Source organism: Janthinobacterium algoris (assembly GCF_051380935.1).
Lineage (GTDB): Bacteria > Pseudomonadota > Gammaproteobacteria > Burkholderiales > Burkholderiaceae_D > Janthinobacterium.
Map to the genome: position 1 here is coordinate 57,304 of NZ_JBNYXZ010000018.1, position 57,520 is coordinate 114,823.

Here is a 57,520-nt window from a genome sequence, read left to right on the forward strand (position 1 = left end):
CGCGGGGGCGGCCTCCTCGGCCTGAAACACGGGCTCGGGTTTCGCCGCCACGACAGGCGCCACCGGGGCGGCTACCACCGGCGCGGGCACAACGGCGACAGGCGCGGATACAGGCGCAGGTACCGGCGTGGTGGCAACGCTGACCAGCACGGGCGGCACCGGCGGGCGCTTCAGGTAGACCCAGCCCAGGGCGATGGCGGCCGCCGTCAGGCCGGCCGCGCCGCCGAAGACCAGCGCGCGCGAAACGCCCCGCTCGCGTTCGGGCACGGAGCGGATGCCGGCCGCGTCGCCGCGTCCATCGGGGGTACCGCGCGCATCGAGGTCTTGCAACATCTTGTTAATCAGGCTCATCTACAGGCTCATCTTCGTCATCGGTTCAATAAAGTCCAGCTCACGGTGCAGGCGGCGGCCAGCATGCCGGCGCCGGCCAGCCACGGCCACGGCCGTCGCCAATAGCGCGGCTTGCTGGCCAGGGTATCGTTGGCAGCCAGCGCCACGTGGCGCCCGCTGACCTGCTGCCGGCCTTCGCCGTACGCCACCATCAGCGCCTTGTGCGCCATGATGTTGATCAGGCGCGGGATGCCGCCGGAAGCCTTGTACAGCTTGCTTACGCCGCCACGGCTGAACAGGCGCGCGCCATCGAAACCGGCCACGCGCAGGCGGTGTGCCACATAAAAATCCACGTCGTCGCGCGACAAAGGTCCCAGGTGATAGTGAAAGGTGATGCGCTGCGCAAGCTGGCGGATTTCCGGCAGGGCAAGCTTCACGTCCAGCTCGGGCTGGCCGAACAGCACAATTTGCAACAGCTTGCGCTTTTCCGTTTCCAGGTTCGTCAGCAGGCGCAGGGCTTCCAGGCTGTCGACCGGCATCGCCTGCGCTTCATCCAGGCACAGCAGCACGCGCTTGCCCTGCGCCGCCAAGTTGAGCAAGCGCAAGTTGAGCGACTTGAGTAGCTGATGCTGGTCAGCATCTTTCTCCAGCAACACATCGAGGTCATCGGCCAGCGCCAGGATCAGCGAACGGGGCGGCAGGTTCGGATTCGGAATGTAGGCCGTGACGAATTCCGGCCCCAGCGACTGCATGAACTTGCGGCAAAGAAAAGTCTTGCCAGTGCCCACTTCGCCAGTGATCTTGATGAAGCCCTCGCCATTGCGCGCCGCCACCAGCAAGGTGTTGAGCGCCTTTTGCGACTGCGGGCCGTTAAAGAAGAAACTGGTATCGGGCGTGAGGCCGAACGGCGCCTCGCGCAAGCCGAAATGGGCCTGGTACATTTAGCGCCGCTCCGACGGACGGCGCGGGTCGAGCGCCTCGATGCGCTTGCCCGAATCGAGCAAGTCCTCGTTCCAGCTATTGGCGCCCTCGACGATGGTCGGCTTGATCAGCACCACCAGTTCGCGCTTCTGTATCACTTGCCCCGTGTTGCGGAACAAGGCGCCCAGTACGGGAATATCGCCCGCGCCCGGCACTTGCGAGCGGTCCGAGGTGGTGGCCTGGCGCATCAGGCCGCCGATGGCGACGATACGTCCATCCTGGCTGCGCACCATGCTGTCCATTTCCGAGGTGCTGGAAGCGGCCAGCGGCAATTTCAGCGAACCGGCACTGCCCAGGTCGATTTCCTTGCTGATGGTGGTGACCTGGCTGACGGACGGATGCACATGCAAGATGATATTGCCCTGGTCATCGATCTGCGGCGTCACGTCGAGCACCACACCGGAAAAGAATGGCTGCAAGGTGACGTTCGGGCTGGAGGTGGTGCCGCCCGTGGTGCCGGTCGACGTCACGGTGGTGCTCACGCCGGTGACAAAGAATTCGTCCGTGCCTATCTTCAGCACGGCCTTCTGGTTGTTCATGGTAGCGATGCGCGGACTCGACAGCACGTGCACGGCGCCTTGCGATTCCAGGAAGGTAATCATGGCGGCAAAGTTGGCGGTCTGGAAGGCCAGGCCGAACATCGAGCCGGCCGCCGTGGCCGCCGAGCTCAAGCCAAAACCGCTGCTGGCCGTCAGGCCGCTGCCATTCGTCATATTCGGCGGCTGGCCGCCATTGAACGGCAGCGGCGCCAGCGTGCCGCCCGGCTGGATGAAGCCCGTCGAGATGCGGTTCGTGTGGCCGCTCTTGATGGAGGCAAACGAGGCCCAGTTAATGCCGGTCTGAAAATTATCGTTCAGTTCCACTTCGAGAATCTTGGCTTCCAGGATCACCTGGCGGTCCACCGACAGCTGCGTCGCCTTCAGGTACAGGTCGACGGCGCGCAATTCCTCGGGCATGCCGCGCACCACGACGACGCCGGACTGCGGGCTGATCACCACCTTGCGACCATCGCCCGTGCCACCGATGATGGCGCCCAGCGATTCTTTCAATTCTGCCCAGAAATTGCTGTCCGACGTAGTGCTCAGGTTGGAACTATCCTGCTGTACCTGGCTGCCGGGCTGGCCTGGCTGTTGCGGCTGGTTCTGCTGCGACTGCTGGCCGCTGGATCCCCCGCTCTGGCCGCTGTTGCTGACGCCCGCAGACGATACCGACGTCGAGGACACGCGCAAATTCGACGTGCCCTTGCGGCTGCCCGTCAGGTAATTGACCTGGAACATGCGGGTTTGCATGGTGAGGGGCCGAATCGCAATGCGCGTGCCATCAACCTTGTAATCATAGCCATACATCTCGCGCACGGCGTCGAGCGCCTCGAACAGGGTCACATCTTTCAGGTTGGCGGAAATGCTGCCCTGCACATCCGGATGCACGAGCATGTTGTAGCGCGTGCCGTTGACGAGCGAGTGAAAGAACTGGCGTGCCGGAACGTTGTTGAACGCGACATTGAAACGCTCGTCCAGCACGCCGCGCGCCTTGGGCAACTGCGCGGCCAGCGCGGACGCCGGCGGCAACAGCGCGTTTTCCACCGCCGCCGACTGCGCCGCCGGGCCGGTGGTGGCCACTGCGCCGGCCACCTGCTCCTTGATCGCATTGTAGGTGTCGCGCTTCACAGGCGCGACGTTGCAGGCGCACAAACCCGCAGCAAGTCCCAGGACGCTTGCCCGCTTGCTTATTTCAAGTATCTTCCGCATTCCCGCCTTGTATTTATTGGGTGACATGAACCTGTTTCCTTCGTACATGCATTGCATCATTCGCATCGACCGTCTTCGGATACAAACGCAGCGTTTCCACGATCTTGCCGCGCCGCAGGGCCACGCTCGCCTCGTCTATGCTGACGACGATTGCGCCGCCCACTTTGTCGCCCGCGCGCACGCTGCGGCCATCGATCACGGCCACGCGCCGCCCGCCAGGCCGATTGGAAATCAACACCGATTGCAGCTGCGGCCCCGCCGCGCGGGTGGACACCGCACTGCCCTCGGCAGGCGCCGCATCGGGCGGCCTGGTCGGATCGATCAGACCTTGTCCAAAGGCCCATGGCGCCAAGGCCAGCAGCACAGTCCCAACGGCGGCGTAGCGCCTGGCGCGCATCACAGCGCGATCCATTTCTCGTCCAGACTGAGCGTGTACAACGTCAGGTTCAGCGTGGCGCTGGGATACTGCTCGACCTTCATGTTGACCTTGCCCCAAAACACATGGGCCGGCATCGCCTCAAGGGCGTCCATATAATTCACCATATCCAGATAATTTCCACGCAATACGACTTCCACACCATGGCGGTATAGCAGAGCTGGCGCCTTCACCGGTGCAGGCTCCGCTGGCGCCGCAGCGGCGGACGCAGGCGCAGGCGTCGCGGCAACCGGAGCATGACCGCCCTGCCCCATGACGCCGGACGGCAAGGTGAGCAGCGACACCAGTTGCAAGCGGGCTTGCTGCTTCAGCAGTTGCTGCAACATCGGCACGACGCGCTCCGGCGCCACCAGGCCATTTTGCGTGGACTGCAAGGCATGCCGCATCTGCTGGGTTTCTTGCTTGATGCGTTCCAGCCGGATCCGGTCTTGCTGATCCGGATCGCCGGCATGCGCCGCCATCTTTTGCGCCACTTCGCCATCGATGATGGTGGCGGCCTGCTGTTGCTGGACAATAGTGTCGGCCAGCGCCTTGCGCCGGGCCATCTGAGGGGAGATAAACAGATAAAAAACGATAAAAATCAGCAGCGCGGCACCGGCGCCTAAAATCATGGCACGCTCGCGCACGCTGAGCGCATCGATTTTCAGGGCAATTTTTTGCCATTGTTGTTTCATTCTTTCACCGCCCCTGCCGCGCCGACGACAGGCGCCGCCGACGATTGCAAACTGAATTCGATAAATCGCAGCGATGGCGCAGCCACGGCCGCAGCCGTCGCTCCAGAAGGCGCCACCGGCGCCGCCAGCATGGGGGCAGGAATTTGCGCCGCGGCCATATCCAGGCGCGCAAACGATTTTCCTTGCAGCACAGACTCCCTGGACAGGGCGCGAATATACTGCGGCACCAGATCCGGCTGCACGGTGCGCCCTTGCAGGCCGATCTCCTTGCCGGCGCCGACGATACTCGCCCCCGTCAGCCACAATCCATTTACCCTGGCATGCGCAAAGGCACGGAAATAATCGGCATAACCCTGCGTATTGCCCAGCTCGCCACCTTGCAAGATAGTCTGGGCCTCGAACAAGGCGGCGCGATCGGCTTCAGCCTGGCCCAACGCGCGCGCGATGAGGGGATCCTTCTGCGGCGTGGGGAAACGCGTAAGCACATCCGCCCGCCGCGCCTCGCGCGCGGCTAGCATGACCTTGCTGTCGGCCGCCGCGCGTTCCAGCACGGACACCTGGTGCGCGCCGTACCAGACCAGGGCACCACTGAGCAGCAAGATCAGCCCCAGTGCATGTGCCATGCCCGCCGCCGTCAATACCTGCTTCTGCTTTTCAAAGGCGGAGTTGAACAGATTGATTTGCTGGCTCACGCTAGTGCCCCCTCTTGCCGCAGGGCCGCGCCCAGGGACAGGAAAAAGCGCGCCTGGTTGGCGGCAGATTGCAAGTCGGGCACGCGGGAAAAATCGAACAGCAGCGCCAGGTCCAGCATTTCCACAGGCATGTAGAGATTGTCCGCCAGGTAGCCATGCAAGCCCTCGCTGCCGGTCGGCGCCAGCACCAGCTTGGAGATGCTAATAAAATGAAATTGACGGTCAAAATGGTCAAACGAACGCTGCAATTCCAAGGTAATTCTATCGTAGTACTGCTGCCGCTGGGCATCGTCAACGCTGGCCAGCTGGGCCAGCGTGACGTCGATGCGGCGCGCCAGATACAGTTCGCCGTCAAACGTCACCGTCAGCAAGCCGCCCTCGCCGTCAAAAGACAAGATGGCCAGACCGCGTCCTTCCGGTTCCATCAGCGCTGCCACATTGCGCTGCGCCATTTCCGGTATGTCAACCACAGCCAGCGCTATCTTGCACTCGGTGTAGAGTGCCTGGCGCTGGGCCAAAGGGGCGTTGCGCGCGGCGACGGCGAACAGGGACTGAGCGCGTCCGGCCGCATTTTTATCGGCGGGGATGCCGACCACGTCGATGGTGGCCTCGGCCAGCGGGAAATCCAGCATATCCTTCAAGCGCCAGCCAACGGCGGTTTTCAGTTCTTCAGGCGGCACATTCGGCGCATCGAGTGTCAGCAACTGATACTCGCCAGCGCCGAGCAGGGTGCTGCAACGGTAAAACTGGGCCTGCATATCCTTGTTCAGCTTTTCCAGGGTGGCGGCCGGCACGAGTTTGCGGCCGGCATAAAACGTCGCCGCCCGCACCAGAGGCCGCTCGCCCGCGCGCCGCAAAACGACGGCGGCGCACATGCCTTCTTCAGAAAACGATGTCGCCAGCCAGCCATCCTGTTTTTTTGCTTTTACGAATAAACCCATGCGACCGATCCCGAGAATAGAAGTGCTTCGGCAACTTGCCGCGCGAATGATGCATTCAATCAATTTTAATTCATCGCATGAGAAAACAGTCTAAAAAATGAAATATTGATAATAAATTTTCAAGAAAACACCACGAATGTCACACGACTCCAAAAACCATCGCTCAAAACACCTCACGGATAAACAGCAGCGGCTCGCTCTTGAACACGCCGATGGTTTCACGCGCCTGTCCCGGCAGGTAGGGAATCAGCGAGCGCAGCATCAACGAGCCCTTTTGCGTCACCGGCGCGGCCGGCTTGGCCAACAGCAAGCTGCCATCGCCCTGCTGCAGCAAGCCGCTGTCGAGCGGTAGCGCGGTAGCGGCGGGCATCTGGGCCTCCGTCAGATTGACATAATTGGTCAACTGGAAATTCTTGCGCAGCAAGGCCGTGCAGATATCCGACGCATTGCTGACGAACACCGTGCCGTTCCAATATTGCGCGGCCAGCGGCACCAGCAGCGCGCGCCGTTCCGAACCATATATATTGGCGACCTGCATGCGGCCGTGGCGCAACTTGGTATTGCCGAGCGCCACGCTGGCCGCAGGGGTAACGGCCAGTCCATTGACGCTGGAAATGAGCGCCCCGTCGGCGTCGCTGATGGCCACCATCAGCGAAAAATTGTCGTACGGCCCATCCTGGCCGCTGGACAGCCGGTTAAAACTATAGAGCACCGCTACGCCCGTCGCAGTGGGCGGGATAGCCTGCTGCAAGCCGGGAGATGCCAGGGTCAGCATGCCGGCACCGGCGACGCCGGCCTGCACCGTATAAATCGTATTGTCGCCGCTAAACTTGATCAATTCGCCCGCCGACAGGCCGCCACTGCCGGCCAATGTCACTTGCGTGCTGCCCACCGCGTAGCCGGCACTGTCGGTGGCGTAAGAACGGCCGCTGCGGCCCTGGCTCCAGGCAAAGGCCGGAAAGGCGGGCGACAGGCGGCTCGCGGCCAGCGCCGTGTTGCCATCGCGGACACCCACGGCCACGCCGGCCAAGGCGGGATAGGCACTGCCATAACGCCCTAGGATCTGATTGCCCTTGCTCAAGGCCGTCGCGCCCAGCACGACGCCCAGTTCGCGCTGGCTCATATAGGTAAAGTCGCCGCAGGCGGCCGTCAGAGCGCCCGTGAGCGCGTAGTGGTCGGGGAAAAAGCGGCCGAAGACAGGTGCCGGGCTTTGCGTCTGGTTGGCGATATTGCAGCCAAACTTGCCATTCACGGCCGTATTGCTGCTGCTGCCGATCACGCAGTCGCCAGGCTGGTCGACGCTGGTGTAGGAATTGTCGAGCACTGCTTCCGGCAATATGCGGAAGGTGCCCACATCGCTGTACGTCACGCCGCTGCTGCTGGCCTGGCCGCTGGCCAGCACCGCCGGTCCAAGCGGAAACGGACTGGCGTTGGAGCTTGAACTCAGACGGTCGCTATAGTCGCTGGCGCTGACGAAGCCGACGATTTTTTGTCCCGCGGCGGAATTGTCGACCAGCGGCGTGCCGTTATAGCCGGCGACGGCCGCCGCGCCCAGCGTGAACTGGGCGCCCGCCGCCAGGCTGGGCGTGCCGCTCAGGGTGCTGTTGCTCATGTTCGAGCTGAGCGTAAATTGCTGTGGCCGCACGGCGAAACTGTCGGTCGAGCAACCCACATTGGCGCTGCCGCACACGGCCGCGGTGCAAGTCACGCGCACGCGCACGTCGCGGTAGGCGCCGTACCTGGGCGCCACGGCGCTGATGGCGGTGGCCGGGACGCTGACATTCGCGCTCGAATAGCCGCCTGTGAACGCCACCAGGCCCAGCGGAATCACCGCCGTCTGGGTGAGCGGGCAGTTATTCGCCCCCAGCGCCACGCCGGTGGCGGTATTGACCAGCAAATCCAGCGTGGCCGCGCCGTTGAAGCTCGTTTCCAGGCCGCCGTCCGTCTTCAGCTTCACCAGGTCCAGCTTGAAGGCCGTGTCGGCCAATTTGGTATTTAGGCGGGCATAGCTGATGCTGTTGGTACTGGGCGTGCAGCGGGGCGACGTCGCTTCACAGGCATTGAAGCGGGCCACCGCGCAGGCCTTGATCACCAGCGACTGGTCTTCCTGCTCCGTGAACTGGCCATCCGTCACGTTCACGCTGACGGTAGCCGCCGTGCCGCTGCTCAGGCCGAACACGGCCTGGTATTCGCCGTTGAACAGATAGGTCGCCACGCCATCGTTCAGGGCGCCATTATTGAGCACGCCATAGCCGGCGATCAAGGCCCAGTCGCCTATGCCGTTCGATGTGCTCAGCTGAATTTGCGTGGTGTTGTTGGGCATCACGATATTGTTATGGTTGACGTCATGCGCCGTGACCGTGAGCGTACTTTGCTGGCAAGTCAGGCCCGTGCCCGCATTCGTCACCGCATAGTGGTTCAGGCAGCCGGCCTGGCTCAAGTTCTGGTCGCGCTGCACCAGCGCCAAACCGCCTTCATAATTGTAGGCGCGCAATTCATCGATGGCCCCGTCAGTGGAATTGCCGCTGCCATTGAGCCCCGTCGCCCCACTGCGGTTATCGCCGATATACAAGCTGCCGATGCGCGGCGACACGACCGCCGCCGTGGTAAACGCCGACTCCTTTTGCAGCACGCCATCGACGTAGATGCGCAGGCGGTCGCTATTGGCCGCTGCCAGCGCATTGAAGCTCCAGCTGACCGAAATATGCTTCCAGGTACCGGCAGGCACGCTATTGGCAGCCGTTTCCACCACGCGCTGATTGCCCAGGCTATCCGTGACGACGAAGCGCAGGGCGCCCGTGCTGCGCCGCACGAGAAAAAACCATTCATTATTCATTTGCGTGGCGTCGAGCAGTTGCGCATCGCGCGCGCCGCTGCCGGACCAGGCCGTGTTGGCCTTGTACCAGAATGTGATGGTGCCGGCACCGCCCATGGTGCCGGGCACCGACAGGCCACTGTCGATCGCATTGATGGCGGTGGTGCTGGTGTTGAGGGGAAAGCTGGCGGCACGGCAGACGCGGCCGGCGGCGATCGTCTGTGCGCTGCCCAGCACCGTGCCATCGCGCCCGTTGCCGCTGGTGTCGGTTACTTGGTCGGGCGTATCGTTCCAGCTGGGCTGCTCCATGCGGTACTCGATCACGGGGCGGGGAATGTAAAACTTGATCGCCGAATTCGTGACGGGGAAACCTGTTTGCGGCGTGTCGTAATCGTTGCTGTCCGCTTGCCAGCCTATCTGCCCCAGCTTGCCGGACGGCCCCGCCACGGCGGCGCCATACTGATAAACGAACTCACCGTTTTCCTGCAAGATCAATTGCAGCGTATAGGAACCCGTGGGATTGGCCCCCGTGGTCCATTCCGGTACCTTGTTCCAGGTCACCACGAAGCTGCGATACGGCGCGGTGCCGATGGTGGCGTAGCTGATGTAGCAAGTGAGACGGCTGGCGCAGGCCGTGTTGTAGCTGGGCAGTTCCAGTTTCGACGTGGGATCGAGGTCGTTGCCATAGATACGCATGGTGTAATTCAAGCTGCTGTCCGGATAGGGCAGCGTCTGCACCGGACTGCCATAACCGCAAGTGACATTGTTATTGAATTGCACCCGGCCGTTGGTCATCACGCGCAAAGTGGTGAAGGCCACGCCCGAATACATGAAGCTGAAGCCGATGGGCAAGGCATCGCTGAGCGTGTCGTCGAGGATGGGCGGCGTGGTGCCGCAGCCCGTAGAGCCGTTGAATCGGTAGGGCGAGGTGTTATAGCCGAGCTTGGCATGATTGCTGGCGTCGATCCAGCTGTAGGCAAAACTGGTATTGGCGTAGGTTGCCGCCTGGACCGGCGCGCAACAGAACATGGCCAGAGCGGCTATCCATAACGCGATAATTGCCTGCATGTTGCTCCTTTAGTTAGCCTTGCTTAAAACTCCGCCTGCACGACGCGCTGGACGTAATCGGGATTATTGGTGGCGTTGGCGGTGGCGCAAACGCCACCCACAGGCTGATTACAGGCGGTGGCAATCACCTGAAAACGGGGCAATGCGCCCGCCGCCGGCGTGCAGCGGACGGTGACGCTAAAGCCGCTCAGCGCGCCATTCGCGGGCAAGACAAAATCGCGGCTGACGACACAACTGCCGTTGACGCGCTGCCGGTACACGCCCCACTCCATGCCGGCGCGGGCCGCCTGATAGGCGCGCGCGCCCTGCACGTCGAGCGCCGACTCGGCATGCTGCATGGTAGAGACGGAAAGCAACGCCACGCCCAGCGCGGACAGCACCACCAGCAGAAAAATGGCGGTGACGATGCTGAAGCCGCGCGCCGGGCGGCATGGCCGGCACCGGCGAGGTATGGGGTGGTGGGATATCGTCATGGCGAATTATTGACCTGTGCCTGTTGCACCAGCGTGAGCTGGCCAGCGTTGCCGCCGGGCGCGCCCAGCGTCAGGCTGACGCTGACCAGGCCGCGCTGCACGTTGGCCAGGGTATCGAAGGAAAAGGCGCAACGGGCCACCTGATTGGCCATCAGCGCCGCGGACGGCGCGCCGGCCAGCGCCGCTGTGCTCACCGGCTGGGCCACCTGGATCGCATAGCCGGCATAGCGCGTCAGCGTGCCCGAGCCGTTCGCATTCGGCGCGCAATGATAGGTCACTACCGTACTGACCACTTGAAAACGATAGCTGGGGGAAGGCATGGATGGTGTTTGCGCGACAAAGGGGTTCTTGGCCAGCGTGACATCGTTGCCGCTGATGGAAGCGACCTGGGCGCGGTTGCATGGGCCGCTGCAATTGTAGGCATTCACGGGAGGCTGACCGCCCAGGTTATTAACGACAATAAAGTCGCCGGGAACGATGGCTTGCAAGCCGGATGGCGCGGCGCCCACGATGGTGAAGCTGTTCGGTTTGCTTACCGGCGTGCTGGGATCAAAGGCCAGCACATTGCCCGGCGTTAAGTTGAGGTCATCGTCTTCCGACAGATAGCGTCCGCCCGTCTTGGTCAGCAGCAACTCCAGATAGCTGCCGCTCTCGTTGTTCGTCACGCGCACGCTGTTGGGCAAGGCCAGGCGCACGTCGCGCGTGATGCGCCGCGATGCCGTATCGGCCGCGTCGGCCAGTTCGGCGCGAGCGGTCACATCCAGGTAGCTTTGCACGGGGGCACGGATAAACACCGTCACCATGCCGGCAACGATGGCCGTGATCACCATCACCACGATCAGTTCGATCAAGGTGAAACCGCGCTGCCGGGGGAATGGAAAAGTCATCATGGGACGGCATCCCCCGCATAGCGCGTGCGGTAGCCGGCCAGCACGAGCTGTTGATTCGCGCCGTAAGTCACGGTAACCGTGATGCGCAAGACATTCATGTTGACGGGCGCGGCGACGGAAGGCAGCCTGGCGTCGGCTGGCCCCAGTCCCGCGTCCGGTTCAATGGTCACGCTCACCACATAGCCGGCAGGAAAAGCGGTTCCGGCCGCGTCATCGGCATACACGACGGGAGCATTGAAGGCCCGCACATAGTCGCTGACATTGTAATAAGGCCGGCCCGTGGCCGGCACCGTCGCGCTGACATTTTGCGGCGTACTGCAACCGTAGGGGTTGGTGGCGCTGTCGAACGGCGCGGCATTCTTCGCTGTCTCGGCCGCCGGATCGGCGACCGGATCACAAAACGTAAACCGTGCCCCTTCGATCTCATCGAGCATGGCTTCGGCGATCGCCAGCGCCTGCTTGCGTAATTGCGGATCGGCGCTGCTGGCCGTGGTGCGGGCGAAAATTTGCAGCAGGCCAACTACGGCGATGCTGACCACCACGATGAAGATGACCAGCTCGATCAAGGTCACGCCCCGCTGCCCCGTCATGCGCGCCGGCAAGCGTGCCGCCTCGGCGCCGGACCTAGTCATGGACATAGCCGGTCTCCCCTTCGACCACGATGTTGCGCGTCATGCCGCCGCTCATGCCGATGCCGATGCTGACGCGCGCAGGAAAGCTGGAGACGGGTTCGGTGTCAGTGGACTTGTAAGGACGGCCCAGGGCATTGAAGTAAAAGGCGGCCGCTTCCAGCGGCACGCTGTAGCTGATCTTGTTGGGCGCACCCTCACACAGCCACGCTGTGGCATTCGCACAGGCGGCCAGGGTGGCCTTGCGGCCGCTGTTGCTGCCGGCCGGCGGCAAGACGCGGTTGGCCACCTCGCAGGCGGCGCTAAAACACAGGGCGATGCTGCTGTTGTTGAGCCGGACGAACACGGGCCGGTTTTGCGCGATCGCCAGTTTTTGCGCATAGCGCAGCATGCTCACGTTTTGATCGGCAAAGCTGCGCGCGTCAAAGCTGTCTGGCTGGAAAAAGCGCGGCATGGCGACGGCCGCCAGCAAGCCGCCCACCACCAGCACGGCGATCAGCTCGACCAGGGTGAAGCCGCGCTGCCGGCGCCCACGGCTGGCTGGTCCGGCAAACATCAAACCTGCTGGAAACAGCATCATGTACGCCTGTGGCAATGAGCGGCATGCCGGTTGACACATGCCAGGAAGAATAAAAAACGCCTGGTAAACCAGGCGGATTGCATGCGGCGCGGATGGCCGCCGCATGCGGGGATTACGTCATTAGCAACTTGGAGATGCAGTGGCAGGTGTGGTGCCCACTATCGGCGCGGCATTGACTGCGGCGGCGGCTGTATAGGTAAACGAGCAGGTAGCATGGGCGGCGTCAGCGGCGATCGTTAACGGTCCCGTGCCCGTCACAGTAAAATCCGGTGCCGCGATGCCGGCCGCCGCGAGGATGCCGGTGGCGTTAGCACTAGGATAGCCGTTCGTCAGAGTAACGGCAAGGCCTTCCATTGTCACCGAAGGGGCTGCTGCGATCGCACCATCGACCAGCCATTGCGCATGGGCCAAGGCAGCGCCTGCCTGCACCGAGGCGCGGGCACCGTTGATTTTCGCCAGGCGGGCGTCAGCCGACAAATTGATAAAACGTGGAATCGCGGTAGCCGCCAGTATGCCCAGGATGACGATGACGACGATTAACTCGATCAGCGTAAAGCCCGCTTGGGCACTTTGTTGAAAACGACGAATCGACTGCTTATTATTGCTGAGCTTCATGCTGATCTCCAAAAAATCAAAAAAACAATGCTGGCAAAATTTGCCGACAGAATAAAAAAACTATTTCAGCCAGCCCGCCTCGCCCATCTGTATCAGGGCCACCTCCGGCGCCTCAGCCGGGGTTGAGGGCTTGGCCGGAGTAGCGGACGCTTGCCGCAAGCTTACCTTGAATTGAAGCAACTCGGAACGGTATCCGCTAAAAGTGTTGCCTCTATTTAATATATATATTAATTCTGCATTACTTTGATCAAAAAACCAATGACTTTGGGGAAGTTTTGTTATCTCCGGCGCCGTAAAGGCACCCAAATAATTGCGCGGCTTTTCAGCCAGCCAATCGACGGGATTCCGCCCGGCTAGCGCCGACAACTGGCTTTGCCGGTCAGTCGCATACAGTTTCAGCACTTGCATGCGCAAGCCTGCCCGCAAAGCCACTATCGTTTGCTGCACCGCAACCCGCTCAGCTTCCTGCTGAAGGGTGGCAAGCCGGCTCAGCAGCACGACCGCCAGCACGGCGATGACGGACACGACAACGGCCAATTCAAACAAGGTAAAACCCCGGCGCCTTGCATTGCCAGCCATCATGCTGTTTTTTGGCGAATGGCGTTGCGTCATTTATGCAGGGCCACCTTGCCCAAGTCCCACACCGGCAAGAAGATCCCCAGCGCCAGCACCAGCACCATGACGCCAAGAAAGGCGATCAGGATGGGTTCGATTTGCGAGGACAGGGTCTTCAATTCGTAATCCACTTCACGCTCGTACATCTGGGCGATTTCATTCATCAACTCGTCCAGTGAACCGGACTCTTCGCCGACGGCGATCATTTGCAGCACCACCGGCGTGAAGACCCCCGCCGTCACCGAGGTGCGCAAGATGCTGTCGCCGCGCTCGACGCCGTCGCGCATCTGTTCGACCCGCGCGCACAAATACGCGTTATCCACCGTTTGCGACACCACCGTCAGCGCCTGCACGATGGGCACGCCGCTGGTGCTGGACAAGGCGAAGCTGCGCGCAAAGCGCGCCATCGTGCCTTTCAGGATGATCTTGCCGGCGATGGGAAAACGCAACTTGTAGCGATCCCACGTGTAGCGGCCTGGCACGGTGCGCAACCAGGCCCGGAAAGCGGCGATCCCGGCAATCGTCAGCGCCAGCAATATCGGCCAGTAATTGACCATAAAGGCCGAGGTGCCGATCAGGATGCGGGTCATCAAGGGCAATTCGGCGTTGAAACTGGCAAACACTTTGACGAATTGGGGAATCACGAACATATTGACGATGACCATGGCGATCAGCATGGCAGCAATGACGAAGCTGGGATAGCGCGTCGCCGTCTTCACCCGCGCCCGCATTTCGCGGTCAAACTCAAGGTGATCGAACAGGCGCAGGAAGACTTCGTCGAGGCGCCCCGTCATTTCCCCCACGCGCACCATGGACAGGTAAAACGGCGAAAACACGTCCGGATGGCGGCGCATCGCTGCCGACAATTCGCGTCCGGCATCGAGCGATTCGCGCAAATCCTTGATCACGCGGCCGAAGGACGGGCTGATGGAAGACTCCTGCAAGCCGGCCAGGCCGCGCATGATGGGCACGCCGGCCTTGAGCAGCGTATAGAGTTGGCGGCTGAACAATTGCACATCGATGGAACTGACTTTTTTCTCCATCAGCTTTTGCCACCAGCCTATGTCGGTGCTGCTGGCGACGGTTTTCTTGGTCAGCAGGATTTCCACCGGCGTCGCGCCGGTGGCAAACAGCTGGTCAGCGACAGCGCCGCTATCGGCCCCTTCCAGCACCCCCTGGAGCAGATCGCCGCCCGCGCTGCGGGCCTTGTAGGCAAAGAAAGGCACGTCAATCCTCTGTCTGGTTGCTGATGCGCATGGCTTCCATGACCGTCGTGCGGCCCTGTATCACCAGTTGCACCGCATGACGACGCAAGGTCGCGCCCGCCATCTGGGCCAATGCCACCTTCATGAAGTGCGAAGGGTCGGCATGATTGGCCGCATCGGCCACGGCGCGCGTGATTTCCAGCAATTCGTACACGCCCGTGCGGCCCCGGTAACCCATGCCGTTGCAATGCGAGCAGCCCTTGCCGTGGAAATACTGGTTGCGCTCGACCAGCTCGCCCAGCTCCATGCGCAGCCATTCGTATTCGTTGGGCGTGGGCACATACGGCGTGGTACAGCTTTCGCAGATCACGCGCACCAGGCGCTGCGCCAGCACGGCTTGCAGCGAACTGCCCACCATGTAGCGGGGCACGCCCATGTCCATCAGGCGCAGCGGCGTACTGATGGCGTCGTTCGTGTGCAGGGTCGACAGCACCAAGTGACCCGTCATGGCGGCGCGCAAGCCGATCTGCGCCGTTTCCTGGTCGCGCATCTCGCCGACGAGCACGATATCGGGATCTTGCCGCAGGGCTGAGCGCAGCACGCGCGCAAAGTTCAGCTCGATCTTGTCGTTCACTTGCACCTGGTTAATGCCAGCCAGGCGGTACTCGACCGGGTCTTCCACCGTGATCAGCTTTTTTTCCACCGAATTGAGTTCGGCCAGCGCGCAATACAAGGTCGTCGTCTTGCCGCTGCCGGTCGGCCCCGTCACCAGCACCAGGCCGTTCGGGCGGTGCACGATGGCGCGGAAGCGTTCCACCAGCTCGGGCGGCATGCCGATGGCGTCCAGGCGCAGCGAAGTGCCGGCCTGGTTCAGCAGCCGCATCACCACCGATTCGCCGTGCTGGGTCGGCATGGTCGAGATACGCACGTCGATGCGCTGGTTTTTCACGCGGATGGCGAAGCGGCCATCTTGCGGCAAGCGCTTCTCGGAAATATCCAGGTCCGACATCAGTTTCAGGCGCAGCGCCAGCGAACTGGCGATCTTGATGTCAGCTTCCGTCTGCAGGTGCAACACGCCGTCGATGCGGAAGCGGATCTGCAGCCGCCCTTCCTGCGGTTCGATATGAATATCCGAAGCGCGCACCTGGGTGGCGTCCTCGAACACCGATTGCAGCAGCTTGACGATGGGCGCCTCTTCCAGGCCCGGATTGGCGGCCAGCGCGCCAAAGTCGACGGACACGTCGCCCAGGTCTTGCTCCAGCTCGCGCGTCAGGGTGGAGATATCCTCCGTACGGCGGTAGATGCGGTCGATGGCGGCCAGCACTTCCGTTTCATTGACGACAGCCAGCTCGATATGACGCTTGACCAGACGCGAGATTTCATCGTACGCAAACAGGTCGGTTGGGTCGGACATGCCGATCAGCAAACCCTCGCGCCGGTCTTCCAGCACCAGCGCGCGAAAACGGCGCGCCTGGGTTTCCGGCAGCAGGCGCACCAGCTCGGGATTGATGTTGTAGAACTTCAGGTTAATGTAGGGAATGTCCAGCTGGCGCGCCAGGGCACCGGAAATCTGCTCTTCCGTCACATAACCATGTTCGACAAAGACGCGGCCCAGCTTGCGGCCAGAACGCTTTTGCTCCGTCAAGGCCAGGCCCAATTGCTGTTCCGTCAGCAACTCCTGCTGCACCAAAATTTCACCGAGCCTGACTTTCTCTGGCCTTGCCATGCTTGCTCCTCGACAGATTCAACAGATGCTACACGCCAGCGGCGCGCGGGGCTATTTTATTCCAGAACCTGTTGTTTCTTAAAGAAAATACATTCCGTGGCTTGATTTTCGCGCATTTCAACACTCTGCAAGGAAACACTTGCCGCCCACCTGCGCCCACGGCAATAATGGTGGTCGTACGCCGTCTTGCCTGCCGACCATTACCCTATGAACGCCTGCGCCATCGAGTTTCACAACGTGCATCTGCAATTGGCGGGCAGCGCCGTGCTGCGCGGCGTCGACCTGCAGGTACGCGCGGGGGAATTGTTCGGCCTGGTCGGTGTAAATGGCGCGGGCAAGACTTCCCTACTGAAATGCCTGCTCGACTTCTGCACGCCCGAGCGAGGCGAGATCGCCATTTTCGGCGTGCCGCACCGGCACGGCGCGGCACGCCAGCCCTTGTCCTTTCTGCCGGAACGTTTCCAGGCGCCCTACTACCTGACAGGCGACGACTTTCTGCGCTATCTGTCGCGCCTGCACAATGTGCGTCCCGATGCGCAAGCGCTGCGGCAAGTCCTGGGCGCACTGGACCTGGCGCCGGACGCCTTGCTGCGCCCCGCGCGCGACTATTCGAAAGGCATGATGCAGAAACTGGGGCTGGCCGCTTGCTTGCTGTCGGGCAAGCCGCAACTGCTGCTGGACGAGCCGATGAGCGGACTCGACCCGAAGGCGCGCGCGCAGTTCAAGCAAGTGCTGCGGCAGGCGCGCGCGCAAGGTCGCGGCGCCCTGCTCACCTCGCATGCGCTGGCCGATGTGGAAGAATTGTGCGACCGCATGGCCATTTTGCATGGGGGCCGCATCGTGTTCACAGGCACGCCCGCCGAATGCCGCGCGCACCATGGCGGTGTGGCGGGCGCCAGCCTGGAACAGGCTTTCCTCAATTGCATCGCGGCATGAACGCCGACACGCACGCCATGCTACAGGCGCCGTCCGAGCGGCCTTACGCACCATCCCCGCACGGCATGTACCTGCGCCATTTCGGCTTGCGCACGGCGCCCTTCGGCATTACCCCGGACCCGGCCTTCTTTTATACGGGCAATACACGGGGCGCCCTGCTCGATGCGCTGCTATATGCCGTCACGCAAGGCGAAGGCATCATCAAGCTGACGGGCGAAGTGGGCAGCGGCAAGACCATGCTGTGCCGCATGCTGGCCGAACGCCTGCCGCCCCAGATGGACGTGCTGTACCTGCTCAATCCCCGATTGGAACCGGACGAAGTCCTGCACGCCATCGCCGCCGAACTGGGCCTGGCACTGGACGGCTGCCGCGCCGATGCCGTGCTGCGCGCCCTGCATGGCGAGCTGATCGCCCGGCATGCGGCCGGGCGCCAGGTGGTGCTGCTGGCCGAAGAGGCGCAAGCCATGCCGGGCCCCACCCTGGAAGCACTGCGTCTGCTGACGAACCTGGAAACTGCTAGCCACAAGCTGCTGCAAATCGTGCTGTTTGGCCAGCCGGAATTGCAGCACACCCTGGACTTGCCCCAGTTCCGCCAGTTAAAGGAACGCATCACCCACAGTTTTACCGTGCCATGCCTGCCGCAGGCGTTGTTGAACGATTATCTGGCGTGCCGCCTGGCCGCCGCCGGCCGCATGGGGCCGCTCGTTTTCACCCCGGCCGCGCTGCGCCTGCTGGCGCGCGCCGCGCAAGGCATCGTGCGCAGGATCAACATCCTGGCCGACAAAGCCTTGCTGGCCGCGTATGCGGACGATGCGCAGCAAGTGAGCGCGCACCATGTGCGCCTGGCCATCGCCGACAGCCCCTTCTACCGCGCCCCATGGCACGCAGGCAAGCTGCTGGCGGGGGCCTTGAGCGCGCTGATGCTGGTACTGGCCGCTGCGCTGCTGTGGCAATGGCTGGCAAGCAGCCAGGGCCAGACAGCGGCGGAGATGGCGCCGGCTTCGAGCCCCCCGTCCAGCACTATCGCGCACGCCGATGCTCGGACGGCAGCACCGTCAACGCTGCTCGACAGCAAGCTGGCCGAATCGCGCGACTGGCTGGCACAGCAAGGGCCGCAGCAACTGGTGCTGCAGATCGCCAGCCTGCCAGCCAGCGAGACGGCCGCGGCAGAAACATTTTTGCAGCAGGCGCAGCAAGCCATCGGCCTGCGCGACATCCATGTCTTTCGCCTGCCTGGCGCATTTCCGAAAAATATCGCGCCAAATACGCCGCCCGGTACTCTGTCCGAAGCGCGGCAGGCGACGCCACCGCAGGCACCCAGCGGCGGCGCCGCGCGCCTGGCGATCGTCTACGGCAGCTTTGCCGACCGGGCCAGCGCCGAAGCCGTTTGGGCCAGACTGGCCCAGGCGTCGCCACAGAAAATATTGCTGAGCGACATAAACAGTATCCGCACGGAAATGAAAGCCTTGGCTACGGCAAAAACGGGACGTGGTACACCCTGACTTTATTTCTGCATATTGCCTCCCAAGCCTGCACAGCCGATTGCTTTTAGGCCATCATGCTGGGTAAAATTACAAAAGCACAACACGACTCCAAGGGCGAACTTTTCATGAATCAACACCCTATTCCTGTGCTGGCCTCTTGGGTCGCCTTCGCCTGCAGCACCCTGCTGGCCGGCTGCGCCGCGCATCAAACGCCGCTGTCGCCGAGCCACATCAATGCACCGCCCCGCCCCGCCGGCGCGATTCCCGAACCAGTACAGCAAAGCAGTGCGCTGGCAGCCCCCCTGCCGGCGCCCAAAGTGGAAACCTACAGCGTCACCGTGCACAAGGTGCCCGTGCAATCGCTGCTGTTTGCGCTGGCGCGCGACGCCGGCATGAATATCGACATCCATCCGCAGATCGAGGGCAGCGTCACCCTGAATGCGCTGAACCAGACCCTGCCGCAACTGCTGTCGCGTATCGGCAAGCAAGTCGATATGCGCTACGAAATCGATGGCAAGAACCTGACGGTGCTGCCCGACGCGCCCGTGTGGCGCAATTACAAGGTCGATTACGTCAACATCGCGCGCAGCACCAACAGTAGCGTGAATATTGCCACGCAAATTTCTACGGCCGGCGGTGGCGGTGGCAACACCAGCAACCCTGTCGGCAACACGCAAGGCAGCGGCGGCAATGGCAATAACAATTCGACCACCCTGGTGGTGAATCGTTCGGAAAATAATTTCTGGTATAGCCTGGAAAAAAATATCCGCGACCTGCTGCGCGAGACCACGCTCAACGACGTGCAGGTGGACCCACTGGCGCAGCTGAACCAGCAATTGACGAACGTGTCCGGCCAGCAGGGGCTGCAAGGACAGCCTGGACAGCCGCAGAACCAGGCTGGCAATGTCCCCGCGACGGGCGCGACGGGCCAGTACGGCGCCCAGCCGCCGATGCAGAATGGCGGACAGTATGGCACCCAATATGCGCCGGCACCGGGCCAGCAGGTGGCCAGCCAGAACGCCAATCCTGGCCAGCCGCTGGACGTGAACGGCATGCCGCTGTTGAAACTGGCCAACAAGGGCAGCCCCTCGTCGGTCGTCGTCAACGTGGAGGGCGGGCTGATCGCCGTGCGGGCCACGGGGCGCCAGCATGAAAAGATTGCCGCATTCCTCGACGCGGTCGTGCACAGCGCCAAGCGGCAAGTGCTGATCGAGGCGACCATCATCGAAGTGCGCCTGAGCAATGAATACCAGCAAGGCATCAATTGGTCGCGCCTGACGGGCAGCCTGCAGCTGCGCCAGGGGCAAGTGGGCACGGCAGCCCTGTCCAGCGGCGTCACGCCCAACGCCACGCCTGGCATTTTCCTGCTCAATTATCTGAAAGACAGTTTTTCCACCACCATCCAGTTGCTCGAATCGTTCGGCAAGGTGAAAGTGCTATCCAGCCCGAAGATCAGCGTGCTCAACAATCAGACGGCCATGCTGAAGGTGGTCGACAACAATGTCTTCTTTACCATCAAGGTGACGCCCGCCGTGATCAGCTCGACCGGCACCATCACCACGCCGGCCACGTATGAATCGAAACTGGAAACGGTGCCTGTCGGCTTCGTCATGAGCGTCACGCCGCAGATTTCCGACAGCGATGAAGTGACCTTGAACGTGCGCCCCACCATTACGCGCATCGTGGGCTACGTGCAAGATCCGAATCCGGCACTGGCCACGGCGAATGTGCAAAGCCGCGTGCCCGTGATCCAGGCGCGCGAGCTGGAATCGATCATGAAAGTGGGCAATGGCCAGATCGCCGTGATGGGCGGCCTGATGCAAGATTCCCTCGATAACGCCAGGGATGGCGTGCCGGGCCTGTCCAGCCTGCCTTTGGTGGGCAATTTGTTTACCTATCGCAATGAGGCGAGCAGCAAGACGGAGCTGGTGATCTTCATGCGCCCCGTAGTGGTCAAAGATGCCAGCGTCGATGGCGATTACCGCGACTACCGCTACCTGCTGCCCGGCCAGGCGCCGCTCAACAGCCAGCCGTACACGGATGGCCCGCCAGCGGCACCCGTTCAGCCGCAGGCGCGACTGCAGGGAGACTTCCCATGAGCTTGCTGATGCAGGCGCTCAAGAAGGCCGAGCGCGCCAAGCAGAACAGCCTTGCCGACGAGGAACTGGAAAAGCCGTCCGAAGCCTACGACCAGGTGCTGGAACTGGCACCGGCCGACGCCCTGCCGCTGCGTCCCGTGCCTGCCGCACCACCCGTGCAGCCTGCCAGCACCTTGAGCCTGGAACCGCTGCCGGATGCACCCGCGCCGCCCGCGCCCAGTGGCGCCCAGCCGGGTTCACAGCCAGGCTTACAGTCAAACCCGCAGCCAGGCCCGCCTCCCGAGCCGCCGCGTGCGCGCCCGGAACCGCCACCCGCCCGGCCACGCGCCAGCCGCAGCAATACGCCACCGAAAGGCCCCACGGGGCCCATCAGCGTCGACCCGGCCACCGTGCGAATGGCTGTACTGCTGGCGATCCTGCTGCTGGTGGCCGCTTCCATGGCATATTGGTACTGGCGCGCCAGCACCAGCCCGGGCGCGGGCGCCAATCTGCCCGGCGTGCCCATGCCGCTGACGGATGCCCCGGGCACGGCCGGTGGCGCCGCTCCCATCGTAGTGGTGTCGGCAACGGGGGCGACGCAGCCCGATGCTCCGCCCGCACCCGCCGCCTTGCCGCCGGACTACCCGCGCGACGCGCGCCAGCAAGCGGGTGCGGTGGAACAGCAGGCAAGAAACCAGCAGGCCATGATCCAGGCGGCGGCACAGGCCGCCGTGGCAGCGCAGCTGGCGCACATGGCGCCGCCCGCGCCCGCCAGCCTGCCGCCCGTGGCCGCGCCCGAGAATAGCCAGATCCAGGTGCAGCGCAGCGTTGCCGCGCTGCAAATCAACCCCGGCGTGCAGCAAGCCTACCAGGCCTTCAACGGGGGCCAGCTGGGTCTTGCTCGGCAGCAATATGAAACCGTGCTGCGGCAGGATGCGAATAACCGCGACGCGTTGCTGGGCCTGGCGGCCGTGGCCCTGCGCGAAAACCAGGGCGCGCAGGCGGCAGCGCTGTACCTACGTTTGCTGGAAATCAATCCCGACGATGGCGAGGCGCTGGCCGGCCTGATCGGCCTGCGCCAGGGCGACGTGGTGCAGAGCGAGGCAAAACTGAAAGCCATCCTGGCGCGCACGCCCGACAGCGCCCCCGTGCTGTTTGCACTGGGCAACGTGTATGCCAAGCAACGCCGCTGGAACGAAGCGCAGCAGCAATTTTTCCGCGCCTACGGCGCCGCGCCCGGCAATCCCGACTATGCCTTCAACCTGGCCGTGGGCCTGGACCGGCTGAACCAGCCCAGGCTGGCCGCCACGTATTACCAGCGCGCATTGACCCTGGCGCAAACCACGCCCGCCGCATTCGACCGGGCCGTGGTGCAAACGCGTCTGCGCGACCTGGCCGACCCGGCCATCATCACACCCCGTCAGGAATAAGCACTACATGGCAGAACAGGCAAAACTTCCGCTGGGCAAGTTGCTGATCCAGAAAGGCGTGATCAGCGAAGACCAGTTGCGCATCGCCCTGATCGAGCAGCGGCGCAGCAGCGAACCGCTGGGCAAGCTGCTCATCACCTTGGGCTTCGTCACGGAAGCGACCGTGCGCGAGGCGCTCAGCGAAAACCTGAAACAGGTCAGCGCGGACCTGGCGAGCCTGGTGGTCGACGCCATCGCCTTGAAACTGATCCCGAAAGACGTGGCCAAGCGCTACCGCGTGTTTCCCATCGTGTATGAACGGCAAGCCGACAACCTGATACTGGCCATGGCCGACACCAGCAACATCGTCGCGCTCGATCAAATCAGCGCCATGCTGGTCAAGGGCATCACGATATCCACCGTGCTGGTCAACGAATCGGACATTTCACGCGCCATCGACCAGTACTATGGCTTCGAACTGTCGATCGACGGCATTTTGCACGAAATCGAAACGGGCGAAGTCAGCTATCAAAGCATGGCCTCGCCGTCGGACGAATACAGCCAGCCCATGGTGCGCCTGATCGACGCACTGCTGGCCGACGCCGTGCAGAATGGCGCCTCGGACATCCATTTCGAGCCGGAACAGTCGTTCCTGCGCATCCGCTACCGCATCGACGGCATCCTGCGGCAAATCCGCAGCCTGCACAAATCGTACTGGCCGGCCATGGCCGTGCGCCTGAAGGTGATGTCGAATATGAATATCGCCGAGGCGCGCGCGCCGCAGGATGGGCGCATCAGCATCAAGTTTTCCGGGCGGCAAATCGACTTCCGCGCCTCGGCGCAGCCCACCACGCATGGCGAAAACGTCGTGCTGCGCGTGCTGGACCGGCAAAAAGGCATCGTCCCGCTGGACTCCCTGGGCCTGGCCGAGGCGGAACTCAACTTGCTCAAATTAATGATCGCGCGCCCCGACGGCGTGATCCTCGTGACGGGCCCGACGGGCAGCGGCAAGACCACCACCCTGTATTCGATACTCAACCATATCAATACGGAAAGCGTCAACATCATGACACTGGAGGACCCGGTCGAGTATCCGATGAACATGATACGCCAGACCTCCGTCAACGAATCGGTCAAGCTGGGCTTTGCCGACGGCATCCGCTCGATGATGCGGCAAGACCCGGACATCATCCTGGTGGGCGAGATCCGCGACCGCGAAACGGCGGAAATGGCATTTGCCGCCGCCATGACGGGCCACCAGGTGTATTCCACCCTGCATACAAGCTCGGCCATCGGTTCCGTCGCGCGCCTGCTCGACATCGGCATCCTGCCCGACATCATGGCCGGCAACATCATCGGCATCGTGGCGCAGCGCCTGGTGCGCCGTTTGTGTCCGCACTGCAAGGAAACGACGGTCGCCGACGACGTCGAGCGCCGCCTGCTGGGCTTGACGGCGGACGATGCGCCCGTGTCCATCTGCCGCGCTGTCGGCTGCGAGCGCTGCGTGCACCAGGGCTACAAGGGCCGGCTGGCCATCATGGAAATCCTCAAGATGACGGCCGAACTCGATGAATTGACGGCGCGCCGCGCGAGTAGCCGCGAATTGAAGAACGCGGCGCGCGCGGCCGGCTTCAAGGGCATCGTCGACGATGGCATGCGCCGCGTGCTGGAAGGCGTGACGACCCTGGAAGAAGTGGGCCGCGTGGTCGACCTGACGGAAAGGCTGACCTGATGGCGCAATATGTCTACCGCGCCATGGATGCCGCCGGCGCCCTGATTCCCGGCAGCATGGAGGCGGCCAACGTACCGGACCTGGAAGCGCGCCTGCACCGCATGCAACTCGACTTGATCGATTGCAAAATCACGGGCCAGTATCTGGTGCTGCTGGGCAAGCGCATCATCCACCGCCGCGACCTGATCAATTTCTGCTTCCACATGGAACAATTGACGGGTGCCGGCGTGCCCATCCTGGAAGGCTTGAACGACTTGCGCGAAAGCACGGATCACCCGCGCCTGCGCGAAGTCGTCACGGATCTCATTGAAAGCATCGAGGGCGGCTTACCTCTCTCCGGCGCGCTGGCCCAGCATGGTGACATCTTCGACGCCACATTCACCAGCCTGATCCTGGCGGGCGAACAAAGCGGCAGGATCGCCGAGGTGTTCAAGAACTTGTCGGAAAGTTTAAAATGGCAGGACGAGCTGGCCTCGCAGACGCGCAAGATCATCATGTACCCCGTCATCGTGGCTATCGTTGTGGCGGCCGTGACGTTTTTCCTGATGATTTACCTCGTGCCACAGCTGACGGCCTTCATTCGCAACATGGGCGGCGAGTTGCCGCTGCATACGCGCGTGCTCATTGCCGTATCGAATGTCTTCATCGCCTACTGGTATCTGCTGCTGGCCTTGCCCGTACTGCTGTTCTTCGGCCTGCGGGCCCTGATCCGCCGCAGCGAGGCGGCCCGTTATGCCTGGGATGGCTTGAAACTGCGGCTGTGGCTGGTCGGGCCAGTGCTGCACAAGATCATCCTGGCCCGCTTCGCCACGTTTTTTGCCCTGATGTATGCTTCCGGCATCACCATACTGGAATGCATGCGCCTGTCCGAAGGCATCGCCGGTAACCAGGTGGTGGCGGCCGGCCTGCGCCGCGCCGCCCAGCTGATCAGCGAGGGCTACGGCGTCACCGCCGCCTTCCAGCACACGGGCATCTTTCCGCCGCTGGTGATCCGCATGCTGAAGGTGGGCGAAGCAACGGGTTCGCTGGACACGGCCTTGCGCAATGTCAGTTACTTTTACAACCGCGAAGTGAAGGAATTGATCGAAAAAGTGCAGGCCATGATTGAGCCGGCCATGACGGTCATCCTCGGCCTGCTGCTGGGCTGGATCATGTTGTCGGTGCTGGGGCCGATTTACGACACTATCAGCACAATCAAGATCTGAGGCCGCCGTGTTCCGCAAACAATTACTCTACATTACCAGCGACGCCCTGTGCGCCTACGACTGGGACCACGGCGTGCTGGGCCAGGGCCAGACCTTCCCCGCCAGCGCAACCGGGCTGGACGACTTCGCCGCGTGGCTGGAAGATACGCAGGCACAGCGGTCAGGCGTGCCCGCCTACCTGCTGACGGATCTGATCGAGGAAGATTTCCAGCGCCAGCTGCTGCCCCACGTGCGTGGCAAGGCGGGCCGGGCGCTGCTGGAGCGGCGCAAGCAGCAATTGCACCGCGATACGCCCTACCGGGGCAGCACCCTGCTGGGCCGTGAAAGCACCGGCCGCCACGACGACCAGGTGCTGTTCTTTGCGCTGACCAACCCCACCTTGTTGCAGCCGTGGACGGAGGCGCTTGAGCACTTGCGCGTGCCCGTGGCAGGCATCTACTCAACCAGCCTGCTGAGTATTGCCCTGGTGAAAAAGCTGTCGATCGCGCACGAACACCTGCTGCTGGTGACGCAGCAATCGGGCGGCTTGCGGCAAAGCTATTATGAAAAGGGCCAGCTGCGCTTCTCGCGCCAGACCCTGGCCATCGCGCTCGACGGCGTGGCCGTGAATATTGCGCTGGAAACGGAAAAGACGCGGCAATTTCTCACCAGCACGCGCATGCTGGCGCGCGGCGACATGCTCAATACCGTCATCCTGGCGCCGGCAGCGCAGATCGCCAAGCTCGAACTGCTGTGCGACAACGGTGTCGAAGTGGCTTACCACTTCATCGACCTGCAGCAGGCCGGCGAACGGGTAGGCTTGCGCCAGACGCCGGCGCTGGCCGACGAATTGCTGCTGACCTTGCTGGGCAAGCATCCGCCGCCCAGCCATTATCCGCCCGGTGCGCTGGCCCGCTATTACCACTTCCAGCGCGCGCGCAACACGCTGTACGGCGCCAGCGCGCTGATCGGTGGGTCGGCCGCGCTGTGGTGCGCGATTAACTTGCTCGGCGGCATAGCCGACGGGGCCGCCACCCAGCGCCTGGCGCAGGAAACGGCGTCCTACCAGGAGCGCTACCGCATCGTCATGTCGGCGCAGCCGCCGGCGCCAGCCAAGACGCAAAACATGAAAGTGGCCGTGACCCTGGGCCAGATGATCGCCAGCCAGGCGCCGGAGCCGGGCCGGCTGCTGGGCATGCTGAGCGCCGCGCTGGACCAGGCGCCGCAGGTTGCGCTCAGCCAGCTGCATTGGCATGCGGGACGGGCGCCCGCGCGCGCCGCCAGTGGCCAGCCACCGCAGCAGCAGGGTGCGAGTGCGCCGCCCCGCAGCGCCATGGCCGGCATCCCTGTCGCTCCGCCGCAGGCGCTGCGCCTGGAAGCGGACGTGGCCATGCCGAACAATGACTACCGCGCCGCACTGGCCGCCATCACGGCCTTTGCGCAAACCCTGGCGCGCCAGCCGGGCATGCAGGTGACGATAGCGGAAACGCCGCTCGACCTGCGTCCCAGCGTGACCCTGTCCGGCAAGAGCGCCGCGCCGGCACCGGACAGCCAGGCCCGCTTTACCCTCTTGCTCGCGTGGCAGCCATGAGCGGCCCCGTCAAGCAAGCGCCCCTGCCCGGCATGCAGCGAACCGGCACGCCCACGCGTACCCTGCCCGCCTGGCTGGGCGAACTGCACCTGGTGCGCAACGCCCTGCTGTGCTTTGCGCTGACCCTGCTGGTCAGCCTGGTGCTGCTCAGCCTGAGCGCCGCCTATCGCATGCGCGAAGCGCAACAGTTGTACCTGGCCCAGCATACGCGCACGGCAGCGGCCACCCTGTTCAACCACGCGGAAGCGGAAAAGCAGGAAATCCGCGCCTACGAACCGCAATTTTTAGCCTTGCGCCAGCGCGGCCTGATCGGCGAGGAAAACCGTCTGGGTTGGATCGACGCCATCCGCCGCAGCCAGGAACAGCGCAAATTATTGCCGATCAGCTATGACATCAGCCCGCAGCAAGGGCTGCAAGTGCCGTTGCCCATGGTGATGGGGCAATATCATCTGCGCGGCAGCCGCATGCGCCTGCAGATGGATTTGCTGCACGAGATGGATTTGCTGAACCTGTTGGACGATTTGCGCCAGGCCGGCTATTTCGCCGTGCAGGATTGCACGCTCAAGCGCCAGGCGGCGGCCGGCGGCGGCAGTGGAGGGACGCCCACGCTGGGCGCCGAATGCGAGTTGCTATGGCTGACCTTGGGCAGCATGGCCGTGCCCGAACTGGAGCGGCCATGAAGTACACCCTCGTCCTGTGCGCACTGCTGGCCGGCAGCGCGCTCACGGCCCGCGCCCAGACACCGCAGCTGGGGCGATTGTTCCTGTCGCCCGAGCAGCGCGCCCAGATCGATGCGCAGCGCTACGGGCCGCCGGCGGCCGATCCCGCCCTGGCACCGCCCCCGCCGCCGCCATCGCCGCCACCCGCCCCGCCCGTGGAATTGAATGGCGTGGTGCTGCGCAGCAGCGGCCGCTCCACCGTCTGGCTGAACCAGGAAGCGCAGAACGAGCCGCACAACCGTCTCGCGCGCGACAAGTCCGGCGCAGCCGGCACCCTGACCTTGCGCCTGTCGACGGGCCAGGTGGTGCTGCTGAAACCTGGCCAGCGCTACGACCCGGCCAGCGGCACGGTCACCGAGGCACAGGAGGCACAGCCATGACGCCACGACACCCACATCGCCAGCGCGGCGCGGCCCTGCTCCTGCTGGTGGCAGTGCTGGGCCTGGGGGCGGCCAGCCTTTTGATCAGCGCCTTCGGCCGCAAGTCGGGCGAAGCCGAACGCCAGCAGCGCACCCTGGCCACCCTGGCGCAGGCGCACGAAGCCTTGCTGGGCTTTGCCGCCACGCAAGGCCGCCTGCCCCGTCCGGCCGCCTCCGCCCTCGACGGGCGCGAGCGGGCCGCCGACTGCACCGACGACGCCGAGTGCAGCGGCTTCCTGCCGTGGGTGGCGCTGGGCGTGGCGGGCAGTGACGCTTGGGGCAAGCTGCTGCGCTACAGCGTCACGCCGGAAATGGCGCGCGCACCCATCGTCTCGTTTTCCGCCATCGCCAACCGCGTCGTGCTGGGCCGCGACCGCCGCGGCGAATTCGCCTTCGTGGCGGGCCAGGCACTGTGCGACGTCAGCGCCCAATGCCTGCCTGTCGTGCTGTTTTCGCAGGGCAAGGATCATCACGGCACGGCCGCCAGCGGCGTGACGCAGATCAATACGGCACGCGACAATGTCGATGAAGCGGCCAACGACAGCGCCAGCCGCAGCTTCATTGCCCGCCCCGCCACCGACAATGCCGCGCTGCCGGGCGGCACCTTTGACGACATGCTCACCTGGATCACCTTGCCCACCCTGTACCAACGCATGCGCGCCGCGCGCAACCTGCCATGAGCGCACGCCCTCTGCCGTACCGCCGCCAGCGCGGCTTTTCCCTGATCGAGATCGCCATCGTGCTGGTCATCGTCGGCCTGATGATAGGCGGTCTGGTCACACCGTTGACGGTGCAGCTGGAGCAGCGCAAGGTGGCCGAGACGCAACAGGCGCTCAATGAAGCGAAGGAGGCGCTGACGGGCTACGCGCTGCGCTACGGCTACCTGCCGTGTCCCGCCATTTCCGCCGGCAATGGCCTGGAAGACCGGCGCGGCGTCCGCTGCAATGGTGAAAAACGCGCCGGTTTCCTGCCGTGGGCCACGCTGGGGCTGCGTCAAGGCGACAGCTGGAACAATCTGTTCCGCTACAGCGTGACGCCGGCCTTCAGCGACAGCGGCCAGCTCTTCAGCCTTTCCACGCCGCGCGACATCAGCATCGTCACGCGCAATGGCGGCGCGTTGTTGCAGGCGACGGCGCTGAACGACATCCCCGCCATGATCATGTCCCAAGGCAAGAACGGCTTTGGCGCCACAAGCGTGCAGGGCCAGCGCCAGGCTGTGCCTTTCGGCAACAATGTCGACGAGCGCAACAATGCATCGAACGCCACCACCTTCATCAGCCGCGCCGCCAGCGGCCCGCAGCAGCCAGGCGGCGAGTTCGACGACCTGGTTACCTGGCTGTCGCCGAATATCCTGTTCAACCGCATGGTAGCGGCCCAAAGGCTGCCCCGCTGATGCAGATACCCATGTCGATGCTCCGGCCCGCCCTCACCATCGCCCGCTACACGCTGCTCGAAGCGCTGCGCAGCCGCCTGCTGTGGCTATTCGTGCTGGCCGCCTGCGGCGCCGCCGCCCTGGCCGGCTTCCTGCAGCAACTGGCGCTGACGGAAAGCGGCGCCGTGCAGGCAGCGCTGCTGGCGGCCACCCTGCGCCTGGTCAGCGTCTTCCTGCTGGCCACGTTCATCATCACCAGTATGGCGCGCGAAGCGGCCGAGCGGGGCCTTGAATTGCTGCTGGCCCTGCCCATGCCGCGCGCGGCCTACCTGTTGGGCAAACTGCTGGGCTACGCAGCGCTGGCGGCCGTGCCCGCCTTGCTGTTCGGCCTGTTGATGGCGCTGTTCGCCGCACCCGCGCACAGCGCGCTGTGGGCGCTGTCACTGCTGGGAGAACTATGGATCGTCGCCGCCTTCAGCCTGCTGTGCGCGGCCAGCCTGCAACAGGCCCTGCCCGCGCTTGCCGCTACCGGCGGCTTCTATGTGCTGGCGCGCATGCTGGGCAGCCTGCAACTGCTGGCGCACGGCGCGCAGGCGGGCGACTCCTGGCTGCAGCGGGCCACGGCCGGCGCCATCGACGTGCTGGCCCTGCTCTTGCCCCGCCTCGACGCCTTTACGCGCACCGATTGGCTGCTGTACGCGACCGGCGACTGGCAAGCCCTGGGCCGCGTGGCGGCGCAGACAGCCATCTATGTCGGCTTGCTGGCCAGCTGCGCGCTGTGCGACTTTTACCGCCGCAACATCTGATGGCCAGCGCCCAGCGCCCCTGGTCGAGCGTGCCGCGCCCCCTGTGCTGGCTGCTGGCCGCATGTCTGCTGCTTCAGCTGGGCTGGCGCCTGGCGCAGCAGCACGCTCCCGCCCAGGCGCAGCCCCTGCCTGCGCCGCCGCCAGCGGCCGTGGCGCGCTTGGCCAGCCTGGGCGAGCCGCTGGCGATGTCGAAGGCCATGCTGCTGTACCTGCAATCGTTCGAAGACCAGCCCGGCGTCAGCCTGCCGTGGCGCCAGCTCGATTATGACCGCCTGGCCGGCTGGCTGGACACGGCGCAAACGCTCGATCCGCGCAGCCAGTACGCGCTGGTGGCCGCCAGTACAGTGTATGCGGGCGTGGCCGATCCACAGCGCGCGCGGCGCATGCTGGCCTTTGTCGCCGCCAGCTTTGCCGCCGACCCGGACCGTCGCTGGCCCGCCATGGCGCAGGCGGTGCTGGCGGCCAAGCACCAGTTGCACGACCTGCCGCTGGCCCTGTCGTATGCGCGCGAGTTGCGGCAGCTGGCGACGGGGCCGCAGGTGCCAGCCTGGGTGCGCGAGATGGAAGCATTCATCCTGGAAGACATGGACCAGCTCGACAGCGCCCGCCTGGTGATCGGCGGCCTGATCGCCAGCGGCCAGATCACCGACCCGCACGAGCTGGCTTTCCTGGCGCGCCGGCTCGACGAACTTGCCAAGCAACTTGCCGCAAAGAAAGGAAAGGTGGCGCCATGACCCGCCGCCCGAAATGCCATGCGCCCGATAACATTTGCAGTAAACTGCCATACCCAGCCCCAGCACTTTTTTCCAAGGAAATTCCCATGCCTCCACGTCGCCAGCACGGCTTTACACTCGTAGAAATCGCCATCGTCCTGGTCATTATCGGCCTGCTGCTCGGTGGCGTGCTCAAGGGGCAAGGCTTGATCGACAGCGCCAAGGTGAAAAACATCATCCAGCAATCGAATGCGCTGACGGCCGCCGTCAACGCCTACCAAGACAAATTCCGCGCCCTGCCCGGCGATGATATCCAGGGCACCGTGCACGTGCCCAACTCGGCCGGCAACGGCAATGGCGACGGCCAGATCGGCGACGGCCAGCCGCGCGAATTCACCTTGGCGCCGCAACACCTGGCGCTGGGCGGCTTCATCACGGGTTCCTACAACGGCACCTCGCAATTCATGACCAGCGCCCAGGGCGGCGCCGTCTACCTGTACAACGATGAAGTGGGCGGCCGCGCCGGCAATGGCATCCGTTTCGACAACTTGCCCGAGAGCTACGCCGAGCAGATCGACAGCAAGCTCGACGATGGCGTGGCGAGCACGGGCAGCGTGCGGGCGAACATGCCATATGGCAATGCCGGTGCTATCATCGCCCGCACCGCCGTCTTTTTCTGAGCCGCCAGTCACTATCAAAGGAATACCATGTCACTGCACCGCACACTCATCGTCTCCCTGGCCGCCGCCAGCGCCTTGCTGGGCGGCAGCGCGCAAGCCCAATACGTGGGGCCGACGGCTGGCCCGATCGCGCCCAGCAGCGTGGCTGCGATCCTGAAAAATCCCGTCGACGACCAGGCCGTCGTGCTGCGCGGCCACCTGCTGCGCAAAGTGGGCAAGGAGAAATATACCTTCTCCGACGGCACGGCGGAAATCCGCGTGGACATCGATGACAAGGTCTTCCTGAACCGCAAGATCGATGCCAGGACCCAGGTGGAAATCCGTGGCGAAGTGGAAAAAGACTTCATGGAAAGCCCGGAAATCGATGTCGATGTGCTGACCGTCGTCCCGTAAGCTTCCTTTGCCATCCCGCCGCCATGGCGGGATGCGCACCTCGCCCGCCTGCCATCAGCGCAGCGCAGCACGACACTGCATTTGTATTCCTTGCACAAGCTTTTTCCCACTCCAGAAACTAGGCTTGTCAGAGCAATCAATTTCGTCTAGCATCTTTTCATTCAAGGTCAGCCAGCGCCAGCGTGAGCCTGCCTGTCGACTCATCCATTCTGGGAGCTTTCCGGGTGCAAGATTTGCCTTCGATACGCTCACGAATTTCATGGCTGGTGTTCGCCTGGGTCATTCCGACGGCGCTGGTGTTTCTCCTGCTCGTGGTGCAAAGCTACACGCGCGAACGCGACCATGTCGTCAGCGAAACGGCGCAGGCGGCACGGGCAGTCGCCGCCACCGTCGAACGCGACCTGAGCGGCGCCCAGATGGCCGCGCGCATCCTCGCTGCCTCGCCTGCCCTGCAAGCCGACGACATCGGCGCCCTGCGCATCCTGGCCGACAGCCTGTTGCAGCCGGGCCTGGCCGTCAGTGCCTTCATCGTCTCTGACGCCAAGGGACGCCAGTTGATCAATACGGCCCTGCGCGCCAACCTGGCGCCGCCCCCCTTGCCGCAAAAATGGGCCGCCAGCATGCAGCGCGCGAGAGAGTACGGCAAGCCGCGGCTGACCAGCCTGCTGATGGCGCCGGACGACGTGCCACGGCTGGCCCTGAACCAACCCTTGCCGCGTGACAAAGGTCCCGCGTATGTGCTGACGGCGCTGTACCCGCCCGACTACCTGCCCGTGCTGCTGCGCGAGCTGCACCTGCCGGCCTACCTGGGCGCGGTCATCATCAATGCCGACGGCATCAACGTGGCGCGCACCCTGGCGCCACAGCGCTATGTGGGCCAGCGCAGCGCGGCGCCCCTGCTGGAACAGATACGCCAGGCGCGCGAAGGCGTGCTGCGCCATGCCACTCTGGAAGGCCTGGAGGTGTATACGGGCTTTCGCCGCGCCCCCGACGACAGCTGGACAGTGGCCGTCACGATGCGCACCAGCACGGTGGCCGAAGCCCTGCTGGGCTCGGTAGTCACGGGCTCGGTCGTCCTGGCCCTGCTGCTGGGTGCCGGCTTTGCCCTGGCCTGGCGCGTGGGCGGCCGCCTGGCCCGCACCTTGCAGGAACTGACCTTGCAGATCCACGCGCTGGCGCAGGGCAAACCCTTGCTTTCGAACAAGCACGCGGACCGCGAATCGGCCGACATGGCCAGCGCCCTGGGGATGCTGGAACGCGACTTGCGGCGCCACCGCACGCAGCTCGAAAGCCTGGTAGCCGAACGCACGCTGGCCCTGGAAAAATCCACGCGCCTGCTGGAAACCGTGTATGCGACGGCACCCATCGGCATGCTGTTCGTGGGCCTGGACCTGCGCATCGTCATGCTCAACCACTATCTGGCCGCCATCAACGGGGGCAGCGTGACGCAGCATCTTGGCCGTCCCGTGGGCACCATGCTGTTCGACGACGCCGTGCGCGCAGACGTGGAGCGCTGCGTGCGCCAGGTGATCGAGACGGGCATGCCCATCGTCGATATCGAATTGAAAGGCCACAGCGGGCAGCAGCGCGAACAGCTGAGCCACTGGATCGTCTCGTATCACCCGATTTTCGGCCCGGACCAGCAGTTGCTGGGCGTATCGGGCCTGTGGCTGGACGTCAGCGAGCGCAAGCGCAGCGAAGCGGAATTTCGCCGCTCGAAACATCTGTTCGGCACCATCATCGAAAACCTCCCGGCCATGGTCTTCGTCAAGCGCGCCGACAAGCTGAGCTTTGAAATGATCAACCGCCATGCGGAACTGACCCTGGGGCGCTCGCGCGAGCAATTGCTGGGCAAGACCGACCACGACTTCTTCCCGCCGCAGCAGGCGGCCGCCTTCGTCAGCGCCGACCGCAAGCTGCTGGCCACGGGACAGATGGTGGAAATCGAACAGGAAGCGATCAACACCGCCGACGGCAGCACGCGCCACTTCACCACGCGCAAGGTGGTCTTGCGCGACGATGCGGGGCGTGCCAGCCACGTGCTGGGGGTATCGATCGATATCACGGAGCGCAAGCGCGCCACCGAGGTGCTGCACGCCACCACCTGGCGCCTTGAGCAAAGCGAGCGCTTCATCCGCACTGTCACCGACAACCTGCCCGGCATGGTGTCGTACTGGGACGCCGACTTGCGTTGCCGCTTTGCCAATAAATTCTATAACGAATGGTTTGGCCGCAGCAGCGCCGAGCTGGCCGGCATCCACATGCGCGAATTGCTGGGGCAGGAACTGTTCGACGTGTATGCGCCTCATGTCGAGGGCGTGCTGGCGGGCCGGCCGCAAAGCTTCGAGCGCGACCTGCTCGATCCCGCCGGCCAGGTGTGCCACACGTGGACCAACTACATCCCCGACATCGACGACGGCGGCGGCGTGCGCGGCTTCTTCGTGCTGGCCTCGGACGTGTCTGAACTCAAGCGCACGGAATTGCGCCTGCACGACCTCAACGAGCAAATGGTGCGCTCGCGCGACAAGGCCGAGGCGGCCAGCACCGCGAAGAGCGAATTCGTCGCCAACATGAGTCATGAAATCCGCACGCCAATGAATGCCATCATCGGCCTGGCGCGCCTGCTGGAAGAGTCACCGCTGGAACGGCGCGAGCGCAGCTATGTCGGCAAGATCCAGATGGCCACGCAGTCGCTGCTCAATATCGTCAATGACGTGCTCGATTTTTCCAAGATCGAGGCGGGACAGATGGTGCTGGAACAGCGCCGCTTTCAGCTCGAACGCATGCTGAGCAGTGTCGGCGTGCTACTGGCCAGCAGCGCCTGGGCGCGCGGCGTGGAGCCCATATTCGTGCTCGACCCCGGCGTGCCGGACGAACTGATCGGCGATGCCCTGCGCGTGGAGCAGATCCTCATCAACCTGGTGGGTAACGCCGTCAAATTCACCTCGCATGGCGAAGTGGTGCTGGCCATCGCCAAGGTGGCCGAGGATGCGACCGGCGCGACGCTCGAGTTTTCCGTGCGCGACACGGGTATCGGCATCGGCGCGGCCGAGCAGGAACGCATCTTCGACGCGTTTTCCCAGGGCGACAGCGGCACCAGCCGCAAATACGGCGGCACGGGACTGGGACTGGCCATCTGCCGGCGCATGGTGGAATTGATGGGGGGCAAACTCAGCGTGACAAGCGCGCTGGGCGAGGGTTCCAACTTCCGCTTCTGCTGCCGCTTCGACAAGGTGGTACCACCGCCCGAGCCGCCGGGCAAGAGCGCCTCCAAGGCCCTGTCGCTGCTGATCATCGACGACAATGCCAGCGTGCGCGCCATGCTGGAAGACTGGTGCGCGGCGCAGGGCTGGCACAGCCGCAGCGCCGACAGCGGCGCGGCCGGACTGGCGCTGCTGCGCGCCCACGCCAGTGGCGGGCCGGTGGCGGACCTGGTACTGCTCGACGCGGCGATGCCCGGCATGGATGGCATTTCCATGCTCACCGAGGCACGCGCCGATGACTACCTGGCGCTGCCGCCGGTGATCATGCTGGTGGCCGACCAGGACAGCGAAAACCTCGAACGCATGGCCGACAGCCTGATGCTGGCCGGCATCGTTTCGAAACCGGCCACCCCGGCGCGCCTGCTGGCGGCCGTGACGGCCGTGCGCGAAGGCCGCAGCGTCCCTTCCGCGCCGCCCGTCTCCACGCCCCTGTCGGGCTTGCTGGAAGGCATGCGCGTGCTGCTGGTGGAAGACAATGAAATCAACCAGGAAGTGGCGCAGTACATTTTGCTGCACTCGGGCGCGCGCGTGGCCGTGGCCACCAACGGCCGTCTGGCCGTCGACTTGCTGACACAAACCCCGCAGGCCTGGGATGTGGTGCTGATGGATTTGCAGATGCCCGTCATGAATGGCTATGACGCCACCCTGGCCATCCGCGCGCTGGGCTTGCCGGACCTGCCCATCATCGCCATGACGGCCAATGCCATGGACGAAGACCGCCTGCGCGCCATCGCCAGCGGCATGAATGCGCACGTGGCAAAGCCCATCGATGTCGACGACATGATCCAGACCCTGACCCGGCTGGTGCCGGCACCGCTGGGCGACGGCGACGGCGACAGCGCCGTCCGGGCCGGTCATGCCGTCGCGCCCGTGCCGGAGGTGCCGGCGGCGGTGCCCGGCATCGACCTGGCTGCGGCCCTGCAACGCTTCGGCGGCGATTACGGCGCCTTCCTGGCCCTGCTCAAGCGCTTTGAAAATTCGCAAGGCGACGCCGTCGAGGAAACCCGGCGCCTGCTGGCCGATGGTCAGACGCGGCACGCAGCGCAACTGCTGCACCGCGTGTGCGGCGTGGCGGCCAACCTGGGCGCCGCGCATGTCGCCAGCCTGGCCGGCAAGGCGGAAAAGGCACTGAAAGAAGCCCGCGCACACGCTGTCGCAGCCTTGCTGGGACAGCTGGAACTGGCGATGGCCGAAGTCATCGAGGCGGCACGCACCCTGCCCTCGTCCTCGTCCTTGCGGCGCGGGCAGCCGGCGCAGGCCGCGCCCGGCAGCGTAACGCTCGACCTGCGCGCCGGCCTGGCCGAGCTGCTCGTCCTGATCCGCAACAATAATCTGAAGGCGCTGGCGCAATTCCACGCCCTGCACCCCGCCATCCAACAGTCAGACCAGGAAGCGGCCCTGGCGATGGCAAACGCGATCGAGACATTACATTTTTCCGAAGCGGAAAAACTCGTGCTCGATCAGCTGAAACGAGAGGAAAACAAGTGAGCTGGACCAACCTTGCCATGAACGGGCGCATCCTCATCGTCGATGACGCCATGGAAAACATCCAGATCCTGCACCAGCTGCTACGCGAGGAACATGAGGTGCTGTTCGCCCTGAGCGGAGAGAAAGCGCTGGAAATTGCACATAATCAACTGCCCGACCTGATCCTGCTCGACGCCGTCATGCCCGGCATGGATGGCTATGCCGTGTGCAATGCGCTGCGCCAATCGGCCATCCTGAGCGCCATTCCCGTCATCTTCGTCACGGCCCTGAACCAGCCCGAAGACGAGACACGGGCGCTGGAAGCGGGCGCCGTCGATTTCATCACGAAGCCGTTCAACGCGGCCGTCGTGCGGGCCCGCGTGCGCAGCCAGCTGACCATCAAGCGCCAGGCCGACGCCATGCGCGAACTGTCGCTGACGGATTCGCTGACGGGCGTGGCCAACCGCCGCAGCTTCAACGACACCATGGACAGCGAATGGCGACGCTGCGCGCGCGATGGCGTGCCGATGGCCCTCATCATGGCCGATATCGACCACTTCAAGGATTACAACGACACATATGGCCACCAGGCCGGCGACCTGTGCCTGCAACAGGTGAGTGCCGCCCTGCGCCGCTGCGCCGTGCGCCCGCCCGACCTGCTGGCGCGCTACGGCGGCGAGGAATTCATCATCCTGCTACCGCAGGAAACGCGCGAAGGGGCCGAAGTGGTGGCCCAGCGCGTCCTCGATGAAGTACGCGCCCTGCACATCGCGCATGCCAGGTCCAGCGTCGGCCCGCAGGTCACCGTCAGCCTGGGCGTGGCCAGCGTCATGCCCACCGAAGGCATGGACCCCAGCGCCCTGATCCGTGCCGCCGACGCCCTGCTGTACCGCGCCAAGCATACGGGGCGGGACAGGTATTGCGCGTCGGAGGGGGAGTGAGATTGATTAGTGAGATTGATTATTTACGCATAACAGCGCATCAAAAACTCCGCCACGCACACGGGTTTCGTATCGCCTTCCCTTTCCATGCTGACGGCCCAGTTCACTTGCGCCCCTTCCGGCACGCCCTCGACGGAAAGAATGTCGAGCCGCGCGCGCAAGCGGCTACCGACGGGCACGGGCGCGGGAAAACGTACCTTGTTCAAGCCATAGTTGATGGCCATGCGAATACCGGCCATGTGCAAAGCGCCCGCCAGCATGGCAGGCAGCAAGGATAAGGTCAGGAAACCGTGCGCCACGGTGCAGCCGTACGGCGACTCGCGCGCGCAGCGCTCGGCGTCCACATGAATCCACTGATGGTCGTCCGTGGCGTCGGCAAAGGTGTCGATGCGCTGCTGGGTGATGGTCAGCCAGTCGGAAACGGCCACATGCTGCCCCGCCAATGCCTGGAAACCGGCGATGCCGGCGATATCACGCATGGTTCTGCTCCACTGGCGCCACCGGGCGGCGGCCGAACATGCCCATGCCTTCCACCGTCGTCACCACGTCACCATGCTGGTTGCGCACGCTCCACACGGAAATGACGATGCCGCGGTCCGGCTTCGACGTGGATGGCCGCACTTCCTTGACTTGGTACGTCAGCTGCAAGGTATCGCCCGCGCGCAGGGGTTGCAACCAGCGGATACTGTCCAGGCCGGGCGAGCCCATGCTGGATGAATGCTTGAGCAGATTGTCCACCACCAGGCGCATCATCATGCCGCAGGTATGCCAGCCACTGGCGATGAGGCCCTTGAAAATGGTTTTTTCCGCGGCCGCATGGTCGACGTGAAACGGTTGCGGGTCGAAATCCGTGGCGAAGGCGATGATTTCCTTTTCCGTCACGTGGCGCTGACCCAGGTCGATTTCCAGGCCTTGCGTAAAATCTTCGAAATACCAGTGCTTGGGTTTAATTCCGGTCCATGCGCTCATGCGGTCTCCGTCGGCAAAAAGCCCGGTTGGGCGATAAAACGCTCGATATGGTGCTCCACATCGCCCAGGGTCAGGGCGATCATGCTCAAGCGCTTGAAATGGTGGGCGGCAGGCAATTCGTCGGTGACGCCCATGCCGCCATGCAATTGCACGGCTTGCTGGCCGACAAAGGTGGCGGCCAGTCCCACCCGCGCCTTCGCGGCCGAGACCGTGCGGCGGCGCTCCGCCACGTCGTCGCTATCGACCTTGGCGGCGGCCAGCATGGCCATCGAACGCGCCTGCTCCAGGTGGATGAACATGTCGGCCATGCGGTGCTGCAAGGCCTGGAATTTGCCGATCGGCGCGCCGAACTGCTGGCGCGTCTTCAGGTACTCGAGGGTGGCGAAAAAGATCGCATCCATGGCGCCCACGGCTTCCGCGCACAGCAAGGCGGCGCCATAGTCGAGCGCGGCATCCAGCACCGGCCAGCCCTCCCCCGCCTGGCTAATCAGGGCGTCATGCCCCAGCACCACGTGCACGAGGGTGACGGTGGCGGCGCGCTGGCCATCGATGGTGCGGTAGTCGCGCACGCTCACGCCCGGCGTGTCAACGGGTACGAGGAATAGCGAGATGCCATCCGTGTCATCCTGGCGGCCGCCGCTGCGCGCCGAGACGATCAGCGCGCCCGCCTGCGCACCATGGATGACGACGGTTTTCTCGCCGTCGAGCACGAAACCATCGCCGCTGGCCGTGGCCGTGGTGGCGATGTCGTGCATATCGTGGCGCGACTGCCGTTCGCCCAGGGCACAAGCGAGCTTCAGGCTGCCGCTGGCGACCTGTTCCAGCATGGCATCGTGGCCGCCCGCCAGGGTGAGGAAGCGCGCCCCCAGCACGGTGGCGAAATAGGGTTCGACCACCAAGCCGCGGCCCAGTTCCTGCATCACCAGCAGCATGTCCACGGCCGTGCCGTCGAAGCCGCCCGCGCTGGTCGGCAGCGGCAAAGCCGTCATGCCCAGCTCGGCCAGGGTGGCCCAGGCCGCGTCGGACGTGCCCGTGGATGTATGGATGATTTTTTGCCGCGTTTCAAACGGGTAATCCTTGGCGACCCAACGCCTGAGCGCGTCGGCAAATTGCTGCTGTTCCTGATTAAAATGAAAGTCCATGTCGTCTCCTTCTGGCTTACAGGCCCAGAATCATCTGCGTGATGATGTTTTTCTGGATTTCATTCGAGCCGCCATAAATCGATGTCTTGCGGTAATTGAAGTAATACGCGGCCAGCGGCGCGGCCAGGTCGTCGCCGCCACTGCCGTGCGGCGCGCTGCCGTCGAGGAAGTCAGGGTCGAAGGGCAAGGCTTGCGGACCGATGGCTTCCACCATCAGTTCCGTCAGTTGCTGCTGCAGTTCCGAGCCGCGCACCTTCAGCATGGACGCCTGTGGTCCCGGTCCCTTGCCTTCTTCGCTGATGACGCGCAAGACCGTCATTTCCAGCGCCATCAATTCGATTTCCAGGTGGGCCACTTTGGCGGCAAAGGCGGGATCGTGCAGCAGCGGCGCGCCGCGCTTGGCTTGTTGCATGGCCAGCTGCTTGAGAAAAGTCAGCTCGCGCTTGGAGCGTCCCACGGCGGCGATGCCCGTGCGCTCGTGGCCCAGCAGATACTTGGCGTAAGTCCAGCCCTTGTTTTCCTGGCCCACCAGGTTGCTGACGGTCACGCGCACGTTGTCAAAGAAGACTTCATTCACTTCATGTTCTTCATCGAGCATGATGATGGGGCGGACGGTGATGCCCGGCGTTTTCATGTCGATCAACAGGAAACTGATGCCTTCCTGCTTGCGCACCGTACTATCCGTGCGTACCAGGCAAAAAATCATGTCCGCGTGCTGGCCCAGGGTCGTCCAGGTTTTCTGGCCATTCACGATGTAATGGTCGCCGTCACGCTCAGCCGTGGTTTTCAGGGAAGCGAGGTCGGAACCGGCGCCCGGCTCCGAATAGCCCTGGCACCACCAGTCGTCGCAGTTCAGGATGCGCGGCAAGTAATAGGCTTTTTGTTCGGCGTTGGCAAAAGCCATGATGACGGGCGCCACCATGTTGATGCCGAACGGCAAAATCGGCGGCGTGGCGGCGCGCGCGCACTCGTCTTCCCAGATGTGGCGCTGCACGGCCGTCCAGCCCGTGCCGCCATGTTCGACGGGCCAGGCCGGTGCGGCCCAGCCTTGCTGCGCAACTATCTTATGCCAGCGCACATAATCATCACGCTTCAGGCGCAGATGCTGGCGCACCTTGCGCTGCAAGTCCGCCGGCAAATGGGTGTCGAGGAAGGCGCGCACCGTGTCGCGGAACGCCGTCTCCTCGGCCGTGTAATGCAAGTCCATGTCTGTCTCCTTGTTCTTATCGGTTGCCGTGATGACTGCACGCAAGGAAGCTCAGCGCACAAAAAAGCACGACCGTTCTCAAGGATTGTACAACAGAATGGGGGCGGCGCCAGGCCTTTTACAAAGGCCGGCGGGGCAAGTGGAGGTAGCTGGAACTGGCCGGAATTGGCCCGCTGCCGTCGCCGGCAGCTTTCGGCCAAAAGCAAAACCTGGCTGGCGCGTTTGCTGACAATAATAGCTACCCTGGGCTGGCTGCTGCGTCGATCGTCAAGCTCTTGCAGCGCGTTCGAGGTCCATGCCGAGCTTGTCCACAAAGCGTTCCATGGTTTGCTCGCCTAAATCGACCGCTTTGGCTCCGCCACCGGCAACGAAGGTCACGTCGCTGATACCCATCACGCCGAGTACGAGGCGCAGATACTGGGTGGCGATGTCACGATGCTGGATCGGCGATCCCTCGGTATACACACCACCCGATGCGATCAATACGCTTGCCTTCTTGCCAGTCACCAGGCCGCGACCGTCGAAGCCCAGCGTCAATCCCTTGCGAACGACATGGTCGATCCATGCCTTGAGCACTGCCGGAACATTATAGTTGTAGACCGGCGTTGCAATGACAATGTGATCGGCGGCGAGCAATTCCGCAACGAGTTCGTTCGAGAGCTGCAACTCGTTCGCCATCTCGGGAGTATGCTGCTCCGCAGGGGTGAAGTAGGCTTGCAACCAGGCAGCATTGACAAACTGAAGTCCGGCATCCATGAGGTCGCGTTCGATCACCTCGCCATCCGGGTGCGCGGCAAGCCAGTCCTGCACGAAACGACGCGTCATGTTGCGCGACACGGAGTGTTTGCCACGCGGGCTGGTCTCGATTACCAATAGCTTAGTCATACCATCATCCTTAAAAGTGCATTGCGGGAAACGCCTGAAGCAAGCTTGTCGATCAGGCGGCTTACGTGCACACAATATATCGCCGCGAATTTATTCCCGATAGAGATTAAAATATGATTAGATCCATCGATAATTGTGATGGAGTGTGCCATGGAGAAGCTATTTTGATTGGAAGTCTGACGCTCGATCAGTTGCGGGTTCTGGTGACGATCGCCGATACGGGAAGCTTTTCTGCCGCCGGTCGACAACTTGGTCGCGTGCAATCGGCCATCAGCCAGGCCATAGCGACGCTGGAGGATGTGCAAGGTGTGCTGCTGTTTGACCGCAGTGGCCACCGCCCGAGCTTGACCGAGACTGGCAGGGTGCTCGTTGAGCAGGCGCGCTTGGTCTTGGCAAGCGCTGCCCGCTTCGAGGGAGTGGCAATGGGCACGCGCTCGGGCCTGGAAGCTGAGCTTGTCATTGCAATCGACCCTCTCGTGCCGACGGCGCCCTTGATCGAAAGCCTGTCTGCACTGAGCCGGACGTTTCCCAATCTGCCAGTCAGCTTTTCAACAGAAGGCCTGGGCGGTTCGCTGCGACGTCTGAGAAATGACCGGGCCGCCATCGGGATTTGCTTGTTGCTGCCCTCTATTCCAGACGACATTGCCGCCTATCCGCTGCTGCGTGTCGGCATGCAGGCTGTGGTGGCGTCAGGGCATCCACTTGCTGCGTTAGGACGTCCGGCAACGCAGACCGATCTGGAACCGCATGTCCAGCTGGTGCTGTCAGACCCGGTCAATCCCGGTGGCGAAAACTTCGGGCTTGCAAGTGGAAAACTTTGGCGCTTCGTCGATCTCGGCCGGCGCCTGGACTTTCTGCTCGGCGGTTTCGGTTGGTGCCGCATGCCAGACCATCTCGTACTGCCCTTCATTGCAGCCGGGAGCCTGGTTGCCATTCATATCGAGCATGATCCAACACCCCGCGAGGGGCTGACGATTTATGCGGCGCATCAGCGTGGCCGCACGCTGGGGCCTGCAGGGCGATGGTTGCTGGACGACCTCACACGGCGCCTGTCTTGAACCTATCCTTGCCGTAATCAGCCATACAAATGCAGCAGCACTTGCACGGCGACGATCTTGACGATGGTCATGCTGGGAAAAATCATGGCGTAGCCCAGGTTCGGGCGGTCCGACTTGGCCAGGCGGTTGGCGAATACCAGCACGGCCGGGTTGCCCGTGGCGCCGGCCGCAATGCCCAGCAATTCGGGAAACGGCAGGCGCAGGAAAACCTTGCCGAGGATCACCACGAGGGCCACCACCACCAGCACCGTCACGGCGCCGAGTGCCAGCATGGGCAAACCATCGGCGCCCACTTGCTGCACGAAAGGCAAGCCGGACGCCATGCCGACGGAGGCGAGGAAAATCGTCAAGCCATAGTTGCGCATGACCAGGTTGGCAGACAGGGGCAAGCGCCAGCTGATCTTGCCGATTCTGCCCAGGCGGCCCAGAATCAACGCCATCACCAGCGGCCCCCCCGCCAGGCCCAGGCTGAACGAACCTATCCACGGCAACGGTATCGGCACCAGGCCCAGCAACACGCCCAGCACCATGCCCATGCCCAGCGAGACATAGCTGAACTCGGCCGTGGCCGTGATGGAATTGCCGAACAGCTTGCGCACGTCGGCCGCATGTTTCGCCGGCGCAATGGCCATCACGCGGTCACCGAATTCCAAGGTCAGGAACGGATGGGGCAAAATCATGGCGTCGCCGCGGCGAATAAACGCGATCTGCAGGGGGAAGTCTTTCGCCAGGTTCAGCTCGCCCAGGGGCACGCCGACGATTTCCGCGTCCGACACGAACACTTCCGTGCCGTCGAACGCACTGCGGTCCTTCATCAAGCGGCCCGGGTCCAGGTGGCCCAGCGCCGTGCGCGCCGCTTCCACGCCCGCCACCGTGCCCGATACCATCAAGGCATCACCCACGCCGAGGACCAGGCCCGGATCGGGCAAGCGGTTCTGGTGGCCCTGGCGCACACCGATCACTTGCACGCCCGCCAGCGGGCCATCGGCCAGTTCGGACAGGGCCGCGCCCGCCAATTTCGCTTCGTCGATGGTAATTTCAGACACGACGATGGGCGCGGGCGGCGGCGTCAGCACGGGTTTTAGTATGCGCCCTGCCAGGTACAGGCCCAGCATGGGGCCGACGACGCCGAACGGATACGCGACGGCATAGCCAACGGCCGCGTCGCCATTGCCATGCGACGCTTCCAGCGCCGCCTGCAGGGCCGCCGTACTGGTCATGGCGCCGGCAAACACGCCGCTGGCCATGCGCAGGGAAATATCGATCCATTGCCCGCCCCATACGGACACGGCCAGGCCGCCCATGACGGCGGCGAAGGCGATCAGGTTATGCTTCTGGCCCGCGCCGCGCAAGCCGGCGAAAAACTGCACGCCATACTGCACGCCTATGCCATACAGAAACAACAGCAGACCGATGGAGCCGACCATCGGCGGCGGTACGGCTCCGGGGGCGAATGCGCCCAGCGCCAGCCCAGCGAACAGCACGCCGCCCACGCCCAACGAAAAACCGAACACGCTGATGCGCCCCAGCGCATAACCGGCGCCGATGACGAGAAACAGGGCGAGGATAGGCGTGGACTCCAGCGTATGGCGAAATAATTGAAGCATCGAACAACCTTGATCTGGAGAAGGCCCAGTTTAGCATGCACAAAAGCAACACGATGGCGATGATGACAAGCAAGCGTGCGCACGTTTATGCGGGCAAAAACGGGCAAAAAAAAGCCCGCTACGGGAGCGGGCTGAATCTAATTCCTGTGAGGAAGTAGAGGAGACAGGTGCAATGATGCCGCGTTGCAGCATAACAATCCAATTGTATGTTGTGATGATAGAAATATGTTTTATCAATATCACGTCTGTGCAGTTCCAAAAATGATGAGTTTTCGATGGGATCGTTGTTCGCGCGTGACCAGCAGGCGGGCTTGCTCCACGGTTACGCAAGCCTGCGGTGCAAACCCCGCTGGCACTGTCTCCGCATCTCGCTCGATGCGTTGCGGATCGGTGATCACGTCATAGTCTGCACGTTTGAAAAACAGTTGCTCGATTCCGGCGTCCCCTTCGGGCATCGGTTTGACGACAATGAGCGACCAAAGGCCCTCATCGCCTAGGAATTGCTTTTGCTTCAGGAACGCGTTAACGCGCTCTGCAGGAGGCGCCGAGTCACTCACCTCGCTCTGATAAAGACCCATCGGGCACAGCATCGTGCCGACCGGCCACCCCATATCAGGCAGCGCTGCGACCGTGACCGGTCGCAATTGGGCCAAATGGCGGTCAAACGGATGCCGTTCCTCCGAGCAGGCACCGAGCGCGATCAGCGCGAGCATGCCGGCGGCGCGAAAAAGTGGAATCATCAGCTGGTTTCCTTCTTGAGGGTAGGACTACGTGAAGGTATGTTAAGCGATAAGCCGATGGTAACGGCCAAAAAAAAAGCCCGCTACGGGAGCGGGCTGAATCTATTTCCTTGGAGGAGATAGAGGAGACAGCTGAATGATGCCGCATCGCAGCATCATTATCCAATTGCATGTTGTGATGATAGAAATACGATCCGGCTATATCTCAACCACATCTCAGCCATACCGGCCTCCCCTGCCCCTGCCAGCCTCAGGCCACGTTGTCGCCGCGCAAGGTTTTCGCTGTGGCCACCATGTTGGCCAGCGCGGGGATGACTTCTTTCCAGCCGCGCGTCTTCAGGCCGCAATCGGGGTTGACCCACAGGCGCTGTGCGGGAATGCGTTCGGCCGCCTTGCGCATCAGTTTCACCATCTGTTCCTGGCTTGGAATGTTGGGCGAGTGGATGTCGTAGACGCCAGGGCCGATTTCGTTCGGATACTTGAAGTCATCGAAGGCGTCCAGCAATTCCATGTCGGAACGCGAGGTTTCGATCGTGATGACGTCGGCATCCATGTCGGCGATCTGCGCGATGATGTCGTTGAATTCCGAATAGCACATGTGCGTGTGGATTTGCGTTTCGTCAGCCACGCCATTGGCCGTGATGCGGAACGATTCCACGGCCCAGCGCAGGTATTCGGCCCATTGCGACTTGCGCAGTGGCAAGCCTTCACGCAGCGCCGCCTCGTCGATCTGGATCACGCGGATACCGGCCTGTTCCAGGTCCAGCACTTCGGCGCGGATGGCCAGCGCCAGCTGGTAGCACGACACTGAGCGGGGCTGGTCATCGCGCACGAAGGACCAGTTCAGGATGGTGACGGGCCCCGTCAGCATGCCTTTCATCGGTTTTTCCGTCAGCGACTGGGCGTAGGTGCTCCACTCGACCGTCATGGCACGGGGGCGGCTGATGTCGCCGAACAGGATGGGCGGCTTCACGCAGCGCGAACCGTACGATTGCACCCAGCCGAACTGGCTGAAGGTGTAGCCGTCCAGCTGTTCGCCGAAGTATTCCACCATGTCATTGCGTTCCGCTTCGCCGTGCACGAACACGTCCAGGCCCAGAGTTTCCTGTTCCTTGACACAATATTCGATTTCCTCCCGCATCAGTTTTTTGTAGCTGGCTTCGTCCAGCTGGCCGCTGCGGAACTGGCTGCGCGCCTGGCGGATTTGCGCCGTCTGCGGGAAGGAGCCGATGGTCGTCGTCGGATACAGTGGCAGTCGCAGCAGTGCAGCTTGCTTGGCGGCACGCTCGGCATAGCCGCTGGCGCGCTGACCCAGGCTGGCATCGATGCGCGCCACGGCCGCTTTCACGTCCGGATTGTGCACGCGGCTCGACTGGCGGCGCGCTTCAACGGCAACATGGTTGGCATCGAGCGCCGCCTGCACGGAGGCGCGGCCATGGTTCAGGGCGCCAGCAATGGTGTGCACTTCATCGAGTTTTTGACGGGCAAAGGCCAGCCAGGACCGGATATCGGCGTCCAGCTTTTGCTCGCTGTTCAGGTCGACGGGTACGTGCAGCAGCGAGCACGACGGGGCGATCCACAGGCGTGCCTGCAGGCTGCGGTACACGGGTTCCAGCCAGTCCAGCACTTCGTTCAAGTCCGTCTTCCAGATATTGCGGCCATTCACCACGCCCAGGGACAGCACGCTGGTGGCGGGCAATTGGGCGATGACTTGCTCGACTTCATCGCGGGCATAGCCGGCGTCCAGGTGCAAGCCTTGGACCGGCAGCTTGCACGCCAGTTCCAAATTATCTTGCAGCTTGCCGAAATACGTGGCCAGCAGCAGTTTGACACTATTGACTTTGCTCAAGGCGTCATAGGCCGTGAGCAGCGCCTGCTGCCAGACGCTGTCGAGTTCCGTGACGAGTATCGGTTCATCGATCTGCACCCACTCGACGCCCTGGGCGGCCAATTCCTGCAGCAATTGCACGTAGACAGGCAGCAAGCCTTGCAGCAGCGCCAGCTTGTCGGCATCATCCTTGGCCTTGCCCAGCCACAAGTAGGTGACAGGGCCGATCAGCACAGGCTTGGCTTTCACTGTCAACTGGCGCGCTTGCGCCAGTTGCTGCAACAAGCGGCTGCTGTCGAGCTTGAATTGCGTGTCGGCAGCGAATTCCGGCACGATGTAATGATAATTCGTGTCGAACCATTTCGTCATTTCACCGGCGTGGACGCAGCTGCAATCGCTGTCGCTGGCCGAGCGGCCACGGGCCACGCGGAAATAGTTATCGAGTGCCGCGCCACTCAGGCCGCGCACGCGCTGTGGCAAATTGCCCAACGTAAAGCTCAGGTCCAGCACCTGGTCATAAAAGGAAAAGTCACCGACGGGCGCCAGGTCCAGCGCGTTCTGCTCTTGCCAGTGGCGCTGGCGCAATTCGGCGCCCTGGCCTTCCAGCGTTTCCAGACTGCTGTGGCCCTTCCAGTAATCTTCCAGGGCGAATTTCAGTTCACGTTTGGCGCCGATGCGCGGGTAGCCCAAATTGTGTGTGGTGACGGTCATGGTGGTAGTGCCTCCTAGTGAAGTATGGAGACATCATAGAGGCTTCCACCCATGAAAAATAATGGTAAAAACTCATAAATCCATTATTAATATTCATATGAACTCATGCTCCAACGTATCCACCTGGCCGCGCTGCGCGAAGTCGCCCGCCTCGTTCGCCAAGCGTGCCGGCCGGAACACAGGCCCAAAACGACAGGCAAAAAAAAGCCCGCTGCGGGAGCGGGCTGAATCTATTTTCTTGGAGGAAGATAGAGGAGACAAGTGCATGATGCCGCGTTGCAGCATATAAAACCACTTTATATTCGTGATGTCAGAAATACGCAGCAGTGATATTACGGGCAATAGATCATTCCATGTGGCAACTTTTTACGCTACCACCTCCGCTTTCCCGTCGCCAGAACGCAACATATTCTTGATGCCGCGCAATGCCTGCCGCACCCTGGCCTCGTTTTCGATCAGGGCGAAGCGCACGTATTCATCGCCGTATTCGCCGAAACCGATGCCGGGCGAGACGCTTACCTTGGCTTTTTGCAGCAGCAGCTTGGCAAACTCCAGCGAACCCAGGTGGCGATACGTTTCCGGGATATGCGCCCAGATGTACATCGATGCCTTCGGTTTTTCCACCATCCAGCCCGCTTCATGCAAGCCTTTCACCAGCACGTCGCGGCGCCGCTGGTACTGCGCACAAATCTCCGTCACGCAGCTTTGGTCGCCTTCCAGCGCCGCGATGGCCGCCACTTGCACGGGCGTAAAACTGCCATAGTCATGGTAGCTCTTGATGCGCGCCAGGGCAGACACCAGTTCCGCATTGCCCACCATGAAGCCGATGCGCCAGCCTGCCATATTGTAACTTTTCGACATGGTGAAAAACTCGACGGCCACGTCGCGCGCGCCCGGCACTTGCATGATGGACGGCGCCTTCCAGCCATCGAAGGTGATGTCGGCATACGCCAGATCATGCACCACCAAGATATTGTGCTGCTTTGCCAGCGCCACGACGCGCTCGAAAAATTCCAGTTCCACGCACTGCGCCGTGGGGTTCGACGGAAAGCCCAGCACCATCATCTTCGGTTTCGGGTAGCTTTCGCGGATGGCCCGTTCCAGTTCGGCAAAGAAATCCACGCCCGGCCCCATGCGCACGGAACGGATGTCGGCGCCCGCGATCACGGCGCCCCAGATGTGGATGGGGTAGCTGGGATTGGGCACCAGCACCGTGTCGCCACGGTCGAGTGTCGCCAGCATCAAATGCGCCAGGCCCTCTTTCGAGCCGATGGTAACGATGGCTTCGCTGTCCGGGTCGATATCGACCTCGTAACGCTTTTTGTACCAGTGGGCAATTGCGCGGCGCAAACGCGGAATACCTTTTGACGCGGAATAGCCGTGCGTGTCGGGGCGTTTCACCGTCTCGACCAGCTTGTCCACGATGTGTGCCGGCGTGGCGCCATCGGGATTGCCCATCGACATGTCGATGATGTCCTCGCCACGGCGGCGCGCGGCCATCTTGAGCTCGGCAGTGATATTGAAAACGTAGGGGGGAAGACGATTGATGCGCGAAAAGCTGCGCGGAGCTTGGCTGTCGGTCATGGTATCTCTTTACGTAAGCGCCCGGATCCGTCCGAGCGACGTAGGCACAATGCGTGCGCCTGCAACGATACTAACCGCGTTTATCCACCACTGGCAAGGGTGCTGTAGAGCCGTTACAATGCAGGCTGATCGAAAATGAGCGCACCGGTTGGTAACCCGGTAAGTGCGTGGCACCGTCCAGCATGCTCCCGCCCACGCGGACCCACGGCGCTGACCTTTGGCTGTTACACCAGCCGGGGAGGTGTTCTGGTTCGTGCATTTTTCCGCCGCGCCACCCCTCCCCTGCTTTTCACTTTAGGAATGAGACGGATGGCAACACACGACACCGCAGTAAGCAGCATAACCCTGGACCGCGCCGGCATCGGGCAGCAGTTGGCCCTGGCAGTGCGCCACTTCATCGATTGCACCTTCGACGGCGAAGACCTCTCGCGCCTCGATTTGCAGGGTTGCACCTTCGAGCGCTGCACCTTTGCCGAAACCAGCTTGTTCGCCAGCAAGCTGGCACGCAGTACCTGGCGCCGCTGCCGGGCCGGCAGCGCCGATTTCGAATCCGTCGACGCCGTCGACGCCACATTTGAAGGCTGCGACCTGAACAACACGAAATGGCGGCGCGCCAAGCTGGCCTCGGTCACGTTCCGCGGCTGCAAGCTGACGGGCGCCTCTTTCGAAGAAGTGGCCCACCTGGGCCTCACGTTCGAAGACAGCCTGCTGGTGGGCGCCGACTTGCGCGGATTTTCTTTCCGCAAAGCCATATTGAAACAGCTGGATTTTTCCGACGCCTACCTGGCCGGCTGCGACTTCCGCGACGCCGTCTTCGAAGGGGGCAGCCTGCGCCATGCCACCATCAAACTGGCGAAGTTCCAGGGCGCGGACTTGCGCGGCGCCGACATCGAGGGCTTCAAGCTGAGCGAAGCGGCCCTGCTGAAAGGCGCCGTCATCACGCATGCGCAGGCGGCCAACTTCATGCGCGCGCTCGATCTGGTGGTGATTTAAGCCTTGCCCCACAACCGCCATTGACAGCAAGCTTGCGGTAAGAGCAGGTTGCCGCAACTAAGGGTTCTGGGCTGTTGGCATTGCTTGCTCCATATCCATCGCCCACTCTGCATCGCTCGCCAGAGGGTTTTCGGACCCACGCAATTTCTCACGCCATGCCATTCAGCCCAGTCCATGCCGAATAATGCGTGCTATATTCCGCACGTAAGTTTCCATTTAAACATCCGTCGACGATAGTGCCAAATTACAATGATGAAGATAATAAAAATAATCTTATTCATACTGCTGTGCATCCTGACATCCATCACCATTCCGCCAGCGGGAATAATTTTTAGCTATATGGCGCTGCGTGAAAACAAGGAGAGCATCAGAGGATTTATCGTCAATATATCTCCCGACACCGAAAAAATCATCCCTGCGCTGATCGAAAGATATAACGATCCCAAAACCATTATTTCACTTGTTATTTTTTCCATTGCCACGATAGGCGGCCTGATCCTCTTGGTCTCGCACCTACATATCCAAGAAACAGATGATTATGTAAATTACATCCTCGAACAGGTGGTGCTGACAGGCATTCTCGTCGTTGGCGTGTCAGGCATTGCATGGGTACTATTTTCGCTGAATTCCGTTTTTGCAAGCCTGCTGGCAAAAGTAGGGGTTTCCCTGGCGGTGTCTGCTTGCGTGATTTTTTCGCGCCTGAGCGCAGTCGATTTTTTTGCGGCCAATTTTCCATTTCCGCCGTCCTACCTACCCTTTTCTTTTGGCCTCGCCACCCTGATATTTGCCTTCTCGTTCAGCGCCTTTGCCTATGCTGTGCTGGCAATCATATTCGAGATCATTTTCCTGTTGTTCTTGTTTATTTTCGATTTCAAGACCAATAAAAAAACCACTTATTTCCTCTTTGCAATCTCCATTGCTGGCTTTATCGGAAGTTATTCGGCGGCCATGGCCATGATCCAGGGCATCTCAAATAAGGGCCCACTTTTCATGATCAAGGCCGCTGAACGCTATGACTTCACTACCAATCATATGTGCCAGGTGCAGGACGGTGAAACCGTTCTCTTTATTAACAATGTTGCGGATCGCGCGATTGCAGCGACTTTTCCGCCGCCCCCACAAGGAGGAAAAATTTCCCCTCGAAATATCTCTGATGCCGTACTAAAAACTTATCTTCCGACAAATTTTCGCACCGCTCATTGCAACCCGCTATCGGAACCCCGCAAGGAAGCGGGCTGGTGCGGCAATTCCCAGGGCTATGGCTTTTGCGATGCTGATCGCATGCCGCACAAGTAAACACACAAAAAAAAGCCCGCTATGAAAGCGGGCTGAATCTATTTCCTTGGAGGAGATAGAGGAGACAAATGCATTTTGCGGCATCGCGGCATATCGGGCTACTTTATATTCATGATGATAGAAATACCTATCCGTGATAATGCGTCGCCATCAGGGTTTCAAGCCGTGCGGCGCATGGCCAGCGGTAAAAATTCACCCAGCCACAGCAGCAGGGCCAGACCCGGAAATACCATGCCGGTCAGCAAGGTTGCTGGCCAGCCATGGCTGGCATACACCCAGGCGCCGATGGCCGAGCCGGCCGCACCGCCGGCAAAGAACAGGGCGAAGAACAGGGCGAAATACAGGCCGTTCAGGCGACCCCGCACTTCCGCGCCCAGGCTGAAGATGGCGCGCTGGCTCAGCACGAGATTCGCCGCCACGCCCATGTCGAGCACGATGGAAGCCAGCACCAGCAAGCCCAGCGCCAGGTGTTTCGATTCCGGCGCAAACATCGGCAAGGCAAACGCGACGATGCCCAGCGCCAGCGCGGCGGCCGTGGCCGGCAAAGTGTGGCCTGCATCGTCCAGGCGGCCGGCGAAGCGATGGCGCCCGCCATGCCCACCAGGGCAAAGATGGCAATGCCCGTTTGCGACAGGCCGAACGCGGGGCTGGCCAGCACCAGCGGCGTGACGGTCCAAAACAGGCTGAAGGCGCCAAACAGGCCAGCGTGATAGGTGGCGCGGCGGCGCAGCACGGGCGTGCCCAGCAGCAAGTGCCACAGCGAGGCAATCAAGGCCGGATAGCGCATGTTCGACACAGGCTGGCGCACGGGCAAGGCGCGGCGCAGCACCAGCGCCAGCGCCAGTAATACCATCAGCACGGCGGCGCCGCCAAACACCACGGGGCGGGCCAGCATGATGCTCAGCAACAAGCCACTGACCACCTTGCCGACGGTTTGCCCCCGCGTCGCTTCTTACGACAAATGAGTGGCAAACGGCACGATCACTTGCGCCGCCACGGAACCGAGGCCAATGGCCCGCGCGGCGGCCAAGAACACCACAGCGCCCGAGCTCAGGGCCGCCACGACCAAGGCCGTGGCCGTCACCAGCAAGGCCGTGACGATCAGGCGGCGGTTTTCCAGCAAGTCGCCCAAGGGCACGACAAACAGCAGGCCCAGGGTGTAACCCACTTGCATCAGGGTGACGCTCAGCCCGGCAGCCTTGGCCGACAAGCCCGACCTGGCCACGCACCAGGGCATCATGCATTACTCGGGCCGCACGGGACGCGCCTTCCAATGGGATTTCCTGCAAAATAATGCAGTGATGCGAGAGGTCGTGCGCGTGCAAATGGCCGGCTCCATCGCCGTCAACGATGCCGACGCCAGCGTCGATTGTGCGCGACAGGGGCTGGGCCTGGCGCAATCGGCCATGTACCAGGTGCGCGAGCACCTCGACAACGGCGCACTGCTGGCCGTGCTGGCCGATCACCCGCCGACGCCCATGCCCATATCGCTGCTGACGCCGCAAGGTCGGCTGGCCACGCCCAAGTTGCAGGCATTTGCCAGCTGGATCACGGCACTGCTGGCTGCTCACCCCGACGTGCAACTGCCCATGCACAAAATCTGAGGCAAAAAAAAGCCCGCTACGAGAGCGGGCTGAATCTATTTTCTTGGAGGAGAATAGAGGAGACGAGTGAATTATGCTGCATCGCGGCATATGTATCCAATTGATTGTTGGAATGATAGAAATACGTCAAACAGATAACTGGTCGGGACGAAAAAAAACCGGTTCCGTCAGGAACCGGCTTTTTACTGCGTGAAAAGCGTTACTTCGCTGCCGTCACCGGCGTCGCCTTGGTGTCCGCGCCATACGGCAAGACCTTGGATGCCATGCGGGTATCGGCCTTGATCAGCGCCACTTCGTCGGCCAGGATGCGCGCCGCTTCGTTCAGCAGCACGTCCTTGGCGCTCTTGGCGGCCGTTTCGGCGTCCAGTTCAGCGCTCAGAGCCCGCTCGTCGCCCTGCAAGCCATCGTCGGTGCGCAAGGCGCCCTTCACGGCGGCGATCTGCTTGGCCGTCTTGTTGGCCGCTTTCGCGCCCTTCAGCACATCTTTCGGATCCGGAATGACCAGCAGGTCGTCGGCAGGATTCGAAATCTGCGCGATCAGGCGTTTTTCACGCGCCTTGGCGCGCGCCTCCTGGGCGTCGCGCTCCTTGCGGCGCACGGTTTCATTGAGCGAAATCTGGTTCTCCTTGCGCTGCTTGACGACGAGAGCGATATCATCGAGCAAGTACTGGAAATCCTTATCCTTGGCCACGCGCGCTTCATGTTTCTTGTCCAGCAGAGGCACGATGTCCTTCAAGTCGCCCGTCGGCAGGTATTGCGCCGGCTTGATGGCCACCCATGGCAGGGCATTGTCATAGCTCGATTCGCCGAAATTTTCCGCGTCCGACATGGCTGGCAACTTGATGTCGGGGGTCACGCCGCGCAACTGCGTGGTGCCGCCATTGATGCGGAAGAACTGGGCAATGGTCATTTTCAGCTCGCCGAAACGGGCTTTCTCGCTGCCGCCGAAACGGTCGAGGTTGAACAGGGTCTGCACCGTGCCCTTGCCGAAGCTGCCTTCGCCGATGATGACGCCCCGACCATAGTCTTGCACGGCGGCGGCGAAAATTTCGGAAGCCGATGCCGAGCCGCGGTTGATCAGCACGCCCATCGGGCCATCCCAGGCCAGGCCCGCACTGGTATCGCTTTCCACGTCGACCTTGCCTTCGGCATTGCGCTGCATTACGACAGGGCCCTTGTCGATGAACAGGCCCGTCAGTTCGACCGCTTCGTTCAACGAACCGCCGCCGTTGTTGCGCAGGTCGATCAGGACGTTGTCGACCTTATCCTTCTTCAGCTCGCCCAGCAAACGGGTGACGTCGCGCGTGGCGCTCTTGAAATCCTTGTCGCCACGGCGGCGCGCTTCGAAGTCCTGGTAAAACGTCGGCAGGGAAATCACGCCGATGCGGCGCTTGACGCCGTTGTCGCGCACTTCGATGATCGATTTCTTTGCCGCCTGCTCTTCCATGCTGATTTTCTTGCGCACCAGCGGCAAGACCACATGCTTGGCATCCGGGCCGGCGTCGGCCGGCAGGATGTCGAGGCGCACCACGGAATCCTTGGCGCCGCGGATCAGCTGCACCACGTCGTCGATGCGCATGCCCAGCACTTCAGTGATGGGGCCGCTTTCGCCCTGCCCCACGCCGACGATGCGGTCGCCCACTTTCAGCTTGCCCGACAAGCCGGCCGGGCTGCCCGGCACGACTTCGCGCACCACCGTGTATTCATCGCGCGTCTGCAACACGGCACCGATGCCTTCGAGCGACAGCCGCATGGCGATATCGAAGTTATCCGAGGCGCGCGGGCCCAGGTAATTGGTGTGCGGTTCGATCGACATGGCGTAAGCGTTCATGAAGATCTGGAACACGTCTTCGCTATTGAGTTTGCGCGAACGGGTCGTGTAGCTTTCATAGCGCTTGTCCAGCGTCTCGCGAATGGCCTTGTCTTCCTTGCCCGCCAGTTTCAGGCGCAGCCAGTCGTTCTTGACGCGCTTGCGCCACAGGTCGCGCACTTCCTCGTCGTTCTTCGGCCAGGCAGCCTTTTCGCGGTCGAGCTGGTAGCTCTCGTCGGCGGCAAAGTCGAATTTGGTTTTCAACAATTCACGCGCATACGCCATGCGCTCGTCGAAACGCTGCTGGTACAGGTTGTAGATGGCGAAAGGCGCCGTCAAGTCTTCATTGATGATGGCGTCATCGAGCCTGGTGCGCAACGGCGCGAAACGGTCAATGTCGGCCTGCACGAAAAACAGTTTTTCCGCGTCCAGGGACTTGAAGTAACGGTCGAAGATTTTCTCCGACATGGCATCGTCGAGCGGCATGGCCTTGTAATGGACGCGCGTCAATACGCGCGATGCCCACAAGGCGGCCTGCGTTTGCTGGACCAGTGGCTTCATGGGTAGCGGAGGAGCGGCGCTCTTGTCCGTCTGGGCTGCGCCAGCGTGGGCTGACAGGGCAAGCACCAGGGTGACCAGCATCATTTGCTTCTTCATCGGCTTCTCCGAAAATTAGTTGAATCAATTCCAGGCGGCGCAGATAGCCATGCGCCAGCCAGCAAGACAGTAAGGGGAATACACGACTGGTCTGCATATTATTCTACAGGATACGGCCTGGCAGTCTCCCAAGGAATATCAGTTTCTTCCCGGAAGCTTAAATGCGGATTAAAGGCGGCGTCTCATTCATTACAAAGTGAAACATCTGTGAGAAATCGCATCGCCCGACAGCGATGCATATCAAAATGCGTCATTCACATTCAAAAAGTCAATGGACTAATTTTGCAATCCTTGATACGGATGATGTTTTTATGTGAAAAAATAATTCCTGCGGGAAACACTTAGTAACGAAACGCAAGCGACATGTTATCATCGCGCCCTGAAATTTTGCTTGCCTGTGCGCGGCTCCCAAGCCGGCACACCCCCGCTTTAAGCGCACTCCCCCACCAGATCCCCGCCCCGCGTGTCATGTCATGACCAGGAATGGCCGAGCTGATTACCCTTTGCCAAACTCAAACTATGCCTACAATTTCCCTTTCCCCCCGCCACTGGAGTGTCGGCGGCAAGATTACCGTCTTCACGTTTGCCCTGGTCAGCCTGATCCTCGCCAGCCTGACGACTTTGATCAGTATCCGCACCTCGTCTGCCCTGGAACAGCGCGCCGAAGCAGCCGTCACCAGCGAACTCAATAGCGTCATGACGACCACGGCAGTATTCCATACCGCCATGGTCAACGAGGCGGCCAGTTTTGCGCGCCTGTTCGCGGCCGAATTTCCCGGCCCGTTCACGGTCGACACGGGCGCCTTGGTGGCCGTGGCCGGTAAAGCCACGCCCGCCCTGGCCAACGGCGGCAAGGTGCTCAACCTCGACACGGCCCTGGTCGACCGCTACACGGCCCAGACGGGCGTGATCGCCACCATTTTTGCCGCCAATGGCGATGAATTCGTGCGCATCAGCACCTCGCTGAAGAAGCAGGATGGCGAACGGGCCATCGGCACTCAGCTCGACCACAATCACCCCAGCTATGCGCCGCTGCGCGCGGGCCAGCGCTTCGTTGGCATGGCAACACTGTTTGGCAAGCAATACATCACCCAGTACGACCCCGTGCGCGATGCGGGCGGGAAGGTGGTGGGCGTGCTGTTCATCGGCCTGGACATCAGCAAGAATCTGGCCATGTTGAAAGAGAAGATTCGCCAGGTCAAGATCGGCCAGACGGGCTACATCTATATCGTCGATACGGCCCCCGGCGCCAATTACGGCCACCTGGTGCTGCACCCGAACAGCGAAGGCAAGAGCGCGCTCGAGTTCAAGGCCAGCGACGACCGGATGTTCATCCAGGAAATGCTGGCGCAAAAAAACGGCGCCATGCGCTACACGTGGACGGCACCGGGCGAAACGCGCGCCAGCGCGCGCGAAAAGCAGCTGTATTACCGTCAATTCAAGGATTGGCACTGGATCATCGCGGGCGGCACGTTCACGGACGAGATTACGGCGGAAGCCCGCCAGATGCGCAACCAGCTGGCCATTTCCGGCTTCATCGCCCTGCTCGTCTTCGCCCTGCTGCTGTACTGGCTCGTGCGCACCCTCGTGTCGCGCCCGCTGGCCGCCGCCGAAACAGCCGCCGCGCAAATTGCCGCCGGCGACCTGACGGTACACCTCGATACCAGCAGCCAGGACGAAATCGGCCGCCTGCTGCGCGCCATGAACCGCATCAGCGACAAGCTGTCGCAAGTGGTCAGCAACGTGCGCGGCAGCGCCGGACAAATCGCCACGGCGTCGGGTGAAATCGCCAGCGGCAACCTGGATCTGTCGAGCCGCACGGAA

General features: G+C 62.6%; 48 protein-coding genes and 1 pseudogene (2 of these 49 running past the window's edge). 22 read left to right on the top strand and 27 right to left on the bottom strand.

Annotated features, from left to right (window positions below):
* The 16 genes from ACQ4W7_RS23045 to ACQ4W7_RS23120 all read right to left on the bottom strand — a co-directional run.
* Window positions 1–351, bottom strand: partial view of a tetratricopeptide repeat protein gene (locus tag ACQ4W7_RS23045; protein WP_436533520.1) — the 5' end (the start) only. It extends 717 nt beyond the left edge of the window; only the first 351 of its 1,068 coding nucleotides appear in the window; the start codon lies at window positions 349–351; its stop codon lies beyond the left edge, outside the window.
* Between the two features lie 17 nt (window positions 352–368).
* A complete protein-coding gene (locus ACQ4W7_RS23050; RefSeq protein WP_426073774.1) occupies window positions 369–1,271 on the bottom strand; it encodes an ExeA family protein in 903 nt (300 codons plus the stop codon).
* Window positions 1,272–3,059 carry a pilus (MSHA type) biogenesis protein MshL gene (mshL, locus tag ACQ4W7_RS23055; protein ID WP_426073839.1) on the bottom strand — a complete coding sequence of 596 codons (1,788 nt, stop codon included), beginning with the start codon at window positions 3,057–3,059 and terminating at the stop codon, window positions 1,272–1,274.
* Between the two features lie 13 nt (window positions 3,060–3,072).
* A complete protein-coding gene (locus tag ACQ4W7_RS23060) occupies window positions 3,073–3,471 on the bottom strand; it encodes an MSHA biogenesis protein MshK (RefSeq protein ID WP_436533522.1) in 399 nt (132 codons plus the stop codon).
* Window positions 3,456–4,169 (bottom strand): type II secretion system protein M, encoded by a 714-nt coding sequence (locus ACQ4W7_RS23065; RefSeq protein ID WP_436533524.1) that lies wholly within the window; start codon window positions 4,167–4,169, stop codon window positions 3,456–3,458. The genes ACQ4W7_RS23060 and ACQ4W7_RS23065 overlap by 16 nt, the downstream gene beginning before the upstream one ends.
* Window positions 4,166–4,861 carry an MSHA biogenesis protein MshA gene (locus ACQ4W7_RS23070; protein WP_436533526.1) on the bottom strand — a complete coding sequence of 232 codons (696 nt, stop codon included), beginning with the start codon at window positions 4,859–4,861 and terminating at the stop codon, window positions 4,166–4,168. Before ACQ4W7_RS23070 ends, ACQ4W7_RS23065 begins: the two co-directional genes overlap by 4 nt.
* Entirely contained in the window at window positions 4,858–5,802 is a 945-nt protein-coding gene (locus ACQ4W7_RS23075; RefSeq protein ID WP_436533528.1) for an agglutinin biogenesis protein MshI, read from the bottom strand. The genes ACQ4W7_RS23070 and ACQ4W7_RS23075 overlap by 4 nt, the downstream gene beginning before the upstream one ends.
* 163 nt (window positions 5,803–5,965) lie before the next feature.
* Entirely contained in the window at window positions 5,966–9,685 is a 3,720-nt protein-coding gene (locus ACQ4W7_RS23080) for a LamG-like jellyroll fold domain-containing protein (RefSeq protein ID WP_436533530.1), read from the bottom strand.
* Between the two features lie 23 nt (window positions 9,686–9,708).
* The gene (locus tag ACQ4W7_RS23085) at window positions 9,709–10,158 is read right to left on the bottom strand and encodes an agglutinin biogenesis protein MshP (protein ID WP_436533532.1); all 450 of its coding nucleotides are present in this window, start codon (window positions 10,156–10,158) and stop codon (window positions 9,709–9,711) included.
* On the bottom strand, window positions 10,155–11,048 hold the full coding sequence (locus ACQ4W7_RS23090) for a PulJ/GspJ family protein (protein ID WP_436533534.1): 894 nt from the start codon (window positions 11,046–11,048) through the stop codon (window positions 10,155–10,157). Before ACQ4W7_RS23090 ends, ACQ4W7_RS23085 begins: the two co-directional genes overlap by 4 nt.
* Entirely contained in the window at window positions 11,045–11,680 is a 636-nt protein-coding gene (locus ACQ4W7_RS23095; protein WP_436533536.1) for a prepilin-type N-terminal cleavage/methylation domain-containing protein, read from the bottom strand. Before ACQ4W7_RS23095 ends, ACQ4W7_RS23090 begins: the two co-directional genes overlap by 4 nt.
* Window positions 11,673–12,257, bottom strand: coding sequence for a pilus assembly FimT family protein (locus tag ACQ4W7_RS23100; protein WP_426073784.1), 585 nt, complete (start codon window positions 12,255–12,257; stop codon window positions 11,673–11,675). The genes ACQ4W7_RS23095 and ACQ4W7_RS23100 overlap by 8 nt, the downstream gene beginning before the upstream one ends.
* Before the next feature lie 120 nt (window positions 12,258–12,377).
* Window positions 12,378–12,872, bottom strand: coding sequence for a prepilin-type N-terminal cleavage/methylation domain-containing protein (locus ACQ4W7_RS23105; protein WP_436533538.1), 495 nt, complete (start codon window positions 12,870–12,872; stop codon window positions 12,378–12,380).
* 60 nt (window positions 12,873–12,932) lie between these two features.
* Window positions 12,933–13,484 carry a type II secretion system protein gene (locus ACQ4W7_RS23110; RefSeq protein ID WP_436533540.1) on the bottom strand — a complete coding sequence of 184 codons (552 nt, stop codon included), beginning with the start codon at window positions 13,482–13,484 and terminating at the stop codon, window positions 12,933–12,935.
* Entirely contained in the window at window positions 13,481–14,713 is a 1,233-nt protein-coding gene (locus ACQ4W7_RS23115) for a type II secretion system F family protein (RefSeq protein WP_426073787.1), read from the bottom strand. The genes ACQ4W7_RS23110 and ACQ4W7_RS23115 overlap by 4 nt, the downstream gene beginning before the upstream one ends.
* Window position 14,714: 1 nt before the next feature.
* Window positions 14,715–16,418 (bottom strand): GspE/PulE family protein, encoded by a 1,704-nt coding sequence (locus ACQ4W7_RS23120; protein WP_436533542.1) that lies wholly within the window; start codon window positions 16,416–16,418, stop codon window positions 14,715–14,717.
* A 207-nt stretch (window positions 16,419–16,625) separates the two neighbouring features.
* On the opposite strand from ACQ4W7_RS23120, the gene ACQ4W7_RS23125 reads away from it, so the two are divergent.
* The 17 genes from ACQ4W7_RS23125 to ACQ4W7_RS23205 all read left to right on the top strand — a co-directional run bounded on the left by ACQ4W7_RS23125 (window position 16,626) and on the right by ACQ4W7_RS23205 (window position 37,605).
* On the top strand, window positions 16,626–17,354 hold the full coding sequence (locus ACQ4W7_RS23125) for an ABC transporter ATP-binding protein (RefSeq protein WP_436533544.1): 729 nt from the start codon (window positions 16,626–16,628) through the stop codon (window positions 17,352–17,354).
* Window positions 17,351–18,856: an ExeA family protein gene (locus tag ACQ4W7_RS23130; RefSeq protein ID WP_436533546.1), complete on the top strand. Its 1,506-nt coding sequence runs from the start codon at window positions 17,351–17,353 to the stop codon at window positions 18,854–18,856. Before ACQ4W7_RS23125 ends, ACQ4W7_RS23130 begins: the two co-directional genes overlap by 4 nt.
* A 107-nt stretch (window positions 18,857–18,963) precedes the next feature.
* The gene (locus ACQ4W7_RS23135) at window positions 18,964–20,937 is read left to right on the top strand and encodes a type II secretion system protein GspD (RefSeq protein ID WP_436533548.1); all 1,974 of its coding nucleotides are present in this window, start codon (window positions 18,964–18,966) and stop codon (window positions 20,935–20,937) included.
* A complete protein-coding gene (locus ACQ4W7_RS23140; RefSeq protein WP_436533550.1) occupies window positions 20,934–22,346 on the top strand; it encodes a tetratricopeptide repeat protein in 1,413 nt (470 codons plus the stop codon). Before ACQ4W7_RS23135 ends, ACQ4W7_RS23140 begins: the two co-directional genes overlap by 4 nt.
* Window positions 22,347–22,353: 7 nt before the next feature.
* Complete coding sequence (locus ACQ4W7_RS23145) at window positions 22,354–24,057, top strand: GspE/PulE family protein (protein WP_436533552.1); 1,704 nt, start codon at window positions 22,354–22,356, stop codon at window positions 24,055–24,057.
* A complete protein-coding gene (locus ACQ4W7_RS23150; protein WP_436533554.1) occupies window positions 24,057–25,262 on the top strand; it encodes a type II secretion system F family protein in 1,206 nt (401 codons plus the stop codon). Before ACQ4W7_RS23145 ends, ACQ4W7_RS23150 begins: the two co-directional genes overlap by 1 nt.
* Window positions 25,263–25,269: 7 nt before the next feature.
* A complete protein-coding gene (locus tag ACQ4W7_RS23155; RefSeq protein WP_436533556.1) occupies window positions 25,270–26,832 on the top strand; it encodes a hypothetical protein in 1,563 nt (520 codons plus the stop codon).
* The gene (locus ACQ4W7_RS23160; protein WP_436533558.1) at window positions 26,829–27,512 is read left to right on the top strand and encodes a hypothetical protein; all 684 of its coding nucleotides are present in this window, start codon (window positions 26,829–26,831) and stop codon (window positions 27,510–27,512) included. Before ACQ4W7_RS23155 ends, ACQ4W7_RS23160 begins: the two co-directional genes overlap by 4 nt.
* Complete coding sequence (locus tag ACQ4W7_RS23165; RefSeq protein ID WP_436533560.1) at window positions 27,509–27,931, top strand: hypothetical protein; 423 nt, start codon at window positions 27,509–27,511, stop codon at window positions 27,929–27,931. The genes ACQ4W7_RS23160 and ACQ4W7_RS23165 overlap by 4 nt, the downstream gene beginning before the upstream one ends.
* On the top strand, window positions 27,928–28,650 hold the full coding sequence (locus tag ACQ4W7_RS23170) for a hypothetical protein (protein ID WP_436533562.1): 723 nt from the start codon (window positions 27,928–27,930) through the stop codon (window positions 28,648–28,650). Before ACQ4W7_RS23165 ends, ACQ4W7_RS23170 begins: the two co-directional genes overlap by 4 nt.
* The gene (locus tag ACQ4W7_RS23175) at window positions 28,647–29,363 is read left to right on the top strand and encodes a type II secretion system protein (RefSeq protein WP_426073799.1); all 717 of its coding nucleotides are present in this window, start codon (window positions 28,647–28,649) and stop codon (window positions 29,361–29,363) included. Before ACQ4W7_RS23170 ends, ACQ4W7_RS23175 begins: the two co-directional genes overlap by 4 nt.
* Before the next feature lie 11 nt (window positions 29,364–29,374).
* Entirely contained in the window at window positions 29,375–30,148 is a 774-nt protein-coding gene (locus tag ACQ4W7_RS23180) for an ABC transporter permease subunit (RefSeq protein ID WP_426073800.1), read from the top strand.
* The gene (locus ACQ4W7_RS23185; protein ID WP_436533565.1) at window positions 30,148–30,882 is read left to right on the top strand and encodes a hypothetical protein; all 735 of its coding nucleotides are present in this window, start codon (window positions 30,148–30,150) and stop codon (window positions 30,880–30,882) included. Before ACQ4W7_RS23180 ends, ACQ4W7_RS23185 begins: the two co-directional genes overlap by 1 nt.
* A gap of 86 nt (window positions 30,883–30,968) precedes the next feature.
* Complete coding sequence (locus ACQ4W7_RS23190) at window positions 30,969–31,541, top strand: prepilin-type N-terminal cleavage/methylation domain-containing protein (protein ID WP_426073802.1); 573 nt, start codon at window positions 30,969–30,971, stop codon at window positions 31,539–31,541.
* 27 nt (window positions 31,542–31,568) lie between these two features.
* The gene (locus ACQ4W7_RS23195; protein ID WP_426073803.1) at window positions 31,569–31,934 is read left to right on the top strand and encodes a YgiW/YdeI family stress tolerance OB fold protein; all 366 of its coding nucleotides are present in this window, start codon (window positions 31,569–31,571) and stop codon (window positions 31,932–31,934) included.
* Window positions 31,935–32,200: 266 nt separating this feature from the next.
* Window positions 32,201–36,685, top strand: a complete 4,485-nt coding sequence (locus ACQ4W7_RS23200) for a PAS domain-containing protein (protein ID WP_436533568.1) — start codon at window positions 32,201–32,203, stop codon at window positions 36,683–36,685.
* Window positions 36,682–37,605 carry a diguanylate cyclase domain-containing protein gene (locus tag ACQ4W7_RS23205; protein ID WP_436533570.1) on the top strand — a complete coding sequence of 308 codons (924 nt, stop codon included), beginning with the start codon at window positions 36,682–36,684 and terminating at the stop codon, window positions 37,603–37,605. The genes ACQ4W7_RS23200 and ACQ4W7_RS23205 overlap by 4 nt, the downstream gene beginning before the upstream one ends.
* 23 nt (window positions 37,606–37,628) lie before the next feature.
* Here ACQ4W7_RS23205 and ACQ4W7_RS23210 read toward each other — a convergent pair whose 3' ends face one another.
* The 5 genes from ACQ4W7_RS23210 to ACQ4W7_RS23230 form a co-directional block, all read right to left on the bottom strand.
* Window positions 37,629–38,084 (bottom strand): MaoC family dehydratase, encoded by a 456-nt coding sequence (locus ACQ4W7_RS23210; protein WP_436533572.1) that lies wholly within the window; start codon window positions 38,082–38,084, stop codon window positions 37,629–37,631.
* On the bottom strand, window positions 38,077–38,574 hold the full coding sequence (locus tag ACQ4W7_RS23215) for a MaoC family dehydratase (RefSeq protein ID WP_436533574.1): 498 nt from the start codon (window positions 38,572–38,574) through the stop codon (window positions 38,077–38,079). Before ACQ4W7_RS23215 ends, ACQ4W7_RS23210 begins: the two co-directional genes overlap by 8 nt.
* Window positions 38,571–39,716, bottom strand: coding sequence for an acyl-CoA dehydrogenase family protein (locus ACQ4W7_RS23220; RefSeq protein ID WP_436533576.1), 1,146 nt, complete (start codon window positions 39,714–39,716; stop codon window positions 38,571–38,573). Before ACQ4W7_RS23220 ends, ACQ4W7_RS23215 begins: the two co-directional genes overlap by 4 nt.
* 16 nt (window positions 39,717–39,732) lie before the next feature.
* A complete protein-coding gene (locus ACQ4W7_RS23225; protein ID WP_436533578.1) occupies window positions 39,733–40,923 on the bottom strand; it encodes an acyl-CoA dehydrogenase family protein in 1,191 nt (396 codons plus the stop codon).
* Between the two features lie 267 nt (window positions 40,924–41,190).
* On the bottom strand, window positions 41,191–41,808 hold the full coding sequence (locus ACQ4W7_RS23230) for an FMN-dependent NADH-azoreductase (protein ID WP_436533580.1): 618 nt from the start codon (window positions 41,806–41,808) through the stop codon (window positions 41,191–41,193).
* Between the two features lie 113 nt (window positions 41,809–41,921).
* Here ACQ4W7_RS23230 and ACQ4W7_RS23235 point away from each other — a divergent pair, with 113 nt between their 5' ends.
* Window positions 41,922–42,866: a LysR family transcriptional regulator gene (locus tag ACQ4W7_RS23235; protein WP_436533582.1), complete on the top strand. Its 945-nt coding sequence runs from the start codon at window positions 41,922–41,924 to the stop codon at window positions 42,864–42,866.
* A 17-nt stretch (window positions 42,867–42,883) separates the two neighbouring features.
* On the opposite strand, the gene ACQ4W7_RS23240 is transcribed toward ACQ4W7_RS23235, so the two are convergent.
* From ACQ4W7_RS23240 to alaC, 4 genes are all read right to left on the bottom strand, one after another.
* Window positions 42,884–44,473, bottom strand: a complete 1,590-nt coding sequence (locus ACQ4W7_RS23240; protein WP_436533584.1) for an aspartate:alanine exchanger family transporter — start codon at window positions 44,471–44,473, stop codon at window positions 42,884–42,886.
* 239 nt (window positions 44,474–44,712) lie between these two features.
* Window positions 44,713–45,213 carry a hypothetical protein gene (locus ACQ4W7_RS23245; protein ID WP_436533586.1) on the bottom strand — a complete coding sequence of 167 codons (501 nt, stop codon included), beginning with the start codon at window positions 45,211–45,213 and terminating at the stop codon, window positions 44,713–44,715.
* A 250-nt stretch (window positions 45,214–45,463) separates the two neighbouring features.
* Complete coding sequence (metE, locus tag ACQ4W7_RS23250; RefSeq protein WP_436533588.1) at window positions 45,464–47,752, bottom strand: 5-methyltetrahydropteroyltriglutamate--homocysteine S-methyltransferase; 2,289 nt, start codon at window positions 47,750–47,752, stop codon at window positions 45,464–45,466.
* A 366-nt stretch (window positions 47,753–48,118) separates the two neighbouring features.
* Window positions 48,119–49,336 carry an alanine transaminase gene (gene alaC, locus ACQ4W7_RS23255; protein ID WP_436533590.1) on the bottom strand — a complete coding sequence of 406 codons (1,218 nt, stop codon included), beginning with the start codon at window positions 49,334–49,336 and terminating at the stop codon, window positions 48,119–48,121.
* Between the two features lie 309 nt (window positions 49,337–49,645).
* Here alaC and ACQ4W7_RS23260 point away from each other — a divergent pair, with 309 nt between their 5' ends.
* Together ACQ4W7_RS23260 and ACQ4W7_RS23265 are read left to right on the top strand one after the other, a co-directional pair.
* A complete protein-coding gene (locus ACQ4W7_RS23260; RefSeq protein WP_436533592.1) occupies window positions 49,646–50,329 on the top strand; it encodes a pentapeptide repeat-containing protein in 684 nt (227 codons plus the stop codon).
* 249 nt (window positions 50,330–50,578) lie between these two features.
* Window positions 50,579–51,625 (top strand): hypothetical protein, encoded by a 1,047-nt coding sequence (locus tag ACQ4W7_RS23265; RefSeq protein WP_436533594.1) that lies wholly within the window; start codon window positions 50,579–50,581, stop codon window positions 51,623–51,625.
* A 158-nt stretch (window positions 51,626–51,783) separates the two neighbouring features.
* On the opposite strand, the pseudogene ACQ4W7_RS23270 reads toward ACQ4W7_RS23265, so the two are convergent.
* Window positions 51,784–52,847, bottom strand: a pseudogene (locus ACQ4W7_RS23270) (MFS transporter); the annotation flags it as partial.
* 16 nt (window positions 52,848–52,863) lie between these two features.
* Between ACQ4W7_RS23270 and ACQ4W7_RS23275 the strand changes: the two are divergent.
* Window positions 52,864–53,229: a LysR substrate-binding domain-containing protein gene (locus ACQ4W7_RS23275; protein ID WP_436533627.1), complete on the top strand. Its 366-nt coding sequence runs from the start codon at window positions 52,864–52,866 to the stop codon at window positions 53,227–53,229.
* 199 nt (window positions 53,230–53,428) lie between these two features.
* On the opposite strand, the gene ACQ4W7_RS23280 is transcribed toward ACQ4W7_RS23275, so the two are convergent.
* The gene (locus ACQ4W7_RS23280; protein ID WP_436533596.1) at window positions 53,429–55,696 is read right to left on the bottom strand and encodes a carboxy terminal-processing peptidase; all 2,268 of its coding nucleotides are present in this window, start codon (window positions 55,694–55,696) and stop codon (window positions 53,429–53,431) included.
* A 519-nt stretch (window positions 55,697–56,215) separates the two neighbouring features.
* Between ACQ4W7_RS23280 and ACQ4W7_RS23285 the strand changes: the two genes are divergently transcribed.
* On the top strand, window positions 56,216–57,520 hold the 5' portion of the coding sequence (locus tag ACQ4W7_RS23285) for a methyl-accepting chemotaxis protein (protein WP_436533598.1). It continues 666 nt past the right edge of the window; only the first 1,305 of its 1,971 coding nucleotides appear in the window; it begins with the start codon at window positions 56,216–56,218; its stop codon lies beyond the right edge, outside the window.

What these genes read in the sequence shown, in the direction of transcription:
- ACQ4W7_RS23265 (WP_436533594.1), top strand. Translation starts at nt 50,579, where the DNA reads ATGATGAAGATAATAAAAATAATCTTATTCATACTGCTGTGCATCCTG.
- ACQ4W7_RS23120 (WP_436533542.1), bottom strand. Translation starts at nt 16,418, where the DNA reads ATGGCAAGGCCAGAGAAAGTCAGGCTCGGTGAAATTTTGGTGCAGCAG.
- ACQ4W7_RS23240 (WP_436533584.1), bottom strand. Translation starts at nt 44,473, where the DNA reads ATGCTTCAATTATTTCGCCATACGCTGGAGTCCACGCCTATCCTCGCC.
- mshL (WP_426073839.1), bottom strand. Translation starts at nt 3,059, where the DNA reads ATGCGGAAGATACTTGAAATAAGCAAGCGGGCAAGCGTCCTGGGACTT.
- ACQ4W7_RS23225 (WP_436533578.1), bottom strand. Translation starts at nt 40,923, where the DNA reads ATGGACTTGCATTACACGGCCGAGGAGACGGCGTTCCGCGACACGGTG.
- ACQ4W7_RS23125 (WP_436533544.1), top strand. Translation starts at nt 16,626, where the DNA reads ATGAACGCCTGCGCCATCGAGTTTCACAACGTGCATCTGCAATTGGCG.
- ACQ4W7_RS23060 (WP_436533522.1), bottom strand. Translation starts at nt 3,471, where the DNA reads ATGGATCGCGCTGTGATGCGCGCCAGGCGCTACGCCGCCGTTGGGACT.
- ACQ4W7_RS23175 (WP_426073799.1), top strand. Translation starts at nt 28,647, where the DNA reads ATGAGCGCACGCCCTCTGCCGTACCGCCGCCAGCGCGGCTTTTCCCTG.
- ACQ4W7_RS23280 (WP_436533596.1), bottom strand. Translation starts at nt 55,696, where the DNA reads ATGAAGAAGCAAATGATGCTGGTCACCCTGGTGCTTGCCCTGTCAGCC.
- ACQ4W7_RS23160 (WP_436533558.1), top strand. Translation starts at nt 26,829, where the DNA reads ATGAGCGGCCCCGTCAAGCAAGCGCCCCTGCCCGGCATGCAGCGAACC.
- ACQ4W7_RS23130 (WP_436533546.1), top strand. Translation starts at nt 17,351, where the DNA reads ATGAACGCCGACACGCACGCCATGCTACAGGCGCCGTCCGAGCGGCCT.
- metE (WP_436533588.1), bottom strand. Translation starts at nt 47,752, where the DNA reads ATGACCGTCACCACACACAATTTGGGCTACCCGCGCATCGGCGCCAAA.
- ACQ4W7_RS23260 (WP_436533592.1), top strand. Translation starts at nt 49,646, where the DNA reads ATGGCAACACACGACACCGCAGTAAGCAGCATAACCCTGGACCGCGCC.
- ACQ4W7_RS23195 (WP_426073803.1), top strand. Translation starts at nt 31,569, where the DNA reads ATGTCACTGCACCGCACACTCATCGTCTCCCTGGCCGCCGCCAGCGCC.
- ACQ4W7_RS23080 (WP_436533530.1), bottom strand. Translation starts at nt 9,685, where the DNA reads ATGCAGGCAATTATCGCGTTATGGATAGCCGCTCTGGCCATGTTCTGT.
- alaC (WP_436533590.1), bottom strand. Translation starts at nt 49,336, where the DNA reads ATGACCGACAGCCAAGCTCCGCGCAGCTTTTCGCGCATCAATCGTCTT.
- ACQ4W7_RS23245 (WP_436533586.1), bottom strand. Translation starts at nt 45,213, where the DNA reads ATGATTCCACTTTTTCGCGCCGCCGGCATGCTCGCGCTGATCGCGCTC.
- ACQ4W7_RS23050 (WP_426073774.1), bottom strand. Translation starts at nt 1,271, where the DNA reads ATGTACCAGGCCCATTTCGGCTTGCGCGAGGCGCCGTTCGGCCTCACG.
- ACQ4W7_RS23220 (WP_436533576.1), bottom strand. Translation starts at nt 39,716, where the DNA reads ATGGACTTTCATTTTAATCAGGAACAGCAGCAATTTGCCGACGCGCTC.
- ACQ4W7_RS23190 (WP_426073802.1), top strand. Translation starts at nt 30,969, where the DNA reads ATGCCTCCACGTCGCCAGCACGGCTTTACACTCGTAGAAATCGCCATC.
- ACQ4W7_RS23180 (WP_426073800.1), top strand. Translation starts at nt 29,375, where the DNA reads ATGTCGATGCTCCGGCCCGCCCTCACCATCGCCCGCTACACGCTGCTC.
- ACQ4W7_RS23095 (WP_436533536.1), bottom strand. Translation starts at nt 11,680, where the DNA reads ATGACTAGGTCCGGCGCCGAGGCGGCACGCTTGCCGGCGCGCATGACG.
- ACQ4W7_RS23165 (WP_436533560.1), top strand. Translation starts at nt 27,509, where the DNA reads ATGAAGTACACCCTCGTCCTGTGCGCACTGCTGGCCGGCAGCGCGCTC.
- ACQ4W7_RS23170 (WP_436533562.1), top strand. Translation starts at nt 27,928, where the DNA reads ATGACGCCACGACACCCACATCGCCAGCGCGGCGCGGCCCTGCTCCTG.
- ACQ4W7_RS23075 (WP_436533528.1), bottom strand. Translation starts at nt 5,802, where the DNA reads ATGGGTTTATTCGTAAAAGCAAAAAAACAGGATGGCTGGCTGGCGACA.
- ACQ4W7_RS23100 (WP_426073784.1), bottom strand. Translation starts at nt 12,257, where the DNA reads ATGATGCTGTTTCCAGCAGGTTTGATGTTTGCCGGACCAGCCAGCCGT.
- ACQ4W7_RS23140 (WP_436533550.1), top strand. Translation starts at nt 20,934, where the DNA reads ATGAGCTTGCTGATGCAGGCGCTCAAGAAGGCCGAGCGCGCCAAGCAG.
- ACQ4W7_RS23145 (WP_436533552.1), top strand. Translation starts at nt 22,354, where the DNA reads ATGGCAGAACAGGCAAAACTTCCGCTGGGCAAGTTGCTGATCCAGAAA.
- ACQ4W7_RS23275 (WP_436533627.1), top strand. Translation starts at nt 52,864, where the DNA reads ATGCATTACTCGGGCCGCACGGGACGCGCCTTCCAATGGGATTTCCTG.
- ACQ4W7_RS23215 (WP_436533574.1), bottom strand. Translation starts at nt 38,574, where the DNA reads ATGAGCGCATGGACCGGAATTAAACCCAAGCACTGGTATTTCGAAGAT.
- ACQ4W7_RS23085 (WP_436533532.1), bottom strand. Translation starts at nt 10,158, where the DNA reads ATGACGATATCCCACCACCCCATACCTCGCCGGTGCCGGCCATGCCGC.
- ACQ4W7_RS23110 (WP_436533540.1), bottom strand. Translation starts at nt 13,484, where the DNA reads ATGACGCAACGCCATTCGCCAAAAAACAGCATGATGGCTGGCAATGCA.
- ACQ4W7_RS23135 (WP_436533548.1), top strand. Translation starts at nt 18,964, where the DNA reads ATGAATCAACACCCTATTCCTGTGCTGGCCTCTTGGGTCGCCTTCGCC.
- ACQ4W7_RS23235 (WP_436533582.1), top strand. Translation starts at nt 41,922, where the DNA reads ATGATTAGATCCATCGATAATTGTGATGGAGTGTGCCATGGAGAAGCT.
- ACQ4W7_RS23150 (WP_436533554.1), top strand. Translation starts at nt 24,057, where the DNA reads ATGGCGCAATATGTCTACCGCGCCATGGATGCCGCCGGCGCCCTGATT.
- ACQ4W7_RS23105 (WP_436533538.1), bottom strand. Translation starts at nt 12,872, where the DNA reads ATGAAGCTCAGCAATAATAAGCAGTCGATTCGTCGTTTTCAACAAAGT.
- ACQ4W7_RS23065 (WP_436533524.1), bottom strand. Translation starts at nt 4,169, where the DNA reads ATGAAACAACAATGGCAAAAAATTGCCCTGAAAATCGATGCGCTCAGC.
- ACQ4W7_RS23230 (WP_436533580.1), bottom strand. Translation starts at nt 41,808, where the DNA reads ATGACTAAGCTATTGGTAATCGAGACCAGCCCGCGTGGCAAACACTCC.
- ACQ4W7_RS23090 (WP_436533534.1), bottom strand. Translation starts at nt 11,048, where the DNA reads ATGATGACTTTTCCATTCCCCCGGCAGCGCGGTTTCACCTTGATCGAA.
- ACQ4W7_RS23185 (WP_436533565.1), top strand. Translation starts at nt 30,148, where the DNA reads ATGGCCAGCGCCCAGCGCCCCTGGTCGAGCGTGCCGCGCCCCCTGTGC.
- ACQ4W7_RS23210 (WP_436533572.1), bottom strand. Translation starts at nt 38,084, where the DNA reads ATGCGTGATATCGCCGGCATCGCCGGTTTCCAGGCATTGGCGGGGCAG.